The 57,355-nt window shown below is 68.0% G+C and carries 52 protein-coding genes and 1 pseudogene (2 of these 53 cut by a window edge); 25 read left to right on the top strand and 28 right to left on the bottom strand.

Annotated elements, in window-relative coordinates; genetic code table 11:
* Both SBI80_RS12020 and rpmF read right to left on the bottom strand, forming a co-directional pair.
* Positions 1-230: the beginning of a response regulator transcription factor gene (locus tag SBI80_RS12020; protein ID WP_318974844.1), read on the bottom strand. 457 nt of this gene lie to the left of the window's left edge; 230 of the gene's 687 nt are visible here — the first part of the coding sequence; the start codon lies at positions 228-230; its stop codon lies beyond the left edge, outside the window.
* Positions 231-300: 70 nt separating this feature from the next.
* A complete protein-coding gene (rpmF, locus tag SBI80_RS12015) occupies positions 301-474 on the bottom strand; it encodes a 50S ribosomal protein L32 (RefSeq protein ID WP_318974843.1) in 174 nt (57 codons plus the stop codon).
* A gap of 223 nt (positions 475-697) precedes the next feature.
* Between rpmF and SBI80_RS12010 the strand changes: the two genes are divergently transcribed.
* The 7 genes from SBI80_RS12010 (at position 698) to SBI80_RS11980 (ending at position 9,885) form a co-directional block, all read left to right on the top strand.
* Complete coding sequence (locus tag SBI80_RS12010) at positions 698-2,476, top strand: acyclic terpene utilization AtuA family protein (RefSeq protein ID WP_318974841.1); 1,779 nt, start codon at positions 698-700, stop codon at positions 2,474-2,476.
* Positions 2,473-3,621: an acyl-CoA dehydrogenase family protein gene (locus tag SBI80_RS12005; RefSeq protein ID WP_318974839.1), complete on the top strand. Its 1,149-nt coding sequence runs from the start codon at positions 2,473-2,475 to the stop codon at positions 3,619-3,621. Before SBI80_RS12010 ends, SBI80_RS12005 begins: the two co-directional genes overlap by 4 nt.
* Positions 3,618-5,213 carry an acyl-CoA carboxylase subunit beta gene (locus SBI80_RS12000; protein ID WP_318974838.1) on the top strand — a complete coding sequence of 532 codons (1,596 nt, stop codon included), beginning with the start codon at positions 3,618-3,620 and terminating at the stop codon, positions 5,211-5,213. Before SBI80_RS12005 ends, SBI80_RS12000 begins: the two co-directional genes overlap by 4 nt.
* 76 nt (positions 5,214-5,289) lie before the next feature.
* The gene (locus SBI80_RS11995) at positions 5,290-7,257 is read left to right on the top strand and encodes an acetyl/propionyl/methylcrotonyl-CoA carboxylase subunit alpha (protein ID WP_318974836.1); all 1,968 of its coding nucleotides are present in this window, start codon (positions 5,290-5,292) and stop codon (positions 7,255-7,257) included.
* Positions 7,254-8,411 carry an acyl-CoA dehydrogenase family protein gene (locus SBI80_RS11990; protein WP_318974835.1) on the top strand — a complete coding sequence of 386 codons (1,158 nt, stop codon included), beginning with the start codon at positions 7,254-7,256 and terminating at the stop codon, positions 8,409-8,411. Before SBI80_RS11995 ends, SBI80_RS11990 begins: the two co-directional genes overlap by 4 nt.
* Positions 8,412-8,448: 37 nt before the next feature.
* A complete protein-coding gene (locus tag SBI80_RS11985; RefSeq protein WP_318974833.1) occupies positions 8,449-9,234 on the top strand; it encodes an enoyl-CoA hydratase family protein in 786 nt (261 codons plus the stop codon).
* 69 nt (positions 9,235-9,303) lie between these two features.
* Positions 9,304-9,885: a DUF1707 SHOCT-like domain-containing protein gene (locus tag SBI80_RS11980; protein ID WP_318974831.1), complete on the top strand. Its 582-nt coding sequence runs from the start codon at positions 9,304-9,306 to the stop codon at positions 9,883-9,885.
* A 10-nt stretch (positions 9,886-9,895) separates the two neighbouring features.
* Here the strand turns inward: SBI80_RS11980 and SBI80_RS11975 are convergent, their stop codons facing one another.
* Entirely contained in the window at positions 9,896-11,872 is a 1,977-nt protein-coding gene (locus tag SBI80_RS11975) for a VWA domain-containing protein (RefSeq protein ID WP_318974830.1), read from the bottom strand.
* A gap of 51 nt (positions 11,873-11,923) precedes the next feature.
* Positions 11,924-13,306, bottom strand: a complete 1,383-nt coding sequence (locus SBI80_RS11970; protein WP_318974829.1) for a sigma 54-interacting transcriptional regulator — start codon at positions 13,304-13,306, stop codon at positions 11,924-11,926.
* A gap of 259 nt (positions 13,307-13,565) precedes the next feature.
* On the opposite strand from SBI80_RS11970, the gene SBI80_RS11965 reads away from it, so the two are divergent.
* Positions 13,566-14,093 (top strand): hypothetical protein, encoded by a 528-nt coding sequence (locus SBI80_RS11965; RefSeq protein ID WP_318974827.1) that lies wholly within the window; start codon positions 13,566-13,568, stop codon positions 14,091-14,093.
* On the opposite strand, the gene purH is transcribed toward SBI80_RS11965, so the two are convergent.
* From purH to sfnG, 5 genes are all read right to left on the bottom strand, one after another.
* A complete protein-coding gene (gene purH, locus SBI80_RS11960; RefSeq protein WP_318974825.1) occupies positions 14,090-15,676 on the bottom strand; it encodes a bifunctional phosphoribosylaminoimidazolecarboxamide formyltransferase/IMP cyclohydrolase in 1,587 nt (528 codons plus the stop codon). The genes SBI80_RS11965 and purH overlap by 4 nt on opposite strands.
* Positions 15,673-16,302: a phosphoribosylglycinamide formyltransferase gene (gene purN / locus SBI80_RS11955; protein WP_318974823.1), complete on the bottom strand. Its 630-nt coding sequence runs from the start codon at positions 16,300-16,302 to the stop codon at positions 15,673-15,675. The genes purH and purN overlap by 4 nt, the downstream gene beginning before the upstream one ends.
* Before the next feature lie 10 nt (positions 16,303-16,312).
* The gene (locus tag SBI80_RS11950; protein WP_318974822.1) at positions 16,313-17,938 is read right to left on the bottom strand and encodes a cell division protein PerM; all 1,626 of its coding nucleotides are present in this window, start codon (positions 17,936-17,938) and stop codon (positions 16,313-16,315) included.
* A 61-nt stretch (positions 17,939-17,999) separates the two neighbouring features.
* Positions 18,000-18,884 (bottom strand): DUF5336 domain-containing protein, encoded by an 885-nt coding sequence (locus SBI80_RS11945; RefSeq protein WP_318974821.1) that lies wholly within the window; start codon positions 18,882-18,884, stop codon positions 18,000-18,002.
* A 115-nt stretch (positions 18,885-18,999) separates the two neighbouring features.
* Positions 19,000-20,130 (bottom strand): dimethylsulfone monooxygenase SfnG, encoded by a 1,131-nt coding sequence (gene sfnG / locus SBI80_RS11940; protein WP_318974819.1) that lies wholly within the window; start codon positions 20,128-20,130, stop codon positions 19,000-19,002.
* Between the two features lie 130 nt (positions 20,131-20,260).
* Between sfnG and SBI80_RS11935 the strand changes: the two genes are divergently transcribed.
* The 5 genes from SBI80_RS11935 (at position 20,261) to SBI80_RS11915 (ending at position 23,233) form a co-directional block, all read left to right on the top strand.
* The gene (locus SBI80_RS11935) at positions 20,261-21,109 is read left to right on the top strand and encodes an LLM class F420-dependent oxidoreductase (protein WP_318974817.1); all 849 of its coding nucleotides are present in this window, start codon (positions 20,261-20,263) and stop codon (positions 21,107-21,109) included.
* A 101-nt stretch (positions 21,110-21,210) separates the two neighbouring features.
* Entirely contained in the window at positions 21,211-22,083 is an 873-nt protein-coding gene (locus tag SBI80_RS11930) for a hypothetical protein (RefSeq protein ID WP_318974815.1), read from the top strand.
* Positions 22,065-22,418 carry a DUF5005 domain-containing protein gene (locus tag SBI80_RS11925; RefSeq protein WP_318975242.1) on the top strand — a complete coding sequence of 118 codons (354 nt, stop codon included), beginning with the start codon at positions 22,065-22,067 and terminating at the stop codon, positions 22,416-22,418. Before SBI80_RS11930 ends, SBI80_RS11925 begins: the two co-directional genes overlap by 19 nt.
* A gap of 18 nt (positions 22,419-22,436) precedes the next feature.
* Complete coding sequence (locus SBI80_RS11920) at positions 22,437-22,706, top strand: hypothetical protein (RefSeq protein ID WP_318974813.1); 270 nt, start codon at positions 22,437-22,439, stop codon at positions 22,704-22,706.
* A gap of 134 nt (positions 22,707-22,840) precedes the next feature.
* Positions 22,841-23,233 carry a hypothetical protein gene (locus SBI80_RS11915; RefSeq protein WP_318974811.1) on the top strand — a complete coding sequence of 131 codons (393 nt, stop codon included), beginning with the start codon at positions 22,841-22,843 and terminating at the stop codon, positions 23,231-23,233.
* On the opposite strand, the gene SBI80_RS11910 is transcribed toward SBI80_RS11915, so the two are convergent.
* The 3 genes from SBI80_RS11910 to sucC all read right to left on the bottom strand — a co-directional run bounded on the left by SBI80_RS11910 (position 23,230) and on the right by sucC (position 27,040).
* Entirely contained in the window at positions 23,230-24,765 is a 1,536-nt protein-coding gene (locus tag SBI80_RS11910; protein ID WP_318974810.1) for an acetyl-CoA acetyltransferase, read from the bottom strand. The genes SBI80_RS11915 and SBI80_RS11910 overlap by 4 nt on opposite strands.
* A gap of 191 nt (positions 24,766-24,956) precedes the next feature.
* A complete protein-coding gene (sucD, locus tag SBI80_RS11905) occupies positions 24,957-25,859 on the bottom strand; it encodes a succinate--CoA ligase subunit alpha (RefSeq protein WP_318974808.1) in 903 nt (300 codons plus the stop codon).
* Between the two features lie 17 nt (positions 25,860-25,876).
* Positions 25,877-27,040 carry an ADP-forming succinate--CoA ligase subunit beta gene (sucC, locus tag SBI80_RS11900; RefSeq protein WP_318974806.1) on the bottom strand — a complete coding sequence of 388 codons (1,164 nt, stop codon included), beginning with the start codon at positions 27,038-27,040 and terminating at the stop codon, positions 25,877-25,879.
* Between the two features lie 260 nt (positions 27,041-27,300).
* Here sucC and SBI80_RS11895 point away from each other — a divergent pair, with 260 nt between their 5' ends.
* On the top strand, positions 27,301-28,350 hold the full coding sequence (locus tag SBI80_RS11895; RefSeq protein WP_318974805.1) for a M23 family metallopeptidase: 1,050 nt from the start codon (positions 27,301-27,303) through the stop codon (positions 28,348-28,350).
* A 3-nt stretch (positions 28,351-28,353) separates the two neighbouring features.
* Complete coding sequence (locus SBI80_RS11890; RefSeq protein WP_413232699.1) at positions 28,354-28,944, top strand: hypothetical protein; 591 nt, start codon at positions 28,354-28,356, stop codon at positions 28,942-28,944.
* A gap of 7 nt (positions 28,945-28,951) precedes the next feature.
* Here SBI80_RS11890 and pcrA read toward each other — a convergent pair whose 3' ends face one another.
* A complete protein-coding gene (pcrA, locus tag SBI80_RS11885) occupies positions 28,952-31,297 on the bottom strand; it encodes a DNA helicase PcrA (protein ID WP_318975238.1) in 2,346 nt (781 codons plus the stop codon).
* Positions 31,298-31,527: 230 nt separating this feature from the next.
* On the opposite strand from pcrA, the gene SBI80_RS11880 reads away from it, so the two are divergent.
* Positions 31,528-31,833, top strand: coding sequence for a chorismate mutase (locus SBI80_RS11880; RefSeq protein ID WP_318974803.1), 306 nt, complete (start codon positions 31,528-31,530; stop codon positions 31,831-31,833).
* 72 nt (positions 31,834-31,905) lie between these two features.
* On the opposite strand, the gene SBI80_RS11875 is transcribed toward SBI80_RS11880, so the two are convergent.
* A complete protein-coding gene (locus tag SBI80_RS11875; protein WP_318974801.1) occupies positions 31,906-33,354 on the bottom strand; it encodes an NAD-dependent succinate-semialdehyde dehydrogenase in 1,449 nt (482 codons plus the stop codon).
* A 49-nt stretch (positions 33,355-33,403) separates the two neighbouring features.
* Here SBI80_RS11875 and pgi point away from each other — a divergent pair, with 49 nt between their 5' ends.
* Positions 33,404-35,065: a glucose-6-phosphate isomerase gene (pgi, locus tag SBI80_RS11870; RefSeq protein ID WP_318974799.1), complete on the top strand. Its 1,662-nt coding sequence runs from the start codon at positions 33,404-33,406 to the stop codon at positions 35,063-35,065.
* Between the two features lie 13 nt (positions 35,066-35,078).
* Here the strand turns inward: pgi and SBI80_RS11865 are convergent, their stop codons facing one another.
* The 7 genes from SBI80_RS11865 to SBI80_RS11835 form a co-directional block, all read right to left on the bottom strand.
* On the bottom strand, positions 35,079-36,368 hold the full coding sequence (locus SBI80_RS11865) for an NtaA/DmoA family FMN-dependent monooxygenase (protein ID WP_318974797.1): 1,290 nt from the start codon (positions 36,366-36,368) through the stop codon (positions 35,079-35,081).
* Between the two features lie 69 nt (positions 36,369-36,437).
* Positions 36,438-37,187: an SDR family oxidoreductase gene (locus tag SBI80_RS11860; protein WP_318974795.1), complete on the bottom strand. Its 750-nt coding sequence runs from the start codon at positions 37,185-37,187 to the stop codon at positions 36,438-36,440.
* 195 nt (positions 37,188-37,382) lie between these two features.
* Complete coding sequence (locus SBI80_RS11855) at positions 37,383-38,279, bottom strand: Fpg/Nei family DNA glycosylase (RefSeq protein WP_318974793.1); 897 nt, start codon at positions 38,277-38,279, stop codon at positions 37,383-37,385.
* A gap of 10 nt (positions 38,280-38,289) precedes the next feature.
* A complete protein-coding gene (locus tag SBI80_RS11850; RefSeq protein WP_318974791.1) occupies positions 38,290-40,458 on the bottom strand; it encodes a xanthine dehydrogenase family protein molybdopterin-binding subunit in 2,169 nt (722 codons plus the stop codon).
* Positions 40,455-41,432, bottom strand: a complete 978-nt coding sequence (locus tag SBI80_RS11845) for an FAD binding domain-containing protein (RefSeq protein WP_318974789.1) — start codon at positions 41,430-41,432, stop codon at positions 40,455-40,457. The genes SBI80_RS11850 and SBI80_RS11845 overlap by 4 nt, the downstream gene beginning before the upstream one ends.
* A 6-nt stretch (positions 41,433-41,438) precedes the next feature.
* Complete coding sequence (locus SBI80_RS11840) at positions 41,439-41,909, bottom strand: (2Fe-2S)-binding protein (RefSeq protein WP_413232713.1); 471 nt, start codon at positions 41,907-41,909, stop codon at positions 41,439-41,441.
* 169 nt (positions 41,910-42,078) lie between these two features.
* On the bottom strand, positions 42,079-42,462 hold the full coding sequence (locus tag SBI80_RS11835) for a phage holin family protein (protein ID WP_318974785.1): 384 nt from the start codon (positions 42,460-42,462) through the stop codon (positions 42,079-42,081).
* 124 nt (positions 42,463-42,586) lie between these two features.
* Here SBI80_RS11835 and SBI80_RS11830 point away from each other — a divergent pair, with 124 nt between their 5' ends.
* Positions 42,587-43,810, top strand: coding sequence for a diiron oxygenase (locus SBI80_RS11830; RefSeq protein ID WP_318974783.1), 1,224 nt, complete (start codon positions 42,587-42,589; stop codon positions 43,808-43,810).
* On the opposite strand, the gene SBI80_RS11825 is transcribed toward SBI80_RS11830, so the two are convergent.
* On the bottom strand, positions 43,771-44,979 hold the full coding sequence (locus SBI80_RS11825) for an MFS transporter (RefSeq protein ID WP_318974781.1): 1,209 nt from the start codon (positions 44,977-44,979) through the stop codon (positions 43,771-43,773). The genes SBI80_RS11830 and SBI80_RS11825 overlap by 40 nt on opposite strands.
* Positions 44,980-45,041: 62 nt before the next feature.
* Between SBI80_RS11825 and SBI80_RS11820 the strand changes: the two genes are divergently transcribed.
* Positions 45,042-45,917, top strand: a complete 876-nt coding sequence (locus SBI80_RS11820) for an LLM class flavin-dependent oxidoreductase (protein ID WP_318974779.1) — start codon at positions 45,042-45,044, stop codon at positions 45,915-45,917.
* Here the strand turns inward: SBI80_RS11820 and SBI80_RS11815 are convergent.
* A complete protein-coding gene (locus tag SBI80_RS11815; protein ID WP_318974778.1) occupies positions 45,901-47,055 on the bottom strand; it encodes an ROK family transcriptional regulator in 1,155 nt (384 codons plus the stop codon). The two genes, SBI80_RS11820 and SBI80_RS11815, sit on opposite strands and share 17 nt — an antisense overlap.
* Positions 47,056-47,203: 148 nt before the next feature.
* Here SBI80_RS11815 and SBI80_RS11810 point away from each other — a divergent pair, with 148 nt between their 5' ends.
* Positions 47,204-48,397 carry an MFS transporter gene (locus SBI80_RS11810; protein ID WP_318975236.1) on the top strand — a complete coding sequence of 398 codons (1,194 nt, stop codon included), beginning with the start codon at positions 47,204-47,206 and terminating at the stop codon, positions 48,395-48,397.
* The gene (locus SBI80_RS11805) at positions 48,387-48,509 is read left to right on the top strand and encodes a hypothetical protein (RefSeq protein ID WP_318974776.1); all 123 of its coding nucleotides are present in this window, start codon (positions 48,387-48,389) and stop codon (positions 48,507-48,509) included. Before SBI80_RS11810 ends, SBI80_RS11805 begins: the two co-directional genes overlap by 11 nt.
* Positions 48,510-48,512: 3 nt before the next feature.
* Here SBI80_RS11805 and SBI80_RS11800 read toward each other — a convergent pair whose 3' ends face one another.
* Entirely contained in the window at positions 48,513-49,250 is a 738-nt protein-coding gene (locus SBI80_RS11800; protein WP_318974774.1) for an acyl-[acyl-carrier-protein] thioesterase, read from the bottom strand.
* 113 nt (positions 49,251-49,363) lie between these two features.
* Between SBI80_RS11800 and rnhA the strand changes: the two genes are divergently transcribed.
* On the top strand, positions 49,364-49,819 hold the full coding sequence (rnhA, locus tag SBI80_RS11795) for a ribonuclease HI (RefSeq protein ID WP_318975235.1): 456 nt from the start codon (positions 49,364-49,366) through the stop codon (positions 49,817-49,819).
* Between the two features lie 124 nt (positions 49,820-49,943).
* Complete coding sequence (locus tag SBI80_RS11790; RefSeq protein WP_318974771.1) at positions 49,944-50,882, top strand: AraC family transcriptional regulator; 939 nt, start codon at positions 49,944-49,946, stop codon at positions 50,880-50,882.
* Between the two features lie 7 nt (positions 50,883-50,889).
* Here SBI80_RS11790 and SBI80_RS11785 read toward each other — a convergent pair whose 3' ends face one another.
* Together SBI80_RS11785 and SBI80_RS11780 are read right to left on the bottom strand one after the other, a co-directional pair.
* On the bottom strand, positions 50,890-51,198 hold the full coding sequence (locus tag SBI80_RS11785) for a putative quinol monooxygenase (RefSeq protein WP_318974769.1): 309 nt from the start codon (positions 51,196-51,198) through the stop codon (positions 50,890-50,892).
* Positions 51,198-51,872: a type 1 glutamine amidotransferase domain-containing protein gene (locus SBI80_RS11780; RefSeq protein WP_318974768.1), complete on the bottom strand. Its 675-nt coding sequence runs from the start codon at positions 51,870-51,872 to the stop codon at positions 51,198-51,200. The genes SBI80_RS11785 and SBI80_RS11780 overlap by 1 nt, the downstream gene beginning before the upstream one ends.
* A 385-nt stretch (positions 51,873-52,257) precedes the next feature.
* Between SBI80_RS11780 and SBI80_RS11775 the strand changes: the two genes are divergently transcribed.
* Positions 52,258-53,223 (top strand): alpha/beta hydrolase, encoded by a 966-nt coding sequence (locus SBI80_RS11775; RefSeq protein WP_318974766.1) that lies wholly within the window; start codon positions 52,258-52,260, stop codon positions 53,221-53,223.
* Complete coding sequence (locus tag SBI80_RS11770; RefSeq protein ID WP_318974764.1) at positions 53,156-53,647, top strand: TetR/AcrR family transcriptional regulator; 492 nt, start codon at positions 53,156-53,158, stop codon at positions 53,645-53,647. The genes SBI80_RS11775 and SBI80_RS11770 overlap by 68 nt, the downstream gene beginning before the upstream one ends.
* Positions 53,648-53,656: 9 nt before the next feature.
* On the opposite strand, the gene SBI80_RS11765 is transcribed toward SBI80_RS11770, so the two are convergent.
* A complete protein-coding gene (locus SBI80_RS11765) occupies positions 53,657-55,933 on the bottom strand; it encodes an ATP-dependent DNA ligase (protein WP_318974762.1) in 2,277 nt (758 codons plus the stop codon).
* Positions 55,934-55,984: 51 nt separating this feature from the next.
* Positions 55,985-57,355, bottom strand: a pseudogene (locus SBI80_RS11760) (HNH endonuclease signature motif containing protein) (it continues 37 nt past the right edge of the window).

The raw sequence follows: 57,355 nt of genomic DNA, 5'->3' as shown, positions 1-57,355 counted from the left end.
ACCAAGATCGGCAGGTCGTCGCCCGTGCTGCGCAGCTGACGGCACACTTCCAGCCCGTCGAGCCGCGGCATCATCACGTCGAGGACGAGGGCATCGGGCCGATCGCTGCCGATCTTCTCCAGCGCCTCGAGACCATCCTGGGCCAACTCGACGGTGTATCCGTTGAACGCGAGCGACCGGCGCAGGGATTCGCGCACAGCGCGATCGTCGTCAACGACAAGTATTCGCACAGGCACAGTTTCAACCCCGTGTCTGAGACAGGCCTGAGAGGCGCGCCGCCCAGACGGCGACTTCGTCGAACTAGCGGCGGTCGAGGTCGATCAGGCCCAGCCGAGCGGCCTTGAGCAGTCGACGCGGCACCTTGTGCTGCTGACCTGCAACGCTGACGTTGACCAGACCCGTGGCCTCGGCCTTCCACTGCGACCGCCGGCTACGGGTGTTCGAACGCGACATTCTCCGCTTCGGCACAGCCATGGTGGAACTTCTCCTCTTGAGATTTCTTGCTTTGGGGATGCCGCGCACGCATGGGCGTCGGCAATTGCCCCTCAGGATAGCCGGTGAGCAGCTCAGCCTCCAAAATGCGCGAGACCGTCCAGCGGACGCCGCGAACCAACACCCGCGAAAGCGCTTGACGCGGAACCGTCGGTACCGAGTAACCTACCGGTTGGTTGGGCCGTCGACGATGATCGGAGCGTGGGTGTTGGCACCTGTTCGGATCGGCAACTGCTCGGGGTTCTACGGCGATCGGCACGCCGCCATGCAGGAGATGGTGACCGGCGGCGAGCTCGACTACGTCACCGGTGACTACCTGGCCGAACTGACGATGCTGATCCTCGCGCGCGACCGTGCGAAGTCGCCGGACCGGGGCTACGCCAAGACGTTCCTGACCCAGCTCGAGGAGTCCCTCGGTACCGCACTGGACCGCGGCGTGAAGATCGTCGCCAACGCCGGCGGGCTGAATCCCGCCGGGCTGGCCGCGGCCGTGCGCGCGCTGGCCGAGCGGCTCGGACTGAACGTCGACGTCGCCCACGTGGAGGGTGACGACCTGCTCGCACGCGCCACCGAACTCGGATTCGGCTCCCCGCTGGCGGCCAACGCCTACCTCGGCGCCTGGGGAATCGTCGACTGTCTGAACTCCGGCGCGCACGTCGTCGTCACCGGCCGGGTCACCGACGCGTCGGTGATCGTCGGCCCGGCCGCCGCCCACTTCGGCTGGGCCAGGACTGACTACGACGCCCTCGCCGGCGCCGTGGCCGCCGGCCACGTCATCGAGTGCGGCACCCAGGCCACCGGTGGCAACTTCGCCTTCTTCACCGAGGTGCCCGACCTCTCCCATCCCGGCTTCCCCATCGCCGAGATCGAGGCCGACGGCACGTCGGTCATCACCAAGCACGCCGGCACCGGCGGGTTGGTCAGCGTCGACACCGTCACCGCGCAACTGCTCTACGAGATCAGCGGCCCGCGCTACGCCAACCCCGACGTCACGCTGCGGATCGACAGCCTCGCGCTGAGCCAGGACGGCCCCGACCGCGTGCGCATCGACGGCGCCCGCGGCGAACCGCCACCACCGACGCTGAAGGTCTCGCTCAACACGATCGGCGGCTTCCGCAACGCAATGACGTTCGTGCTGACCGGCCTGGACATCGAGGCCAAGGCGGATCTGGTGCGGCGGCAGTTGACGGCCGGGCTCGCGGTACAGCCGGCGGAGCTGGAGTGGACCTTGGCGCGGACCGACCATCCCGACGCAGACACCGAAGAGACCGCCAGTGCCCTGCTTCGGTGCGTGGTCCGCGATCCCGATCCCAAGAAGGTCGGCCGTCAGTTCTCCTCGGCCGCCGTCGAATTGGCACTGGCTAGCTATCCGGGCTTCACCACGACCGCCCCGCCCGGCGATGGTCAGGTGTACGGCGTGTTCACCGCCGGTTACGTCGACGCCGACGAGGTGTCGCACGTCGCCGTGCACGCCGATGGCACCCGCACCGACATCCCGGTCGCCACCGAGACCCGGGTGCTCGAGCCCGTCCCGGAACCCCCAACCCCGGAACCCTTGCCCGCCAACGGCACCCGGCGAGCACCGCTGGGCCGCATCGCCGGTGCGCGCAGCGGCGACAAGGGCGGCAATGCGAACGTCGGAGTGTGGGTGAGGCATGACGCGACGGGACGAGACGCCGGGGCGAGCGAAGCGACGGGGGATTGCACCGGGGCGAGCGAAGCGACGGGGGATTGCACCGGGGCGCAGTGGCGCTGGCTAGCCAACACCCTCACCGTCGAGAAGCTCCGCGAATTGCTCCCGGAGGCGCGGGCCCTGCCGGTGACCCGCCACCTGCTTCCAAACCTGCGCGCCGTCAACTTCGTCATCGAGGACATCCTCGGCAAGGGGGTGGCCCACCAGGCCCGCTTCGACCCCCAGGCCAAGGGCCTCGGTGAATGGCTACGCTCCCGCCACGTCGACATCCCAGAGGAATTCCCGTCATGAGCACATGGACCAGCCCCGAACGCGACGCACTGCGAAAGTCCGTGCGCGACTTCGCCGATCGCGAGATCCTGCCCCATGTCGCGGAGTGGGAGCGCGACGGCGAGATCCCACGCGAACTGCACCTGAAGGCGGGCCGCGCGGGGCTGCTCGGCGCGAACTTCCCCGAGGCCGTCGGCGGTGGCGGCGGGGATGCTGCCGATGCCGTGATCATCTGCGAGGAGCTACACCAGGCCGGCGTACCGGGCGGCGTCTTCGCCTCGCTGTTCACCTGCGGCATCGCGGTGCCGCACATGATCGCCTCGGGTGACGAGCGGCTGATCGACGCCTACGTACGCCCCACGCTGCGCGGCGAGAAGATCGGCTCGCTGGCCATCACCGAGCCCGGCGGCGGCTCCGACGTCGGGCACCTCACCACCAGGGCGGTCCGGGACGGCGACGACTACGTCATCAACGGCGCCAAGACCTACATCACCTCCGGCGTGCGGGCCGACTTCGTCGTGACCGCCGCCCGTACGGGTGGCCCTGGCGCGGCGGGGGTTTCGCTGATCGTCGTGGACAAGGGCACGCCGGGGTTCGAGGTCAGCCGCAAGCTGGAGAAGATGGGCTGGCGATCGTCGGACACCGCCGAGCTGTCCTATACCGACGTGCGGGTTCCGGTAAAGAACCTGATCGGCGCCGAGAACTCGGGGTTCCTGCAGATCGCGGCGGCGTTCGTCTCCGAGCGGGTCGGGCTCGCCGCCCAGGCGTATGCCAGTGCGCAGCGCTGCCTGGACCTGACCGTCGCGTGGTGCCGCGACCGGCAGACCTTCGGACGGCCACTGATCTCGCGGCAATCAGTGCAGAACACCCTTGCCGAGATGGCCCGCAAGGTCGACGTCGCACGGGTGTACACGCGCCATCTGGTGGAACGTCAGCTCGCCGGTGACACCAACCTGATCACCGAGGTCTGCTTCGCCAAGAACACCGCGGTAGAGGCCGGTGAATGGGTCGCCAATGCCGGCGTGCAACTGTTCGGTGGCATGGGCTACATGGCCGAGTCCGAGATCGAGCGGCAGTATCGCGACATGCGCATCATCGGGATCGGCGGCGGCACCACCGAGATCCTGACCGGCCTGGCCGCCAAGACGCTGGGTTACCAGTCGTGAGCGCGCTGAAGTCACTGGTCGACGTCACCGGTCCGGCGTTCACCGCAGCAGCAGAGGCCATGGTGGCCAAGCTCGCCGAACTCGACGCCGAGCACGCCAAGGCCATGGCCGGCGGCAGTGCCAAGTCCGTCGAGCGTCACCACGCCCGCGGCAAGCTCACCCCGCGCGAGCGCATCGAGCTGCTGGTCGACCCCGATTCGCCGTTCCTCGAGCTGAGCCCGCTGGCCGCCTGGGGCAGCGACTTCCACGTCGGCGCCAGCGTCGTGACGGGGATCGGCGTGGTCGAGGGGGTCGAGTGCCTCATCGTGGCCAACGATCCCACGGTGAAGGGTGGCACCAGCAATCCGTGGACGCTGCGAAAGATCCTGCGCGCCAACCAGATCGCTAGGGAGAATCGGCTGCCGGTGATCTCCCTGGTCGAATCCGGGGGTGCCGACCTGCCGACGCAGAAGGAAGTCTTCATCCCCGGCGGGCAGATGTTCCGCGACCTAACCCGACTCTCGGCGGCGGGCATCCCCACCGTCGCGCTGGTATTCGGCAACTCGACCGCCGGTGGCGCGTACGTGCCGGGCATGTCCGATCACGTCGTGATGATCAAGGAGCGCTCGAAGGTATTCCTCGCCGGTCCCCCGCTGGTGAAGATGGCCACCGGCGAGGAGTCTGACGACGAATCCCTCGGCGGTGCCGAAATGCACGCCCGCGTATCGGGTTTGGCGGACTACTTCGCCGTCGATGAACTCGACGCCATCCGCATCGGGCGGCGCATCGTGGCCCGGCTGAACTGGCAGAAGGCCGGCCCGACGCCGGGGCCGGTCACCGACCCGCTCTTCGACGCCGAGGAACTCATCGGCATCGTGCCCGCCGACCTCCGCGTGCCGTTCGACCCGCGGGACGTGATCGCCCGCATCGTCGACGGTTCGGAGTTCGACGAGTTCAAGCCGCTCTACGGTGGTTCGCTGGTGACGGGCTGGGCGACGCTGCACGGCCATCCCATCGGAATCCTGGCCAACGCGCGGGGGGTGTTGTTCAGCGAGGAGTCGCAGAAGGCCACCCAGTTCATCCAGTTGGCCAACCGCTCCGACACGCCACTGTTGTTCCTGCACAACACCACCGGATACATGGTCGGCAAGCAGTACGAGGAGGGGGGAATGATCAAGCACGGTTCGATGATGATCAACGCCGTCTCCAATTCGACGGTGCCGCACATCTCGCTACTGCTCGGCGCGTCCTACGGCGCCGGCCACTACGGCATGTGCGGCCGGGCGTATGACCCCCGGTTCCTGTTCGCCTGGCCGAGCGCCAAGTCCGCGGTGATGGGTGGCGCCCAGCTGGCCGGCGTCATCTCGATCGTCAGCCGCGCCGCCGCCGAAGCACGCGGCCAGCAGGTCGACGAGGACGCCGACGCCGCCCTGCGCGCCGCGATCGAGGCCCAGATCGACGCCGAGTCACTGCCGATGTTCCTTTCGGGCCGAATGTTCGACGACGGTGTGATCGACCCCCGTGACACCAGAACGGTCCTCGGCATGTGCCTGTCCGCCATCGCCAATGGCCCAATCGAGGGGACGTCGAACTTCGGCGTCTTCCGGATGTGACCCCCATGTCGGCGACTCGTGCACCCGCCGTTGCGCCGACCGCAACCCAGCGTGCACGAATCACGGAGGAAGTGCAGTGATTAGTCGAGTCCTGGTCGCCAACCGCGGGGAGATCGCCCGCCGCGTGTTCGCCACCTGCCGCCGCCTCGGCCTTGGCACGGTGGCCGTCTACACCGAACCCGACGCGGCCGCTCCTCACGTCGCCGAGGCCGACGTCCGTGTCCGGCTCGACGACCGCAACGGCTACCTCGACGCCGCCCAGCTGATCGCCGCGGCGCGCGCGGCCGGTGCCGACGCCGTCCACCCCGGGTACGGATTCCTTTCCGAGAACGCCGAATTCGCGGCCGCGGTGCAGGAGGCCGGGTTGACGTGGATCGGGCCGCCGGTGGCAGCCGTGCAGGCGATGGGCAGCAAGATCGAGGCCAAGAAGATGATGGCCGCGGCGGGGGTGCCGGTGCTCGACGAGCTCGACCCCGAAACCGTGACCGCCGCGCAGCTGCCCGTCCTGATCAAGGCCTCGGCCGGTGGCGGCGGGCGCGGCATGCGCGTGGTGCGTGAACTTGCCGAGCTCCCCACCCAGGTCGAGGCCGCGCGACGGGAGGCACAGTCCGCCTTCGGCGATCCGACGGTCTTCTGCGAGCGTTACCTGGCCACCGGTCACCACGTCGAAGTGCAGGTGATGGCCGACGCGCACGGAACGGTGTGGGCAGTCGGCGAGCGTGAATGCTCGATTCAACGCCGCCACCAGAAGATCGTCGAGGAGGCGCCGTCGCCGCTGGTCGACCGCGTTCCCGGCATGCGCGCCAAGCTGTTCCACGCCGCCCGGCTGGCCGCCAAGGCCATCGACTACACCGGTGCGGGCACCGTCGAGTTCATGGCGGGTGATGACGGCGACTTCTTCTTCCTCGAGATGAACACCCGGCTGCAGGTCGAACACCCCGTCACCGAGGAGACCACCGGCCTCGACCTCGTCGAGCTGCAGCTGCTGGTCGCCGCTGGTGGTCGTCTGGACCCGGAACCGCCGCCCAGCCGTGGACATTCGATCGAAGCCCGGCTCTACGCCGAGGATCCCGCCAAGGACTGGCAACCGCAGGCGGGAGCCATTCACCGCTTCGAGGTGCCGACCGGGGTGACCGAGTTCGGCGTGCTCCCGAGGGCTGGCGTCCGCGTCGACTCGGGCATCGTCGACTCCTCGGTGGTCTCGGTGTTCTACGACCCGATGCTGGCCAAGGTCATCGCCGCCGCTCCAACACGCGCTCAAGCCGCCGCAATACTGGCCGACGCCCTGGCCCGCACCAAGCTGCACGGCATCATCACCAACCGCGACCTGCTGGTCAACGTGCTGCGGCACCCGGCGTTCCTCGACGGAGCAACCGACACCGCGTTCTTCGACACCCACGGCCTCACCGCACTCGCGGCACCGTTGGCAGATCCGTCGACCGCCGCCCTGGCTGCGGTGGCGGCTGCCCTCGCCGATGCCGCCCAGAACCGAAGTACGGCAGGCACACTCGGCGGTCTGCCGAGCGGTTGGCGCAACCTCGCGTCCGGCTTCCAGACCAAGAGCTATGCCGACCCCATGGGTGACGTGCACGAGGTCCGCTACCGGTTCGGCCGAGGCGGCCTCGAGATCGACGGCGTCGCCGCGACCCTGGTGTCCTCGGCGCCCGATCGCGTGGTGCTGTCCGTCGACGGCGTCGAGCGGACCTTCGCCGTCGCGCGCTACGGACCGGAGGTCTTCGTCGACGGTCCGCTCGGGCCGGTTCACCTGACCGCGCTGCCGCGCTTCCCCGACCCAGACGCCGCGGTCGCCCACGGTTCGCTGCTGGCGCCCATGCCCGGATCGGTGACCAAGATCGCCGCGGCGGTCGGTGACACCGTCACCGCGGGCCAGGCGCTGATCTGGCTGGAGGCCATGAAGATGGAGCACACGATCGCGGCGCCGAGCGACGGCGTGCTCGCCGAACTGAACGTCACCGCCGGCCAGCAGGTCGACGTCGGCGCGCTACTCGCCCGCATCGATGACACCCAAGGAGATCCCGCATGAACTTCACCGAGACCGACGAACAGCAGGAACTGCGCAAGGCCGTCGCCGCGATGGCCGCCAGCTACGGGCCGGCCTACTACCTGGAGAAGGCGCGCGCCGGCGAGCACACCACCGAATTGTGGAGCGAGGCCGGCAAACTGGGCTTCATCGGGGTCAACCTGCCCGAGGAGTTCGGCGGTGGCGGCGCAGGCATGTACGAGCTGTCGACCGTCATGGAGGAGATGTCGGCCGCCGGTTGCGCCCTGCTGATGATGGTGGTCTCCCCGGCCATCAACGGCACCATCATCAGCAAGTTCGGCACCGACGAGCAGAAGAAGCGCTGGATCCCCGGCATCGCCGATGGGACGATCACCATGGCGTTCGCCATCACCGAACCCGACGCCGGATCCAACTCCCACCGCATCACCACCACCGCCCGCCGCGACGGCAGCGACTGGATCCTGTCTGGCCAGAAGGTCTACATCTCCGGTGTCGACCAGGCGCAGGCGGTGCTCGTCGTGGGCCGCACGGAGGAGGCCAAGACCGGCAATCTCAAGCCGGCGCTGTTCGTCGTCCCGACGGACACTCCTGGCCTGAACTACACCAAGATCGACATGGAGATCGTCAGCCCGGAGAACCAGTTCCAGCTGTTCCTCGACGACGTGCGGCTGCCTGCCGACGCGCTCGTCGGCGCCGAGGACGCCGCCATCGCGCAGCTCTTCGCCGGGTTGAACCCCGAACGCATCATGGGCGCCGCGAGCGCCGTCGGGATGGGCCGCTTCGCGATCGACAAGGCCACCGACTACGTCAAGACCCGGCAGGTGTGGAAGACCCCCATCGGCGCGCACCAAGGCCTGTCGCATCCGCTGGCGCAGAACTACATCGAGATCGAGCTCGCCAAGCTGATGATGCAGAAGGCGGCCAGCCGCTACGACGCGGGCGACGACTTCGGCGCCGCCGAGGCCGCGAACATGGCCAAGTACGCCGCGGGCGAGGCGTCGGTGCGCGCCGTCGATCAGGCGGTGCAGTCCCTCGGCGGCAACGGGCTGACCAAGGAGTACGGCATCGCGTCGGTGCTGACGGCGTCGCGCCTGGCCCGCATCGCCCCGGTCAGCCGCGAGATGATCCTCAACTTCATCGCACAGACCTCGTTGGGCCTGCCCCGGTCCTACTGACCGGAGGGCAGGAGCGAAGCGACCCGGGAGGGATGTCATGACCAGGTTGGTCGACCACGCCGTCGACGGCGCCGTCGCGCGGCTGACGCTCGATTCGCCGCACAATCGCAACGCGCTGTCCGCGGCGCTGGTGGGCGAACTCCTCGACGGGTTCGCCGCCGCCGCGGCGGACCCGAACGTCCGGTGCGTGGTCCTCGGACATACCGGCGGCACGTTCTGCGCCGGGGCCGACCTCGGCGAGGCGGCCGGCCGCGAGCCCGGGGAACTCGCGCTGAACGGCGCCCGCGACATGACCCGGTTGCTCCGGGCGATCGTCGAACTGCCGGTCCCGGTCATCGGCGCGGTGGACGGTCACGTCAGGGCCGGCGGGCTTGGCCTCGTCGGCGCCTGCGACATCGTCGTCGCCGGGCCGGCGAGCACCTTCGCGCTCACCGAGGCGCGCATCGGCGTCGCGCCGTCGATCATCTCGCTGACCCTGCTTCCGAAGATGTCGCCGCGGGCGGCGGGCCGCTACTTCGTGACGGGTGAGAAGTTCGGGGCGGCCGAGGCCGCCGCCGTCGGCCTGATCTCGGTGGCCGTCGAATCGTCCGACGCGGTGGCTGCCACCGTGGCGGCGCTGACGGTCGACATCGCCAAGGCGTCACCGCAGGGGCTCGCGGCGTCCAAGGCGCTGACGACGCAGGCGATCCTGGCGGCATTCGACGAGCACGCCGATTCGCTAGCGGCCCAATCGGCAAAGCTGTTCGTCTCCGAGGAGGCCCGCGAGGGCATGCTCGCGTTCCTGCAAAAGCGCCCGCCGCAGTGGGTGGCCGGCAGCGGATAGGACACCGTGTGACGGTCTCGTGGCCAAGGTGTCTTGCATGTCCGAGGGATAGTCGTAGGCTCGTCCTCAATGAGCAATGGAGCATCGCGGTACGGGTCGATGCGGGCCGGTGATCCCGACCGCATTCAGGTGGCACAGTTGCTCACCGACGCGGCCGCTCAGGGCCGCCTCGAGATGAGCGAATACGAAGAGCGTCTGAAGAAGGCGTACGCCGCCCAGACCTTCGACGAACTCGACCGCCTCAGCTCCGACCTGCCGGGCATCGCGACGACTGCGCCCGCCAGCGGGCCCGGGCGGCCCGCCCCGTCCACGCTGCTGCTGGCCATCATGAGCGGCTTCGAGCGCCGCGGCCGGTGGAACGTGCCCAAGCGACTGACGTCGGTGGCGGTGTTCGGCGGCGGTGTCATCGACCTGCGCTACGCCGACTTCACCGCGGCCGACGTCGAGATCCACTCGTATTCGATCTTCGGCGGCCAGACCATCCTGCTGCCGCCGGAACTGAATGTCGCGGTGCACGGTGTCGGCGTGATGGGCTCCTTCGACCACGTCGGCGACCAGGGCTCCCCCGGCGCCCCGCAGGTCACCATTCGCGGTTTTTCGCTGGGCGGCAGCGTCAGCATCAAGCGCAAGAAGCGCAAGGCCCGCAACTAACGGGTCGGCGTCAGCGCCTGCGCCGCGAGCGCAGGTAGTCGCCGACGACGGCGGCTCCGAGCCCGTCGAGATCCGGCACCACGACGCGACCCTCCACCCGTCGCGCCACCTGGTCGATGAAGCGCGCCAGACCGGGATCGCTGCCGAGCCGGAAGATCGTCACCTGGGCGCCGAGGCGGGCGATCTCGTCGAAGCCCTTGACGGTGTGCGCGATGGTTCGAGGGTGCGGCGGATAGTCGAAGTACACCGACGTGCCCTGACCGTCGCCGTAGTCCTCTAGATGTGCCGTCGGCTCACCATCGGTGACGACGAGCACGACGGGCTGGGCGTTGGGGTGGCGACGCAGGTGCCGAGACGCCAGCGCCAGCGCATGGTGCAGGTTGGTGCCCTGCTCGTAGACCCCCTCGAGCCCGGTCAACTCGGCGGCGCTGACGGTTCGCGCGTACCGCCCGAACGCGATGATCTGCAGATCGTCGGACCGGAATCGGGTGCTGATGAGGTGGTTGAGCGCGAGCGCAGTGCGCTTCATCGGCAGCCAGCGGTTCTCCATCACCATCGAGAACGAGGTGTCGACCAGCAGCGCCACCGCGGACTGGGTGCGCTGCTCGGTCTCGGAGATCTCGACGTCCTCGACGGTGATCCGCATCGGCAGCTCTGCGACGCCGGTACCCGCTTGGCGCAGAACGGCATTGGTCAGCGTGCGAGTGACGTTCCACGGCTCCGTGTCGCCGAACTGCCACGGCCTGGTGGCGCCGGTCAGCTCACCGGCGGCGCCGGCGCGGCGGGTGTCGCGTTCACCGTGGCGGCCCGAGAGCTGCTGGGCCACGTCGCGCAGGATCATCTGGCCGAGCTGACGCATCGCCTTGGGCGACAGCCGCCACTGACCGTCGGCATCACGGTCCAGGAAGCCCTGGTTCATCAGTGCCCGTTCGAGTTCGGCGAGCGTCCGCGCGTCGACGGCTGCCTCCTCGCCGAGTTGCCGGGCCAGCATGTCCAGGTCGACGTCGTCCATCTGCGCACCGGCGTAGCTCTGCGACAGCTGCTCGGCGAGCTGCTCCAGCTCGCCGATGTCGGCCAGCGCCTGCGCGCCCTCTCCCATGCCCATCGGGTTGTCGCCCTTGAAGCGCTCGGAGCCCTGCCAGTCCTCGCCGGGGCGGGCGTTCTGCAGATGCCGATCGAGCTCGTCCAGCGCGCTCATCAGCGACGGGGAACCAAAGGCCTGCTGCGCCAACGCATCCAGCTCGGCCCGCTGATCCGGGGATAGGCTGTTGCGGAACCGCTGCGCGGCCGCAGCTCGTTTGGCCAGCGAGTCCAGCAGCTCGTCGATGTCCTTCGGATTCTCGGGAAAGAACTGGCCGTGCTTGGCCATGAACTCGTCGAAGTCCTCGGGCGAGTCCTGTCCCTGAGCGTGCTTGTCGAGCAATCCGTTCAGGTCGTCGAGCATGTCGTTGACCCGCTGGCGATCCTCGTCGGTGGCGTTCTCCAGCGCCTCCTTCATGCCTGCGAAACGCTGGTCGAGCATCTCGCGACCCATCAGGTCCTTGATCTGCTCGTACTTCTGCCGGGCCTCATCGCTGCGCCAGTCGTACTCGGAGAGCTCCTGCACGGCCTTGGCTGGCGACGGCGGCAACGCCTGCAACTGAAGCTCGTTGAACCGGGCGTCGTCGTCGAGCGCGCGCGCCAACTCCTTGCGCTCGGCTAGCACCGCCTCGTCGAGCAGCTTCTTGATCTCCTGCAGGGTGCCGTCGAGGTTGTTGCGCTGCAACAGTTCTCGGCGCTTGCGATTGGCCTCGGCAGCGAGCCGGTCGGCACCGCGCATGTTCTGGGTGCCACGGCGCATCAGCTCGGCCAAAGCACGGCGTGGTGAGCTGCCCTCCATGACGTCTTGACCGATCTGCTCGAGCGCCTCGCGCAGATCGACCGGCGGCGCCAGCGGATCGGGTCCGCCGGTGTATCGCGAATACCGCGAGACGTGTCTAGGGCTCAATTACCCCACTCCTCGACGCGGCTCGTCCCTCGGTGCGTGATCGTCGCGTGGTTAGCCATAGATGGTTTCGCCCTCACCGGAGACCTTGTCGATGCGCTTCGCCAGATAGAGGGCTTCAAGCGCCAGCTCCAGTGCGGCGGCGCGCTCACCATCGGTCTGCGCACCGAGGCGCTCGGCGACGGCGTCGACGACAGGCAGGCCGGGCAGCGCGGCGAGGACGTCCTTGGCCGAGACCCGTTCTCCGGTTGTCACCGGGGCGCCCGCCTCGACCGCGGCCACCAGCGTGCCGACGTCGAGCCCGCCCAGCAGCCGTTGTGCGGTGTCGGCGGTTGCCCGCCGCAGCAGGTGTTCCAGCACCGCCTGCTCGCGTCCCTCCTCGCCGGACTCGAACTCCAACTTGCCCCGAAGGACGTCGATGATGGTGCCCAGGTCGACGACCCGCGCGACGGGATCCTGCTCGCCGAGAATCGCCGAGCGGTGCGTCGCGGCGGCCGCGACGGTCTCGGCCGCGGCGATCGCGAACCGCGCCGAGACACCGGAGCGCTGGTCGACCGACTGCGACTCCCGCAGGGCGCGAGCGAACCGCGCCAGGATCTGCAACAGGTACTCCGGCACGGCCGCGGGCAGGTGGGATTCCTGCTTGATGACGCCCACCTCGGCGTCCAGCGCCAACGGATAGTGCGTGCGGATCTCGGCGCCGAACCGGTCCTTGAGCGGGGTGATGATGCGACCGCGGTTGGTGTAGTCCTCGGGGTTGGCGCTGGCGACCACCAGCACGTCCAACGGCAGCCGCAGCGTGTAGCCGCGCACCTGGATGTCGCGCTCCTCCATCACGTTGAGCATCGACACCTGGATGCGCTCGGCGAGGTCGGGCAGTTCGTTGATGGCGACGATGCCGCGGTGCGCCCGCGGGATCAGGCCGAAGGCGATGGTCTCCGGGTCGCCCAGGCTGCGCCCCTCGGCCACCTTGATGGGATCGATGTCGCCGACGAGGTCGGCGACGCTGGTGTCCGGGGTGGCCAGCTTCTCGGTGTAGCGCTCGCTGCGGTGCAACCACGTGATGGGCAGGTCGTCACCGGAGGTCGCCGCGCGGCGGATCGACTCGGGCGTGATCGGCGTATAAGGGTGCTCGTGCAGCTCAGAACCCTCGATCACCGGCGTCCACTCGTCGAGCAGATTGGTCAGCGAGCGCAGCAGCCGGGTCTTGCCCTGACCGCGTTCGCCGAGCAGGACGACGTCGTGTTCGGCAATCAGGGCCCGCTCCAGCTGCGGGATGACGGTGTCCTCGAAGCCCAGGATGCCGGTCCACACGTCGCGGCCCTCGCCGAGCGCAGCCAGCAGGTTCTCCCGGATTTCGGCCTTGACACCCCGCTCGCGGTGCCCAGCGGCGCGCAGCTCGCCGAGGGTTCGGGGCAGATCGTTAGGTGAGGTCACTACTCCACGCTACGACTGTTGGCGGCCAGAGGCAGCAGGTGCGTGCTTATAGCGAAATTACGAATTCAGGTCCGAAATGGGAATGCGCGCGCCGACCTCAGCCCGAGGTCTTCTTCGGCGCTTCCCCGCATCCGTCGTCCGCCATACCGAGTCCGGCAGCGGCACCCGGCCATGCGCTAGCTGTGAGACGTGCACAGATCGCCTGGCAATGAGCTTGCATGGCGACCACCGCGGCGTCGCAGGCTCCACACTGTGAGGCGTGCTTGAACACGGGTACGCCGCAGGTCGGGCGAAGACCACTGCGCAGAACGGCGCAGCGGTCGGCCTCGGTCCGGTGGCCGCCGGTGGTTCAGCCCGGGCTCTGTTTCGGATCGCGCAGCTGGCCCTGCTCGGGCAGGGATTGGCACTGGGGATACTCGGCGGCTTCGCCCTCGCGTGGTCGATGGCCAACCTGCGCTTCGGCAACGAAGGCATTCCCATCCTCTGCCTGCTGGTGACCCCGTTGCACGGCGGCCTGTTGCTGGCCGGCGGCGCGCTGGCCGTGCTGGCCTGCCTCGGCGACTGGACGACCGCGGGTTACAGCATCATCGCCGGGGTGGGCTGGTCGGCGCTGGCCGTGCTGTCTGCCCTCGGGGCCGCCCACCACGCGCCGGGCGCGCTCGGTTTCGACACCCGCGACACCGTGCTCTACGGCGTGCTCGCCATCTACAACCTCGCGCTGTGCGCAGTGGTGGTGCCGGTCCTGCGCCGGAAATGGCGCGCAGCTCCCAGGCCGCCGTCCGCCTAGTGCGCGAAGTGCCGGGCGCCGGTGAGGTACAGCGCGATACCAGCCTTCGTCGCGGCTTCGGTGACGACGTCGTCGCGCATCGATCCACCCGGATGCACGATGGCCTTGACACCCGCGGCGGTCAGCACCTCGAGACCGTCCGGGAACGGGAAGAACGCATCCGAGGACGCCACCGCGCCGCGCACCCGGTCACCCGCGCGCTCGACGGCTAGGCGTGCCGCGTCGACCCGGTTGACCTGACCCATGCCGACGCCCACGGTCGCACCGTCCTTGGCGACGACGATCGCGTTCGACTTGACCGCCCGGCAGGCCCGCCACGCGAAGACCAGGTCGGCGAGGGTGTCGGAGTCCGCCGGCGACCCGGTGGCCAGGGTCCAGGTGTCGGGATCGTCACCGGGCGCGTCGAGCGCGTCGCGCTGCTGCACCAGCAGGCCGCCACTGATCTGCCGGAATTCGGTGCCCCCGACCTGGGGTTCCGAGGCCACCAGGACGCGAATGTTCTTCTTGCGCGCGAGGATCTCGACCGCACCGGGTTCGTAGGCCGGCGCGATGATGACCTCGGTGAAGATCTCGGACACCGTCTCGGCCATCTCGACGCTGACCGTCGTGTTGGCGGCGATGACGCCACCGAACGCACTCAACGGATCGCACTCGTGCGCCTTGCGGTGGGCATCGGCGACCGACACCGACGATACGGCGATGCCACATGGGTTGGCGTGCTTGATGATCGCCACGCAGGTCTGCTCGTAGTCGAACGCCGCCCGCCAGGCCGCGTCGGCGTCGGTGTAGTTGTTGTACGACATCTCCTTGCCGTGCAACTGCTCCGCCTGCGCCAGCCCGGGCCACGACGTGTCGTCGCGGTACAGCGCCGCCTGCTGGTGGGGGTTCTCGCCGTAGCGCAGCACCGCGGCGCGCTTCCACGTCCCGCCGAACCACTCGGGCAGCTCGGCAGCACCGGGTTCCGGCGCCAGGGTCGAACCCATCCAGTCCGCGACAGCGACGTCGTACTCCGCCGTGTGCCGAAACGCCAACGACGCCAGCCGTTTTCGCTGCGCCAACGTAAATCCGCCGGCCCGCACCGCGGCGAGCACGCCGTCGTAGCCGATGGGCTCGACGACCACCGCGACGCTGGGGTGGTTCTTGGCCGCGGCGCGCACCATCGAGGGTCCGCCGATGTCGATCTGCTCGACGCACTCGTCCTCTCCGGCGCCGGAGTCCACGGTCTCGGTGAACGGATACAGGTTGACGACCACCAATTCGAAGGCCGCGACGCCCAATTCCTCGAGCGCCGCCAGGTGCTCGGCCTTGCGGGTGTCGGCAAGCAGCCCAGCATGCACGCGCGGATGCAGCGTCTTCACGCGTCCGTCGAGCACCTCGGGGAAGCCCGTGACGTCCTCAACCGGCGTCACCGGAACACCGGCTGCGGCAATGGTCTTGGCCGTCGACCCGGTGGACACGATCGCCACGCCGGCGTCGTGCAGGCCGCGCGCCAATTCGGCGAGCCCGGTCTTGTCGTACACGCTGATCAGGGCGCGGCGGATCGCCCGCTTGCCGTCGTCGTCGATCTCGAGTCCGCTCGTCATCCGAGGGCCGCCTTTCGTCCCGTCCACGTCACACCACGCGTCGCCATCGCGGCGAGCACGTCCACCAGCAGTCGCCGCTCGACGACCTTGATCCGTTCGTGCAGCGAGCCCTCGTCATCGTCGTCGAGGACCGTCACCGCCTCCTGGGCCAGGATCGGCCCGGTGTCCATCCCCGCGTCGACGAGGTGCACCGTACAGCCGGTCACCCGCACACCGTAGGCCAGGGAGTCGGGCACCGCGTGCGCACCGGGAAAGGCGGGCAGCAACGCGGGATGGGTATTCACCACCCGGCCGAGGAAGCGTGAAAGGAATTGCGGGCCAAGAATCTTCATGAACCCCGCCGAGACCACGAGATCGGGCTGGTGCGCGTCGGTCGCCTCGGTGATCGCGGCGTCCCAGGACTTCCGGTCGGGGTGGTCGCCCAGGCGCACCGTATAGGCCGGCAACCCGGCGTCGGCGGCGATCTCCAGGGCCCGGCAGTCCCGATCGGTGCCGACAGCCACCACGCGTGCCGGATAGTCGCCCGTTGCCGCCTGCAGCACCGATTCCAGTAGGGATCCCGTGCCAGACGCCAGGACGACCACCCGGGCCGGGGCGCTGGCGGGGACACGAAGCGGGGGCTGCACGCGATGCAGCCTAATCGGAGGAACGCCGCGGCTCGTCGCTGGTGGGGTGCGGGTCGGACCGACCGGTGTCGGTCCCCGCATCGTCGTCGGCGAAGTAGTGGGCCTCGGGGTCGTCGTCGAAGTCGAAGACGTCGCGCGGAGCTGCGCGGACGGCGGCGGGCGCCGGACGCTCCTCGGGTTCGGCGAAGGGTTCGTCGAAGGGCTGATCGACGGGTGCTTCGAAGGGTTGCTCGAAGCGATCGCCCCTCGGCGAGTCCACGGGTTCGGCGAAGACCTTCCTGGCTCGCTGCCGGGGCTCGTCGTCGTCGACGATCTCGGCAAGGATCTCCTCGACGACCTCCTCGCGGACCTCGGGTTCGTCGGGTACGTCGGCCTCCAGGAACTCCTCGTACCCGGGCTCGACCTCCGGTTCGACCTCGGCGTCCGAGGGCACCGTCTGGGGCTCTGCCTCGGGCTCGACGTCGGCGGCGGGTGGCGCGGTTGCCGCGACGGGCTTGGTCTTGTTCCGCCTGGCGATGCCACCGCTCATCGCCACCGTCAAGGCGCCGATCGCGGCGAACCACACGAAGACCGCGGGGCCGAACGTGGTCTGGTCGACTCCGACGTTGCCGAAGTTGCCGAGACGACCCCCGCCCGCATAGCCGAGCAACGCCATCACCACGGCACCCAGCGCCGCGGCGGTGGCCAGTTTGGCCGTCGCCTCCGGCAACGGCAACGGACGACGGGCGCACTGCTGTCCGACGACCACCGCTGCCGCGGCGGCGGCGATCAGCAAGGCCACCCAGACCGGTCCGAGCGGCGGGGCGGGGACCGCGGCCAGCACCGGCAGGGCGGGAATGTCGCCACCAAGCACGGTGAACGAACTGAACGTCGCCAGACCGACGTGCGCGCTGGAGCCGACGGCCACGGCGGCCGTCCCGACGATGACGTTGGGTGCGTAGAGCATCGACAGCAGCGTCAGGCTCAGCTGGCCGAACACCGAGTCGGTGATGCCGAACAGGGCGTCCATCGTGCCCCAGTGCACGATCATCGACCCGGCCGCGATCACCCCGGACAAACCGAACAGGGCCAGCACGCCGGCGGACGCTGCGCGGACCGCGTCGGGCAGCCACGACGGCACCCGTGAGGAGGTGCGCACCCGCCGTCGCAGCACCTTCGAGCCCACGCCGATGACCGCCCCCACCAAGTGCACGGCGAGGACGCATCCGAACGCCAGCGATGCGCTGGGTGTCTGCAGCGCCGTCAGCACCGAGGACGCGTCGTGGATGACGGCCAACGCGATCGCCGCGATCAACAGGGGGCCACCCAGCGCCGACGCCACGACCCATCGGATGACGAACCACGACGTGCCCGCCTTGGTGGCCGCGGCGGTGCTGCGCGCGGTACCCCACACCATCGCGAGGATGGGCAGCAGAGGCATCACGCCCAGCTCCGCACCACCGATGGACACCGGCACCCCGTGGACCCCGAGCCACATGCTCGCGATCGCACCGAACGCGCCCGTCATGTCGCTGTTGGCGATCACCAACTGGACCAGGACGACGGCCGCGATGATCACCAGCGCGATGACCGACGGCCCGAACGCGACTCTGACGAGGTCGCGTGCCTGACGTGTGCCGACTGGCCGGTTGTCCACTAGCTGGGTCGCTCCTCGCACCATCCCGGACGCGCGGAGGTTGCGTGCGCGCCGCTAGAGATTATGACGGCGGCGGCGTGGTTTGCGGCGCAGCCTGCTGCTGGGGTTGCTGCGATTCGAACGACTGCGTGGTCTGCGAGCTATTGGAACCCTGTGGCTGACCGAAGGCGGGGAAACCCGTCGGAGGCGTCGGCGGACCGCTCTGCTGCGGCGAGGTCGGCGGCGTCTGGGCGGGGAATCCGCCGGTGGACGGACCGCTCGGGTAGCCGCCGTACTGCTGCGGGTAGCCACCGCGCTGCGACGGCCCCTGCTGGTGCGGCGGACCGCCGTGCTGGGGCTGCCCCTGCGGCTGTCCGTAGTAGGCGCCGGGCGCGCCGTACTGCCCGTAGGGGCTCTGCTCGTACTTCGGCTTCGGCACGGGTGCGGTGATGACCCCGGACTCCAGCAATAGAGCGACCGCCGCGGCCACGGCCTGCAGCAGGGTCAGGGCGATCAGCAGGTACAGCGCCCAGCCGAACGAGACACCGGACGGCACACCGACGATCTGGGAGACCACCAGCAGCAATGCCAGCACCGCGAGGACGGCCGCCCAGGCGGCGTTCTTGGCCTGCCGAGGCAGCAGGCTCACTCCGGCCAGCAAACCGGCCAGCAGCGAGATGGCGGTGGCAAGGGTGATGCCGATCGGGGTGGCGCTGACGGAGCCGCCGATGGGGCCGAAACCGGGAATGCTCGGGGCATTGATGGTGAACACCGGGCCGAAGCTGACGAGATACACGGCCAGGCCGAGTACCGCGACGGCGACGGCCAGGTAGAGCGGGAGCTTGCTGGGTCCCGCCGGGGCGGCCTCTGGTACGTGGCCGAACTGCTGGGTGGGCGCGTTGTACTGCGCCGCAGGCGGTCCGGACGGGTATCCGGAACTACCGGACGGACCGGATGGATACGACATGTCCCCTCCTGTGATGGGCGTTTCGTTCACCCACGCTAGCGCACCAACCCTGGGAGTCGACTCGCGTCGGCTCGGCGGCCCCGATGGCTGCGGTGACGAGCAAACCCGGAGACGCTCAGGCGGTCACCAGCACGGGGCGGTCGCGTGAATCCACTTCGGCCTGTTCGATTTCGCGCACCAGTGGCAGCACCTTGGCCCCGAAGTACTCGATCTCCTCTTGGAAGTGCAGGAACCCACCGAGAATCAGATCGACCCCCCGCTTGCGGTAGGCCGCGATGCGTTCGGCGATCTGCTCGGGAGTCCCGATGAGCTGGGTGCGGAATCCGTCGTTGTACTGGACCAGGTCCTCGAAACTCGAGTCCGCCCACATGCCCTTCTTGTCGCCGGTGGAGTTACCGGCCTGCTGCACGGCGCCCCGGAAGCCTTCGACCGCGGGCTTGTTGGCCTTCTCGATGATCTCGCGCAGGGTGTCGCGAGCTTCCTTCTCGGTGTCGCGGGCGATGATGAACCCGTTCAGACCCACCTTGACCTCGCGGTTGACCTCCCGCGCATGGTCGCGCACCTCGACCACCTGCTCGGTGATGCCGTCGAAGTCCTTGCCGTTGGAGAAGTACCAGTCGGCGTAGCGACCGCCGTTGCGCCGGGCCGCCGTGGAGTTGCCACCCTGGAACAGTTCCGGGTTGGGCCGCTCGGGGGTGTTGAGGGGCTTGGGCTTGAGCGTGAAGTCGTGGATGCGGTAGAAGTCGCCGCGGAAGTCCACGTCGCCCTCGGTCCAGATCTTGCGCAGCACCTGCAGGAACTCGGCGCTGCGGCGGTACCGCTCGTCGTGCTCGAGCCACGGCTCGCCCAGGTGGGTGAACTCGTCCTTGAACCAGCCGGAGACGACGTTGACCGCGAACCGGCCATTGCTCAGGTGATCAGCGGTGGCGCCCAGCTTGGCCAGCACGGCGGGCTGCCAGAGCCCGGGGTGCACCGCGGCGATGACCTTGAGCCGCTCGGTGGCCAGCAGCAGCGCCAGGCTGAAGCTGGTGGACTCGTGCTGGTACTCGGCGCCGTAGCTGGCCTCGTAGCGGACCTGGCTCAGGGCGTACTCGAAGCCGTTGTTCTCCGCGGTCTGGGCGAGCTTCTTGTTGTACTCGTAGTTCCAGTCGGTGCGCTGCTCGATGTCGCTGGTCACCAGGCCGCCGCTGACGTTGGGCACCCAGTAGGCGAACTTGACGTGGTCGGCAATCCGTTCGGTGGTCATGTGTGCCATCTGAGCAACCGCCACCGAGCCCGTCACCGGTATCGATCTACACGAGTTCAAGTGCACCCCGTGGCGGCGGGCCGGCCGGCGACCTTGCGCGCGGGCACTAGAACACGTTCTAATTCTGGCCATGGACTACGGGCTCGTACTCTTCACCAGCGATCGCGGAATCACTCCGGCCGCCGCGGCGAAGCTCGCCGACGACCACGGCTTCGAAACGTTCTACGTGCCCGAGCACACCCACATCCCGATCAAGCGGGAGGCCGCGCACCCCACGACCGGGGACGAGTCGCTGCCCGACGATCGCTACATGCGCACCCTCGACCCCTGGGTCAGCCTCGGTACGGCGGCGGCAGTGACGTCGCGGGTGCGCTTGTCGACGGCGGTCGCCCTGCCGGTCGAACACGACTGCATCACCCTGGCCAAGTCCATCGCCACGCTCGACCACCTCTCCGGCGGCCGCGTCAGCCTGGGTGTCGGATTCGGTTGGAATACCGACGAACTCACCGATCACAACGTGCCCCCGGCGCGGCGCCGCACCATGCTTCGCGAATACCTCGAGGCGATGCGCGCGCTGTGGACGCAGGAAGAGGCCTCCTTCGACGGTGAGTTCGTGAAGTTCGGCCCGAGTTGGGCGTGGCCCAAGCCAATTCAGGCCCACATCCCCGTCCTGGTCGGGGCGGCGGGCACCGAGAAGAACTTCAAGTGGATCGCCCGCTCGGCCGACGGATGGATCACCACACCGCGCGACTTCGACATCGACGCGCCGGTGAAGCTGCTACAGGACACCTGGTCGGATGCCGGTCGCGACGGCGCACCCCAGATCGTGGCGCTGGACTTCAAGCCCGATCCCGACAAGCTGGCCCGCTGGGCCGATCTCGGCGTCACCGAAGTGCTGTTCGGATTGCCGGACAAGAGCGAGGCCGAGGTGGCCGGTTACGTGGAGAGGTTGGCGGGCAAGCTCGCCGCACTGGTCTAGTTCTGGACCGGATCGGCGGTCGTCGTCGACTGCGATTTCGATGCGTCGGACCGTCCTGCCGATGTCATAGGCTAAGACGACACGAGTCATTCGAAGGTCTCATGCCCATCTCGATGATCAGAGCCCAGAGCCCGCAGACCGTCGTCGACGCGGGCGCGGACGAACAGGCCAAGGCCGATGCGTTGGATCGTCTCATAGGCGATCAGGTCCGCGAGGTCTCCAGGCTCAAGGAGAGCTGGCACGGACGTTCCGCGAACGCGGCAGTAGCGAAGGCGTACCGCAACATCCAGACGCAGTACCTCCTGCACGCAAAGCTGGCCGCGCTCGCCCGCGCCTTGCAGTCCGGTGGCGCTGCGCTGGTTGCCGATCGCGACGTCCTACTCGTCTGGGTGGACACGGCGTCGAGCATGTTCGACGTCTCCGACGCCGGAGTCGTCACCCCGCGTAGCCCGAATGACACCGCGCCGTGGGTCGCCATCGCCGCGACCTACACCAAGATCATCCAGCAGCTGATTCAGGCCTTCATGACCACCGACGACACCGTCGCCAAGAACATCATCGCCATCAACGCCGGATGGCTTCCCGGAAACAATCCACCGCCGGGTGGAATCGACCCCGACAGCCTGAACAGCGCGCAGCTCAAGTGGTTGCAGAGTCTCGCCGGATCGGGCGGTCCAGACTCCGCCCAGGCGGGGATTCCGAACACGGATCTGTCGATCATGGGAATGACGCCCGACGGGCGGCTCTTCACCATCCAGGGCGACACGGCGAAGTCAGTCGGCGACGGCGGCGGGCCGGGGCCTCGAACCGACGTGGGCGGCTTCAACAACATCGTCTACTGGAAGATGGATGAGCACGGTAAGTGGGTCGTCGACGAGGTCGTCAAGGACCCGTTCCCAACACCCCGGGTGACGCATCGACGATTCCCACGTCGACCTTCAACGTGGGCGACACGATGTATGCGTCGACGATGAACGTCAAGAACTGGAACAAGGGCACCTGGGAGACCCGCAGTACGCAGTTGTACAAGTCCACCGACGGCGGACGAACCTGGTCGCCCGTCGGACCGTCTGTCGCGAATACCGTTGTCCAACACGACCAACCGTTTCAGGTGCAGAGCTTCGCGCCGAGCGACGACGGAAAGTACGTATACGTCTACGGCACCCAGGACGGCCGCGCCAATGACGGTCTCCACGTGGCTCGGGTCCCGGTCGGTGACGTCGAAGATCCAACCAAATACCAGTATTGGAACGGTAAGACGTTCGATGCAGCCCAGGATCCCAACACGAGCCCTCCCGTCGTCCAATAGCCCCCCGGATACAGCGGTGTGGGCGAACCCAACGTGCACTTCTACGACAACAAGGCCCTGCTGACCTTCAACGACGACAATGGCAACGTGTTCACGAGCTCTTCCACTGATGGCGTCAATTGGTCACCGCCCCAGCTGGTCACAGCGCAACCCGGTGCCTACGGCATATTCCAGTCGCCCTTGTCGGGCGGCAATTCCGTGGACGCGTCGATATCGCTGTGGAACCCGTACGGCACTCAACTCGTTCAAATCCAGAATTCCGATACGCGAGGACTAGGGGCCTACTGATGCGAACACGGATCATGCTCGCTGCAATCGCGTTCGTTGCCGTCGCCGGTTGTGCGTCGACGACCGCCGATCACGCCACTGCGAGTCCGCCGACCGATACCAGCACATCCACCTTGCCTGGCGGTTTCCCCGACTTGAGTTCCTTCCCGACGGTCGACGCGAACGACTACCGGCAGAGTTACCCCTACTTCAACGGAATTCGCTTCACCACCCCAGGCGGGCTGTCTTGCGACCAGAACGCGATGAACTCGCTCAGCGATCCGAACGACGTCGTATTGACTTGCGCCGGGCCACGTCCCGACAAGGGCCCTGGGGACTGGAGCATCACGGTCGCCACCACGAAGGCCGCCTCGATCGAACCCACGTCCGACGATCCACCTGAGGGCGATCCCATCAAGACGCTGCCCCCTCAACACACGATCAGCTACAAGGGCATCCAGTGCGGCGTCGACGCCAGCGGTACCACGGCATGCCGGGTCGGCGAGCACGGCTTCGTGCTGACACCGACCGAGACGAGACTCTTCTAGAACGACACCGCCCGATTGACCCCGTCCGCATCGGTCTTCACCGAGATCGAGGCACCGAGCGGATCACCCTCGGTCATGGCCGCCAGCAGCTCGGCGTCGGTGGTCATGGCCATGAACCGGCTGTCATCGGCGTCGAGCCGCCCGACGATGATGCCGGTGGGCTGCGGCCAGTCGTGACGCACCGAGTACGTCTCGATCACTCCAGGGCCGTCGACGTTCCTGGTCACCGGCACCTTCGGCAGTGCCGCGATCTCGGCCTGCAGCTCCTTGCCCCGGTCGGGCACCCAGTCCGCCGGCGTGGTCGAGTACACCCCGACCGAATACTTGCTCATCACCCCACCATTGGCGCCGACGAGCCCGAATGCTCCTGGCGTGTCCCGCATTTGGGCCACCGTCTCGGCGATGCCGTGCAGCGAGTAGCTGTTGCCCGGGCCGCCGAAGTACGGCAATCCACCGGTCAGCGTCAGGCCGCGCGGATCGTCGTGGGCCAGGCCGAACGCGTCGCACACCGCGAACACCGGAAAGGGAAAGCAGCTGTACAGGTCGAACGTCGCTACGTCGTCGATCCCGGCGCCCGCCACCCGGAGGGCTTCTGCCACCGCGTTCTTCGCCGAGATGCTGATGCCGAGTTCGGCGCGGTCGAGCAGGTCCTGCTCGGTCTGGTCGGCATGCCCGTGCAGGTATACCCACCGCTCCTCGGGCACTCCCAGCCGTCGCGCCGCCGACACCGACATCATCAGTGCAGCGCCACCCTGGTTGACGGTGTCGCGCGCCACCAGCAGTCGCGGATAGGGGTCGCAGATCATCCGATTCTCGTCGGTGACGGTTTCGATCTCCGCCACCGACCGTTCGACCGGCGACGACGAGAACGGATTCTTGGCGGCGACCTTGGAGAACGGCGCGAACAGCTCCGCCATCTGCATACGGTAGTCGGCAACCCCCAGACCAAGCCGGGCCCGGCGGGCATTGTCCAGCAGCCCGTATTGCACTGGCGCACCGGTCAATCCGTGCGAGACCGTGTACTCGCTAATGTACTGTTCGAAGCCGTAACCGCGGTCCTCGAGCTGACCGCCGACGTGCTCGGTGAAGTTCGGCTTCTCCTTACGATTCGCGAAGAACTTCGCCGTCGAACCCGCCTCCGAGCCGAGGATGAGCGCGATCTCGATCTCACCCGCTGCGATCGCCCCACCGAACTCCGTCACGAGTTTCTGCGGCCCGTTGCCACCGATCGATTCGAGGACTGCCCGAGCGGGGTTGGCACCAACGCGCTGCGCCACCGAGCGCACGTAGTTGTCCGACGCTCCCAACGGCGGGTCGGTGAAGGGCGTGCAGATCTCGAACTGCCGAAGGCCGGCGAACACCTCGATGGCCGCCGCGACCGTGCCGACGTCGGCGCCGGTGTCGGCCAGGGCCGCGCGAACCGCTTCAGTCGCCAGGTCGACGGCGGACATCCCGCGGTAGTCGGCATCGTCGATGCGTTCGGTGAACTGCCCGACGCCGACGACGACGGGTGTGCGTGGGTCAACCCCCATTTGCGGGACCTCCTGGCAGCCGTTGGTTCGACAGGCTAATCGACGGCGAGAACGTGTTCCAATTCGACTGGACACCCCCATACGCCCGGATGGACGTATCGATCGATTCATCACCGAGCGCGCAGACGAAGATGCGGCCAGATCGTGAACCCCGAGGGATCCGCGATCTGGCCGCACGGTCGATGCAGTGGTTACAGGCTCTCGAGGAGCTCCCGTGCCAACGCGGCGGTCTCCGACGGCGTCTTGCCGACCTTCACGCCCGCGGCCTCGAGGGCTTCCTTCTTGCCCTGTGCGGTGCCGGCACCGTCGGACACGATGGCGCCCGCGTGGCCCATCGTCTTGCCCTCCGGCGCGGTGAATCCCGCGACGTAGCCGACGACCGGCTTGCTGACGTTGGCCTTCACGTAGGCGGCGGCCTTCTCCTCGGCGTCGCCACCGATCTCGCCGATCATCACGATGATCTTGGTCTCGGGGTCCTTCTCGAACGCCTCGATGGCGTCGATGTGGGTGGTCCCGATGACTGGGTCGCCGCCGATGCCGATGGCGGTCGAGAAGCCGAGATCGCGCAGCTCGTACATCATCTGGTAGGTCAGCGTGCCCGACTTCGACACCAGGCCGATCGGGCCCTTGCCGGTGATGTTGTTCGGCGTGATGCCGACCAGCGACTCACCCGGGGTGATGATGCCGGGACAGTTGGGCCCGATGATCCGGGTCTTCTCGCCCTTCTCGACGTTATAGGCCCACGCGTAGGCGCTGTCCTGCACCGGGATTCCCTCGGTGATGACGACGAGCAGCGGGATCTCGGCGTCGATGGCCTCGATGATGGCGTCCTTGGAGAACGCCGGCGGCACGAACGCGATCGAGACGTCGGCCCCGGTCTCCTTGATCGCCTCGGCGACGCTGCCGAACACGGGGAGATGGACGTCCTTGCCATCTTTGTCCACGTGCGTCACTTCAGTGCCCGCCTTGCGGGCGTTGACGCCGCCGACGACCTGGGTGCCGGCCTTGAGCATCAACGCGGTGTGCTTGGTGCCCTCGCCACCGGTGATGCCCTGGACGATGACCTTGCTGTCCGCGTTAAGGAAAATTGACATGGGTCATGGTTCCTTTTCTACTTGTTGGCCAGCTCGGCGGCCTTGTCGGCCCCGGCGTCCATGGTCTCGGCCTGGATCACCAGCGGATGATTGGCCTCGGCCAGGATGCGGCGGCCCTCTTCGACGTTGTTGCCGTCGAGGCGCACCACGAGCGGCTTGTTGGCCTCGTCGCCGAGAATCTGCAGGGCCTTGACGATGCCGTTGGCCACGGCATCACACGCGGTGATGCCACCGAAGACGTTGACGAACACGCTCTTGACCTGGCTGTCGCCGAGGATGACGTCGAGACCGTTGGCCATCACCTCGGCCGAGGCGCCACCGCCGATGTCGAGGAAGTTGGCGGGCTTGACCCCCCCATGCTTCTCACCGGCGTAGGCGACGACGTCGAGCGTCGACATGACCAGCCCGGCGCCGTTGCCGATGATGCCGACCTCGCCGTCGAGCTTGACGTAGTTGAGGTCGTTCTCCTTGGCCTTGAGCTCGAGGGGATCGGTGGCGTCCTTGTCCTCGAACTCGGCGTGGCCGGGCTGACGGAAGTCTGCGTTGGCGTCCAGGGTGACCTTGCCGTCCAGTGCCAGGATCTGGTCATCGGGCGTGCGCACCAGCGGGTTGACCTCGACCAGGGTGGCGTCCTCGCCGACGAAGACCTCCCACAGCTTCTGGATTGTCACGGCAGCGGCGTCGAGCACCTCTGCGGGCAGGTGACCCTGCTCGGCGATGGACCGCGCGAAGGCTAGGTCGACACCCTTGACCGCATTGACGGGGACCTTGGCGAGGCGCTCGGGCTTGGTGGCGGCGACCTCTTCGATCTCCATGCCGCCCTCGACCGAGCACATCACGAGGTAGGTGCGGTTGGAACGGTCGAGCAGGAAGGAGATGTAGTACTCCTCCGCGATGTCACTGGCCTCGGCGACCAGCAACTTCTTCACGACGTGACCCTTGATGTCCAGACCGAGGATGTTCTGGGCGTGGGTGAAGGCGTCGTCGGGGGTGGCTGCGTACTTGACGCCGCCGGCCTTGCCGCGTCCGCCGACCTTGACCTGCGCCTTGACCATGACCGGCTTGCCAATTTCCTCGGCGATGGCCTTGGCGTCGTCGGCGGAGTCAGTCACCCGGCCCGGGGTGGTGGGCACGTTGTGCTTGGCGAACAGCTCCTTCGCCTGATATTCGAAGAGATCCATGGGCTCACCGTCTGTCTGCTTTGACTGTTGGGATTTGGTATCTACGCTTAGCGCCTTACTGGCTCTTGGGACTTTATCCACACGCGCGAATGTCGCCGACACCGCCTACCGCTCATGTGGCACATCTCACCAGGGTCCAGTAGTGACACAAGTCACAATTTCGGACGTACTTTGGTCACGAGTTGCCACCCACATTGGAATTTGGTTAACGTGCCTGTGGTCTGAGTAACGGTAAGGTCACGGCGCGAAGGACATTTCGGTTGGCTGAGCAAGGTTCGACGCGAGCATCTCGTGCAACCTCGACGACCCCGTACGACGCCACCATCACCGACATCATCCCGTTCAACGAGTTCGGCGATCTCGACGACCTCGACTTCAGCAACACCTCGGCCTTCGACCGCGAGTCTCTGGTGATCCGCGCCCCCGAGCTCGACGACCTCCACGACACCGACGACCTCGTCCCGCTGCGGCTGGCCGTGCCGTCCCAGTTCCGCCCAGCGCCCGGCGAGGAGCGCCCCTCGGCGCACGCCTACCGCGACAGCCACACCGATCGCAGCGACGGCATGGAGAACACCGACGTCATCGATCTCACGGGGCGTCGGGGACTGCACCGCAAGGTCGGCGACGGCACCGTCAAGGCCCGCCTCGTCGCCGCCGCGATGGCCGCGGGTGCCACGGCAGCCGCCGCGTACACCATGGTCAACGCGAACGACAAGGCGCCGGCCCAGCACATGGTGGCCGCCGGACCCAACGCCTTCGTCGACGGCAGCGCGATCGCCGGTTCCTCCGACGGCATGCAGATCGTCACCGTCGAGCCCGCGGCCAGCGAGGCCGTCCACAGCCAGGAACTCGCCAACGGCGCGGCGTTCGCCGCCGAGCGGGCCGAGCGCGAGGCGCGCCTGGCGCGGCCGATGTACGTCTTCCCCGCCCGCGGCGTGTGGACGTCGGGTTTCGGCTACCGGTGGGGCGTGCTGCACGCGGGAATCGACATCGCCAACGCGATCGGCACCCCGATCCTGGCTGCAGCGGACGGCGTCGTCACCGACGCGGGCCCGGCAGCGGGTTTCGGCGCCTGGGTCAAGATCCGTCACGCCGACGGCACGGTGACGCTGTACGGCCACGTCAACACCTGGCTGGTCAGCGTCGGTCAGCGCGTGATGGCCGGTGATCAGATCGCCACCATCGGCAACCGGGGCCAGTCGACCGGGCCGCACCTGCACTTCTCGGTGCTGAAGAACGGCACCGACTACATCGATCCCGTGCCGTGGCTCGCCGCCAAGGGTCTGAGCCCCGGCAACTACGTCGGCTGACCGGTGACCTCCGGCGGACCATCCTCCGACGAAACCCGCATCATTCGGCGGCAGCCCGAGGCCGCGCCAACGCCTGCACCCGCCCCCGAGCCGGAGCAGCAGACCGGCATCATCCGCAGGCACCCCACCGGATCGCTACCGGTCGCCACATCGGTGCCGACACCCGATCCGCGCACCAGCTACATCCCCCGCGCCACCCCGCTGACGGTCACCCCGCCCGCGTCCGCGCGCCCCTCCCCCGCCGCTGCGGCCGCAGCGGCCACGGTCAGCATCCTCAGCGGCTGGGCCACCGCCGTCATCGCGACCTCGTTGATCAGCGGGTGGTGGCGCACCGACGAATTGTTCTGCATCGCAATCGGTTTCCTGACGACGGTGTCGGCGGCAGCAACCATCGGCGGTCTCATCTCATTGCTGCTGCGCCGGCGCATCGGGCGACTCCTGATCGTCGTCGGCTCCGTAGTCGCCCTGATGATCTTCGCGGGCCTCTTCGTCGCGGGCGCCAACCTGCCGCAGATCGTCTACGCGATTCCGGTGCTGCCCGTCGCGAGCATCGTGTTGGCGCTGCTGCCCGCCACCGGACGCTGGTGCCGCTGACCCGCCGTCAGAGCTTCTGGATCGGCGCGTGGTTGTGCATCAGCTTGACCCGGCCCGCACTTCCGAAATCGATGAGCGACATGGCGGACTCACCCATGCCGGACACCTCCTCGACGCGGCCCAGGCCGTACTTGTCGTGCGTGACGCGATCACCGGGTTCCAAAGTGATCACCTGACGGTTGCGGGCCCCCGCGGTACGTGCCGGCGCCGGTCTGCCCCGGTCACCGGATGCGCCGAATCCTCCACCGCCGGAAGACCGCCCACCGAGGGATCCGAATGACGACTGCGGCGCCTCCACCCGGCGCCAGTCGATGAGTTCCTGCGGAATCTCGCGCAGGAACCGGGATTCCGGGTTCAACATCGGCTGGCCCCACGACGAGCGCACCTTGGCACGACTGAGGTAGAGCCGATGGCGGGCCCGGGTGATGCCGACGTAGGCCAGCCGCCGTTCCTCGGACAGCTCCTGCGGATCACCGAGGGCGCGCATGTGCGGGAACATGCCGTCCTCCCAGCCGGTGACGAACACGACGGGGAACTCGAGCCCCTTGGCGGTGTGCAACGTCATCATCGTCACGACGCCGGAACCGTTCTCGGGAATGTCGTCCGCATCGGCTACCAGCGACACGCGCTCCAGGAACTGGGCCAGAACGCTGGTGTCGGGGACGTCCTCGTCGACCAGTTCGGGGTTCTCCTCACGAAGCGCCGCGGCATTGGCCATGTCGATGCTGAACTCGTGCGCGACGCTGACGAGTTCGTTGAGGTTGTCCAGCCTCGCCAAGTCCTGTGGGTCACTTGATGATTCGAGTTCGCGACGGTAACCGGTGCGTTCGAGGACCGCCTCGACCAGCACGCCGAGTTCGTCACCGAGCAGGCCGCGCAACTCGTCGAGCAGCGCGACGAAGGCGGCAATCGCCTTCTCCGAGCGGGTGTTCAGCATCGGCACCCGACCCTCGGCGGCAGCCTGCAGGCTGTCGTTGAACGTGCCGCCGGTGTTCTCGGCATGCACCGCGACGCAGGCCTCGGCCCGGTCGCCGATGCCGCGGCGGGGGGTGTTCAGGATGCGACGCATGCTCACCGCGTCACCCGGGTTGTCCAGCACGCGCAGGTAGGCGACGATGTCGCGAATCTCCTTGCGCTCGTAGAACCTGACGCCGCCGACCACCTTGTAGGGAATGCCAGCGCGGATGAACACGTCCTCGACGGCGCGCGACGAGTTGTTGGTGCGGTAGAAGACGGCGACGTCGTTGTAGTTGATCTCACCGCGGTCGGTCAGGGCGTCGATCTCCTCGGCGATGAACCGGGCCTCGTCGTGTTCGTTGTCGGCGACGTAGCCGACGATCAGCTCGCCCTCACCGGCATCGGTCCACAACCGCTTCTCCCGCCGGCCGGCGTTGCGCGAGATGACGGAGTTGGCCGCCGAAAGGATGTTCTGCGTGGACCGATAATTCTGTTCGAGCAGAATCGTCGTCGCGTTCGGATAGTCGCGCTCGAAGTCCTCGATGTTTCGGATGGTGGCCCCGCGGAAGGCATAGATCGACTGGTCGGCGTCACCCACGACGCACAGCTCGCCAGGTGGGACGTCACCGTCGGGCAGATCGTGGCCGACTAGCTCGCGCACCAGCATGTACTGGGCATGGTTGGTGTCCTGATACTCGTCGACCAGGATGTGCCGAAACCGCCGCCGGTAGTACTGGGCGATCTGCGGGAACGCCTGCAGCACGGCGACCGTCTCGCTGATCAGGTCGTCGAAGTCCAAGGCGTTGGCGGCCCGCAGCCTGCGCTGGTATTCGCCGTAGGCCTCGGCGACGATGCGCGGCATCTCCTCGGAGACCTCCGAGGCCTCCAGCGCTGCGGTGTCTGGTGTGACGAGCTCGTTCTTCAGGTTGGAGATCGCGTTGGCCAGCAGCCGGGGCGAGTACCGCTTGGTGTCCAGCCCCATGTCCTTGGCGATCATCATCAGCAGGCGCCGGGAGTCATCGGAGTCGTAGATCGAGAAGTTGGAGTTGAGCCCGGGTAGCAGCGAGGCCTGATTGCGCAGGATGCGCACGCACGTGGAGTGGAACGTCGAAACCCACATCGCCTTGGCCCGCGGACCGATGAGGTCGACCACGCGCTCGCGCATCTCCGCGGCGGCCTTGTTGGTGAACGTGATGGCCAGCACCTGGCCGACGCCGACGTCCCGCGCGGCCAGCAGGTAGGCGATGCGGCGCGTCAGCACCGCCGTCTTGCCCGAACCTGCGCCAGCGACGATCAGCAGCGGCGAACCCTCGTGGAGGACGGCCTTGCGCTGCTGCGGGTTGAGCCCGTCCAGCAGGTCGGAGAGGGGCTGATCCGTTTCGGTGGCTAGTGTCATGTCGGTCTTCAACTTACCGCCGGGCACGGACACCGCGGTGGTACCGCGCATCAGACCCGTTCGTTGCGTGGACGCTGCCCTTGGTGGCACACTCGATCCGTGCTCAATGCGCAGGGACGATTTCTTTACGGATACCGGCCGCCGGTGTCCGTGGTCTAGCTGCTTTCCCAGAGCCCCGCGGTCCGCTTCCGGATCCGGGGCTCTCTTTTCGTCGTGAGGCCTGAATTCGGATGAGACCACATCACCCACACGACGAGGATGCGGAGTCACCCATGAGTATCGAAACCGAACACACGCCCGACATCGACCAGCTGCGCCTGGAGATCGACCGGCTCGACGCCGAGATCCTGGCTGCCGTCCAGCGCCGGGCCGAGGTGTCCCAGACGATCGGCAAGGCCCGGATGGCCTCCGGCGGAACGCGTCTGGTGCACAGCCGCGAGATGAAGGTCATCGAGCGCTACAGCGTGCTCGGACCCGAGGGCAAGGATCTGGCGATGATCCTGCTGCGCCTGGGCCGCGGCCGCCTCGGCCACTGAGTTCTCGGCGCCACCAGACGCAAAGGGCCCTCGAACCAGGCGTTCGAGGGCCCTTTGCGTCTGCTCGCGGGGTCAGCTCGTCAAGGCGATGTACTTCGTGTCGAGGTACTCCTCGATGCCCTCGGAGCCGCCCTCGCGGCCGAAGCCGGACTCCTTCACGCCACCGAACGGTGCGGCCGGGTCGGAGATCACGCCGCGGTTGACGCCGACCATGCCCGCCTCGATCGCCTCGGCGGCGCGCAGCGCACGGTCCAGCGACTGCGTGTAGATGTAGGCCGCGAGCCCGTACTCGGTGTCGTTGGCTGCAGCGATGCCCTCCTCCTCGGTGTCGAAGCCGATGATCGGGGCGACGGGGCCGAAGACCTCCTCCTTGAAGATCCGCGCGCTCGGCGGCACGTCGGACAGCACCGTTGCCGGGTAGAAGTGGCCGGGGCCCTCCGGCGCGACACCGCCGACGGCGACGGTGGCGCCCTTGGACACCGCGTCGGACACCAGATCCTCGACGGTGGCGACCTGCTTGGCGTTGACCAGCGGGCCGAGCGTCGACGAGGAGTCGAGGCCGTTGCCGAGCTTGTACTCGCTCATCCTCTTGACGAGCTTCTCGGTGAACTCCGCGCGCACCGCGTTCGCCACGTGGAAGCGGTTCGACGCGGTGCAGGCCTCACCGCCGTTGCGCATCTTGGCCAGCAGCGCGCCCTCGACGGCCGCGTCGACGTCGGCGTCGTCGAAGACGATGAACGGCGCGTTGCCGCCCAGCTCCATCGACAGCCGCAGCAGCTTGTCGGCGCTCTGCTTGACCAATGCCTTGCCCACGCCGGTCGAGCCGGTGAAGGTCAGCTTGCGCAGCCGGCCGTCGTCGATCAGGGCCGCGGTCAGGTCCCCCGGCTTGGACGTCGGCAGGATGGACAGCACGCCCTTGGGCAGGCCTGCCTCGTCCATCAGCTTGGCCAGCAACAGCATCGTCAGCGGGGTCTCCGCGGCGGGCTTGATGATCATCGTGCAACCGGCCGCCATCGCGGGGCCGATCTTGCGGGTGCCCATCGCCAGCGGGAAGTTCCACGGCGTGATGGCCAGACACGGTCCGACCGGCTGCTTGGTGACGATGATGCGGCCGGTGCCCGCCGGGCTGCGGGTGTAGCGGCCGTCGATGCGCACCGCCTCCTCGGCGAACCAGCGGAAGAACTCCGCACCGTACTTGACCTCGCCCAGGCTCTCGGCGACGACCTTGCCCATCTCGAGGGTCATCAAGGTCGCGAATTCCTCGGCGCGCGCGGTGATGGCCTCGAAGACGGCCCGCAGGATCTCGCCGCGCTCGCGGGGCGCGGTGGCGGCCCACTCCTTCTGCACGCCGGCCGCGGCGTCGAGGGCGGCGATGCCGTCCTCCGGGGTGGCGTCGGCGATGGCGATCAATACCTCGTCCGTCGCCGGATTCAGCACGTCGAAGGTCGACGATGCCTCCCGCTCTTCACCCCCGATCCAGAGACCGGTGGGAACGGATGACAGGAGCTTGGCGGTGTCCATACATCAATCATTTACTCCTTCGAAAGGCCGCCCGCACTAGGGTCGCCTTATGACCAGTGTCCAAATTCCCGACATCACCGAAACTCCCGCGTGGAACGCATTGGCCCGCCACCACGACGCGATCGGCGACAAGCATCTCCGGGAGTTCTTCGACGAGGACCCCGCCCGTGGCCGGGAGCTCACGCTGACCGTCGGTGACCTGTACGTCGACTACAGCAAGCATCGGGTCACGCGCGAGACGCTCACCTTGCTCATCGACCTGGCCAAGGCGGCCGACCTGGAGGCCAAGCGCGACGCGATGTTCGCCGGCGAGCACATCAACACCTCCGAGGACCGCGCGGTGCTGCACACGGCGCTGCGGTTGCCCAGGGACGCCACCCTGATCGTCGACGGTCAGGACGTCGTCGCCGACGTGCACGAGGTGCTCGACGCCATGGGCACGTTCACCGACCAGCTGCGCAACGGCGAGTGGACCGGTGCGACGGGAAAGCGGATCGAGACCGTCGTCAACATCGGCATCGGCGGCTCCGACCTCGGGCCCGTGATGGTCTACCAGGCGCTGCGGCACTACGCCGACGCGGGCATCTCGGCCCGCTTCGTCTCCAACGTCGATCCCGCCGACCTGGTCGCCAAGCTCGACGGGCTCGACCCGGCCACGACGCTGTTCATCGTCGCGTCCAAGACGTTCTCCACCCTCGAGACGCTGACCAACGCGACCGCGACGCGCCGCTGGCTCACCGACTCCCTCGGTGCTGACGCGGTGGCCAAGCACTTCGTCGCGGTGTCCACCAACGCGAAGCTGGTGTCCGACTTCGGCATCGACACCGCCAACATGTTCGGCTTCTGGGACTGGGTCGGCGGCCGCTACTCGGTGGACTCTGCTATCGGGCTGTCGGTGATGGCGGTGATCGGCAAGGAGCGTTTCGCCGAGTTCCTCGCCGGTTTCCACCTCGTCGACGAGCACTTCCGCAACACGCCCCTGGAGGCGAATGCGCCTGCGCTGCTTGGCCTCATCGGCCTCTGGTACAACGAATTCTTCGACGCGCAGTCCCGGGTGGTGCTGCCCTACTCCAACGACCTGTCCCGGTTCGCGGCCTACCTGCAGCAGTTGACGATGGAGTCCAACGGCAAGTCGGTGCGCGCCGACGGCAGTCCCGTCACCACCGCGACCGGTGAGATCTATTGGGGCGAGCCGGGAACCAACGGCCAGCACGCGTTCTATCAGCTGCTGCACCAGGGCACTCGGCTCATTCCGGCGGACTTCATCGGGTTCTCCCAGCCGACCGACGACCTGCCCACGCGCGACGGCACCGGCAGCATGCACGACCTGCTGATGAGCAACTTCTTCGCCCAGACCAAGGTGCTGGCGTTCGGCAAGACTGCCGAGGAGATCGCCGCGGAGGGCACCAAGCCCGAGGTCGTGCCGCACAAGGTGATGCCGGGCAACCGGCCGAGCACCTCGATCCTGGCGACCAAGTTGACGCCGTCGGTGGTGGGCCAGCTGATCGCGCTCTACGAGCACCAGGTGTTCACCGAGGGCATCATCTGGGGCATCGACTCGTTCGACCAGTGGGGCGTGGAACTCGGTAAGACGCAGGCCAATTCGCTGCTGCCGGTGCTCACCGACGATGCCGCTCCCGGCGAGCAGTCGGACAGCTCGACCGATGCGCTGGTGCGGCACTACCGCCGGGAGCGCGGCCGGGCGAGCTAGCTGGCCGACACCGTCAGAACTCGCGAAGGTGCTCGCGCAGCATCGTGGTCGTGTACTCCGTCCGCACCAGGCCCCGCCGCTGCAGCTCCGGCACCAGGCCGTCGGTGATCTCGGTGACGTAGCGGCGGTTGAGTCGCATCACCGGGCTGGTGATCAGGAAGCCGTCCCCGCCGACCTGAGCCATCACCTCACCCATCTCCTCGGCGACCTCGGCGGGGGTGCCGACGAACGGGATGTTGCTGGACATCCCACTGCCGGTGACCAATTCGCGCAGCGTCTTGTCCTTGCCGCCAGCCACGAAGCTGGCCAGCGCGCCGCGCTCACCGTTGGTGGTGAGTTCGGGCAGCGGTTCGTCGAGGTCGAACTGGGCGAAGTCGATCTCGGTGATCGACGAGATCTCCGCCAGCATGTACTCGACGTAGAGCGGGTCGCTGAACCACCGCTCGCGCTTGGCCAGCGCCTCCTCGTGGGTGTCGGCCACGATCGGTGAGACCAGGTAGAGCACCTTGCAGTGCGCCGGGTCACGGCCGATGGCCACCATCCTGGCGTGGATGTCGTCGCGGTATTCCTTCATGGCGTCGACGTCGTTGGCCGGCGTGACGATGGTGTCGGCATACTGCGCTGCCAGCGCGCGTCCCGGCGGTGACGCGCCGGCCTGGGCGATCGTCGGGCGGTACTGCGGGGACGGCGCGGTGTTCAGCGGACCTCGCGACTTGAAGTACTTGCCCTCGAAGTCGACGGTGTGGACCTTCTTGAAGTTCGCGTAGGTCCCGGTCATGCGATCGCGCTCGACCGCGTCGGGCTCCCACGACTCCCACAGCTGCGTGACGAGGTCCAGGTATTCGGCAGCGCGGACGTAGCGCTCGTCGTGCTCCCACAGCTTGTCCAGGCCGAAGTTCTGGGCCGACCGGTCCTCCGCGGAGGTGACGACGTTCCAGCCGAAGCGCCCGCGCGCGATGTGGTCGATGGTGCTGGCGAGCCGGGCCAGCAGGAATGGCGGATAGAAGCTCGTCGACATCGTCGGGACGACGCCGAGCCTGGTGGTGGCGTTGGCCATCAGCACGGCGAGCGGAACCGGATCGTGCTTGGGGTTCACTCCGTGCTTGAGGTCGTACTCCATGGTGCCGCCGTAGGCCGTCGAGACCATGAGCTTGTCCTCGAGCAGGACGTAGTCGAACTTGGCCCGCTCCAGCGACCGCGCGACGTCGACGTAGAAGTCGCCGGTGAAGTCACGGCCACCGTCACCCCACGTGCCGTTCCACTCGTCGGCCACGAAGTTGAGGAACCATCCCAGGTGAAACACGGCTCAAGACAACCGGACCCGTGTTTCCCAGTCGTGTCGGCAGGATTTCGGGACGGAAACCCCGCGCGCTCAGGCGAAGTACTTGGTGAGCCGGGGCGGCAGCACCTTCATCACCTCGACCAGCGGCCACCACGGCCAGCCGGGGACGACGGCGCGGCCCCTCTCCTTCTCGATCGCGTCGACCATCGCCTTGACGCCGGTCTCGTTGTCGACCATCAGCAGCGTGGAGTTCGACTTCGCGGTCATCTCGGATTCGATGTAGCCGGGCTCGAGCACCGTGACCTTGATGGGCCCCGACGGGTACTCGGCCCGCAGCGACTCGCCGAGCGAGGTGACGCCGGCCTTGCTTGCGGCGTATGCCGCCTTGTGCCCGGGCACGCCGACGTTGCCGAGCACCGAGGACACCAGCACCAGGTGGCCCGCACCAGCGGCCTTGAACAGCTCCAGTGCGGTCTCGATCTGCACGAGCGCCGCAACGAGATTCGTCTCGATTGTCGCCTTGTTGGCCCAGAGCTTGCCGCCTCCGAGGGGGTACCCCTTGCCGATGCCGGCGTTGACGATGACGCAGTCGAGGCCGCCGAGTTCGTCGCGCAACTCGGCGAACACCTTCGGCACGGCCTCGTGGTCGTTGACGTCGAGCGCGGCGACGGCGACCGTGATGCCGGGATACCGGCCGGTCAGCTCGGCCTTGAGCTCCTCGAGGTTGTCGGCGCGACGCGCGCACAGGGCGAGGTCACGCCCCTTGGCAGCGAACTGGCGGGCCATGCCGGCGCCGAGACCCGAGCTGGCGCCGGTGATGAGGATCCGTTGGCGAGTCATCGCTGCAGCGTAGCCACTCTCGACAGGTGTCAACGAACCGGTCGGGCTCTCGGGCCGGGTGGCCGTTGCGCGGACTACGACGGTTTCGACGCCACGGTTGCGGTTCGGCTCACCGGCGGCCAATTCGCGACCGTGGTGCAGAAAACCTGCCTAGGACGTCATTCGGCATGGTCTCCGGAGGCAGCGTGCGCCAACCTACTTGAGCAACTTGGACATTCGTCGATCGGCCAGGATCTTGCCGCCGGTCTGACAGGTCGGGCAGTACTGAAAGGACTTGTCGACGAAGGACACCTCCCGCACGGTGTCACCACACACGGGGCACGGCATCCCGGTGCGCGCGTGTACCCGCAACCCCGACCGCTTCTCCCCCTTGAGCGTCGCGGCGCCCTGCCCCACCGAGCGGGCCACGGCGTCGGTGAGCACCGTGATCATCGCGTCGTGCAGCGCGCCGAGCTGGGCGTCGGTGAGCTTGCCCGCGGTCGCGAACGGCGAGAGCTTCGCGACGTGCAGGATCTCGTCGCTGTAGGCGTTGCCGATGCCGGCGATGACCTTCTGGTCGGTGATGACGGTCTTGATCCGCCCGCCGTTGCCCTTGAGCACGGCGGCCAGCTCGTCGGGTCCCAGCGCCAGCGCGTCCGGGCCGAGGCTCGCGATCTGCGGCACCGCGGCGGGGTCCTCGACCAGCCAGACGGCGAGACGCTTCTGGGTGCCGGCCTCGGTCAGGTCGAAGCCCGGAGCCGCCCCGGCGGCGACGGCCGGACCGGACGCGTCACCGGGCGGCCCAAGGTGTACCCGCAGCGCGATGGGACTCTTGCCACCTGGGCGCAGCGGGGTGGCCGACAGCTTGTCCGACCATCGCAGCCAGCCGGCCCGGGACAGATGGGTGATCAGGTGCAGCCCGCCCGCCTCCAGCCCGAGGTACTTGCCCCAGCGGTTGGCCCCCGTGACGGTCTGGCCGTACAGGGCGGTGATCGGCGGGGCGAAGGTCTTGAGTACGGATAGCGCGGCGACGTCGACGCGACTCACCGTCAGCCCGACGGCGTTGCGGCGGAGGTGGTCGGCAAGGGCTTCGACCTCGGGAAGTTCCGGCACGTCTTCCAGGCTAGAGCAGATTCTCCAGCCGGATCGGCAGCTCGGTCACCCGCTTGCCGGTCGCATTGAACACGGCGTTCGCGATGGCGGCGGGTACGCCGACGATGACGACCTCGCCGAGACCCTTCACGCCGATCGGGTTGGCGGCGTCGTCGCGGGAGGCGAGGAAGGTGGCGTCCAGTGCCGGCACGTCCGCGTTGACGGGCACCAGGTAGTCGGACATGTTCGCGTTGACGATGCGGCCGTCGCGGTGGTCGAGGTCGGTGCCCTCCAGCAGCGCCATCCCGATGCCGCCGACCATGCCGCCGATGGCCTGGCTGTGCGCCAGCCTGGGGTTGACCACCCGGCCCGCGTCGTAGCAGGCGTGGATCCGCCGCACCCGGACGAAGCCCAGGGCGTCGTCGACGGCCACCTCGGCGAACACCGCGCCGTAGGCGTACATCGAGAACCGCTTGTCGGCGTCGTCGGGAGTCCAGTTGCCGCGGCTATCGAGGCTCGGCCAGCCCCGCCGCCGCAACAGCTCGCGGTAGCCCTCTCCTCGCGCCGGGTCGGCGGTGACGAACATCCGCCCGTCCGCGACCGCGACGGCCGTCGGCGCCACCCCGTTCAATGGCGAACCGGGATCGGTGACGGCGGTGCGGATCAGCCGGTCGCGCAGGGTGGCGCAGACGCGATCCACCGCGGAGCCCACACTGGCCATCGTCCGGGATCCGGAGTGCGACGGCGCCTTGGGATAGGTGCTGTCCCCCAGCGCGAAGCGCACGCGCTGCGCCGGCAGCCCCAACGCGTCGGCGGCGACCTGGGTCATCGACGTGTAGGTCCCCGGGCCCATGTCGCTGGTCGCGACCTGGATGTCGGCGGTGCCGTCGGCGTTGACGATCGCCAGCGCATCGGACTCGCTGCGGCTGGTGTGGTAGCCAGCGGCGGCCATGCCGAGGCCGATCAACGCAGTGCCGTCCCGCATCGCCCCCGGCGTGGGATTGCGCCTGGCCCAACCAAATTCGTCGGCCGCGCGCCGCAAGCACTCGGCCAGCCGCCGGGTGGAGAACGGCAGCCCGTCGATCTGGTCGTGGTCGGGTTCGTTGCGCAGCCGCAGCTCGACGGGATCGACGCCGACCTGATGTGCGAGATCGTCCATCGCCGACTCGAGCGCGAACGTGCCCGTCGTCGCCCCCGGTCCGCGCATGTACGTGGGCAGATTGACGTCGAGTGGCACCACGCGGTAGGTCGAGCGCATGTTCGGGCTGGTGTACATGAACTTCGGGGAGGCGGTCAGGCCGTCCTCGTAGGTGGCATAGCGCGCGGTCTCGGTGCGGCCCTCGTGCACGATGGCGCCGATCCGGCCGCTGGTGTCTGCGCCAACCGCTAGGCGCTGCCTGCTGGTGGGCCGGTAGCCGATGCCTGCGTAGGTCTGCTGACGGGTGAGCGCCAGCTTGACCGGCCTACCCATCTTCCGCGCCGCGAACGAGGCGAGCAGCTGGTGCGGCCAGACCTGGCCGGCGCTACCGAACGCTCCCCCGACGAACGGCGAGATGATGCGCACGTTGGCCACCGGCACGCCATGCGCCTCGGCCTGCGCCTCCTGCGCGCCGACGACGGACTGCACCTTGTCCCACACCGTCAACCGGTCCCCGTCCCACCTCGCCACGGTCGCCGGCAGCTCCATGGGGTTGTGGTTGTTGCGCGCGATCGCGTAGGTGCGGTCGGTGACCACCGCGGCGGTGCGCAAGGCGGCCTCGGGTGTGCCGCGCACGTAGTCGACCTGATTCTTGCCGGGTTTCGGAACCACCTGCGGCGCATCGATGTTCGTGTTTCCGGGTTGGACGGTGTAGTCCACGTCGACCAGTGCGGCGCCGTGGCTGGCGGCCTCGAGCGTCTCGCCGACGACCACCGCGACGGGCTGGCCGAAGAACGCGACGCGACGGATGTCGTAGGGCAGCGTCACCCCGCCGAAGTCGGTCAGCACGCGCAACACCCCCGGTGACTTCACCGCGGCGGCCGGGTCGATGCGGTCGACCGTCCCGGTCACGATGGTGCTGCAGACCAGGACTGCGTGCACGAAGTCCGGCACGGGGTTGTCGGCGGCGTAGCGGGCGCCGCCGGTGACCTTCAGCGGGCCGTCGACGCGGGCCATCGGGTTGCCGACGGCCGGGTCGGGCAGGCGCGAGGGGTAGGTCATGGCAGGGCTGCCACCGTACTCAACTGGCGCTCGACGACGCGCCGGACCAATTCGACCTTAAACCCGTTGTCCGACAGCGGCTTCGCACCTTCGGCGGCATGGGCTGCGGCGTCGTGCCACAGACCCGGTGTGACGGCGCGGCCCACCAGGGCACCTTCGACGGCGGGCAACCGCCACGGCACCGTCGCGACGCCCCCGACGGCGACCCTCGCAGTGCGCACCGTAACCCCGGCGATCTCGAGTGCCACCGCCGCGGACGTCAGCGCGAACTCATACGACTGCCGGTCGCGGACCTTGAGATAACCCGAGCGCGCCGTCGCGGGCCCGGTCGGAACCTCGATGCCGACGATGAGTTCACCCGGCCGTAGGTCGTGTTCCTGGTCGGGCGTCGTCCCGGGCTGGCGGAAGAACCCGGCAACGGGAATCCGCCTGTCGCCGTTGCCATCCCGCGTGATAACGACGGCATCGAGGGCCACCAACGCGACGGCGAGGTCGGACGGGTGGGTGGCCACGCACTGGTCGCTGGCGCCCAGGATGGCATGGTTCCGGTTCAGTCCGTCGACGGCCGCGCACCCCGCACCGGGCGTGCGGCGGTTGCACTTGGCCGACACGTCGCGGAAGTACTGACAGCGCGGGCGCTGCATCAGGTTGCCGCCGATGGAGGCCATGTTCCGCAGCTGAGCCGATGCGCTGAGCTCCAATGCCTGGGCGATGACCGGGAATCGACGCCGCACCCGATCGTCGGCGGCCAGGTCGGTCATGCGCACCAGCGAGCCGATCCGCAGCGCGCGCTCGTCGAGGTCGATCGAGCGATAGGGCAGCGCGTTGATGTCCACGACGGCGCCCGGTCGCTCGACCGTCACCCTCATGAGGTCGACGAGTGTGGTGCCACCGGCGACGTAGCGCGCGCCCGACCGTCCCGCGGCTAGCGCCGCCTGCTCGTCGGCGGCCTTGGTGTACGCGAACGGGAACACCGAACGTCAGGCCTTCTTGGCCGCCGTGGCGATTGCCTCGACGATGTTGGTGTAGGCGCCGCAGCGACAGATGTTGCCGCTCATCCACTCCCGGATCTCCGCAGCCGAACCCGTGTGTCCCTCGGCGATGCAGCCGAGACCCGACATGATCTGGCCCGACGTGCAGTAGCCGCACTGGAAGGCGTCGGTGTCGATGAAGGCCTGCTGCAGCGGATCGAGCCGACCGTGTTGCGCGACGCCCTCGATGGTGCGGACGTCGGCGCCGTCGTGCATGACCGCGAGCGTCAGACAGGAGTTCACCCGACGGCCGTCGAGCATGATCGTGCAGGCGCCGCAGGCGCCTTGGTCGCAGCCCTTCTTGGTGCCCGTCAGGCCCACCCGCTCACGCAGCATGTCGAGCAGCGACGTGCGGTTGTCGACCGCGACGTCCTTCTCCTCGCCGTTGACGCGCAGTCGAATGGTCGTCGTCGTGGGCAGGTCGGCAGCCGGTGGTGCGTCGGCCTCGCAGCCCGCCGCCAACGACGCGGCCGCGACTGCACCACTGACGGTGATCGAGGCGCCGACGAAGGTCCGGCGATTGATCTCGGGAGCCACCGAATCGAGCGTACGCCGCGAAACCCGAGGTGCTGGTTGGGCGGCCGACGCGCTATCCGCCGGGCAACACCAGCGACAGCAACCAGCTGACGATCGACAGGACGATGGCGGCCCAGATGGCCGTCCACCAGAAGTCGTCGATGTAGAGCCCCCAGTGCGTGGTGCTCTCGGTGATCCTCGAGGTGATCCACAGCATCAACGCATTGATGACGATGTGGATCAGGCCAAGGGTCAGCACGTACAGCGGTATCGAGATCAACTGGACGATCGGTTTGATGAATGCGTTGACGACGCCGAAGATCACCGCGACGACGAAGATGATGCCGACCCGTTGCAGCGCGGTCTCCCCACCGACGAACGCGATGCCCGAGACGACCTTGGTGACGACCCATAGTGCGACGCCCGTCAGGGCGGCGCGGAGCAGGAACTGACTCACGCAGAGATCCTGCCATGCCGGAACCGCTCCTCGGTGACACCCGAAGTATCCGGTACCGCGGGTATTGACTAACGGGACGGGCGCAATTAGGTTTTGGGCACAACGCCAGCGAAGGGAGTCGACGATGACTCTTTCCCCAGAAGCCGTGCGGCGCCCCGGCGCCCCGACCCGTGAGGAATTCTCCGAACGTCTGTTACGGGGGTCGGTCAAGAAGTCCTACGCGCCCGTCGTCGACATCGACTGGGACGCGCCGCTGGATCCCGACAAGTTCTTCCTGCCGCCCAAATCGGTGTCGCTGTACGGAACGCCGTTGTGGGAGTCCATGACCCGCGAACAGCAGATCGAACTGTCGCGCCAGGAGTTCGTCAACACGCTGTCGGCGGGCATCTGGTTCGAGAACATCCTCAACCAGGCTCTGTTGCGCGAACTGATGCACGCCGACCCGACGGCGCGCACGACGCACTATGCACTCACCGAGATGGGCGACGAGACCCGGCACATGGTGATGTTCGGCAGGGCGATCGAGAAGGTTGGCGGAAAGCCGATGCGGCCCAGACGGTATCAGCGCATCATGATCAACACCCTGCCGCTGACCTTCAAGGGTTCACTGCTGTGGGTAGCCGCGCTGATCGGCGAGGAGATCTTCGATTCGCTACAACGCAAGATGATGGACGACCCCGAGTTGCAACCGCTGGTGCAGCGCATCATGCGGATCCACGTCACGGAGGAGGCACGCCACATCCAGTTCGCCCGCGACGGCGCACGCAAACGCGTTGCCGAGATGCCGTGGCTGAACCGGATCTGGGTGGCCAATCTCAACGGCGCCGGGGGGTTGTTCTTCCGGCACCTGTTCACCAATGCCGCGGTGTATCGCCGCGTCGGGCTCGACGGCAAGCAGGCGCGCGACGCTGCCCGCCGCAGCCCGCATCACCACGAGGTGCAGGCCATGGGCTTCGCCCCGCTGGCGGCGTTCCTCGACGAGATCGGCCTGCTGGGCCCGATCGCGCGTCGGCTCTGGACCCGCACGCACTTCCTTTCCGGCTCGGCCGTCGCCGTGGCGGATGCGCCAGGCACCACCAACACCGACGAGACGTACGACGGCCCCGCGGTGCTGACCATCGGCGACGCCGAGCACGGCACCCGCGTCCGGCTGGCCGGCCACCTGGATCCAATCGACGGCCAATATCACTGGCGTGGATCGATCTTCGCGGACCTGCCAGCTGACGCACTGAGAACTCCGGCCGTTTCGATCACCATCGGCGAGCGCACCGTGGCGGCCCGCCTCACCGAGCGCACCTCGCAGGGCGGTTACGCGGTTGCCGGCGTCGGACCCGCGCCGTTCGCTTGACGGGTACGCCGCGCGACGACCAGTAGCGCGACCGCGAACACCGCACCCGCCGAGCCCGAGATCAGCAGCGGCAGTGTCCCATCCGCTCCCCAGAGCAATCCCGCCCACACTCCGGCCGCGAGCACGCTGAACCCCGTCGCGCCCTGGAACACCCCCTGAGCACTGGCCTGGACGTCCGGCCCGACCAGGGAGGAGATCCACGCCTTGCCGACGCCGTCGGTACATCCGGTGAACAAGCCGTAGGCCGCGATCAGCAGCCACGCGATCAGTGGATCACTGGTCAGGCCGAGCCCGACGTACCCGATCGCGAAGAACACCAGGCCAATCCCCAGCACGCCTGGACGGGAGAAGCGATCCGACAGCAACCCGGCCGGATAGCTGCTGAGGGCGTACACCACGTTGTAACAGACGTAGGCCAGGATCACCTCGGCGACCGAGAAACCAATCTCGTTGAGCCGCAGCAGGAGCAACGCATCCGGGAAGTTCACCACCCCGAACCCGACCAATAGCGCGGTCACCCGCCAGTACCGTCGCGGCAGTTCGCGAACGCGGGAGAACAGCGCCGGCCGCTCGGGCCGCACCGCACGACCACCCTCACGGACCAGGAACACCAGGGCGACGCTGCCCACCGCGGGCACGACCGCGACCCACAGCAGTGGCGCGATGCGATGGTCGAGCAGCTCGTAACCCGCCAATCCCAGCAGCGGCCCCACCACCGCCCCGAGGGTGTCCATGGCGCGGTGGAAGCCGAACACCCGACCCCGCGACTCTGGGGGTACGTCGACGACGAGAAGCGCATCCCGGGGTGCGCCCCGCACCCCCTTGCCGAGCCGGTCGACGACGCGACCGGCAAGCACACCCGGCCAGGCGCCGAACGCCGCAACCATCACCTTGCCGAGCGCGGCCATGCCGTACCCGGTGGCGATCAGCGGGCGACGGGCGAAGCGGTCACCGAGCGGGCCGGAGGTGAGCTTGGTCAGGGCCGCCGCCCCCTCCGCAGCACCCTCGATTGCACCGACCACCGCGGCAGGTGCGCCAAGTACCGCGGTCAGGTAGATCGGCAGCAGCGGGTACAGCAGCTCGCTCGCCGCGTCTTGGAGGAACGACACCATGGAGAGCACGCGAACGTTGCGGGTCAACCACGACCGCGGGCCACTCTCATCGGACATCGGCCAATCATGCGCCGATGATTCGCCCGCGCCGAATTAGAACACGTTCTAGTATCGACCTCATGCGGTTCACCTACGCCGAAGCCATGACCGATCCCAAGTACTACATCCCGTTGGCCAAGGCGGCCGACGAGGCGGGTTACCACGCCATGACGATCCCGGACAGCATCGCCTATCCGGAAGTGTCCGATTCGACGTATCCCTACACCGCGGACGGCAATCGCGAGTTCCTCGACGGCAAGGCATTCATCGAATCGTTCGCCCTGATCGGCGCACTCTCGGCGGTAACCACCAAGCTGCACTTCAACATCTTCGTGCTGAAGCTGCCGATCCGCCCGCCCGCGCTGGTCGCCAAGCAGGCCGGTTCACTGGCCGCGATGTTCGACAACCGGCTGGGGCTCGGCGTCGGCACCAGTCCCTGGCCGGAGGACTACGACATCATGGGCGTGCCCTTCGCCAAGCGCGGCAAGCGCATGGACGAGTGCATCGACGTCATCCGGGGCCTCACGTCCGGCGACTACTTCGAATACCACGGCGAGTTCTACGACATCCCCCGGTTCAAGATGACGCCATCGCCAACGAAACCCGTGCCGATCCTGATCGGTGGCCACGCCGATGCCGCCCTGCGCCGAGCCGCTCGCAACGACGGCTGGATGCATGGCGGCGGCGATCCCGAGGAGCTGGACCCGCTACTGGTGAAGCTGCAGAAGTTCCGCGACGAGGAGGAACGGATCGGCTTGGCCGACGAATTCGAGATCCACGTCATCTCGATCGACGGGTTCACCCTCGACGGCGTCAAGCGCCTCGAGGACAAGGGCGTCACCGACGTCATCGTCGGCTTCCGCATCCCCTACATCATGGGCCAGGACACCGAACCGCTCGACGACAAGATCCGCAATCTGGAGTGGTTCGCGGAGAACGTCATCGCAAAGGCTTGACCGCGAGCGCGTCGACCGCCGCCGCGCTGAGCACCTCGTCGAGCACCATGGCGGCGCCGCCGACCGCGCCGGATCTGCTGCCGTGCGCCGCCGGCATCACCTCGAGGGTGCGGGTGGCCTGGGCAGTGGCGTTGCCGTACAACGTCTCCCGAAGCCCGGCGACGAAGATCTCGTAGGCGCCGGCCATGTCGCCCGCCACCACGACGAGTGCCGGGTTGAGCAGGTTGACCGCCGAGGCGAGCACCTCGCCCACGTATCGGCCGCTGTCGCGGATCATCCGGCGCGCCTCGGCGTCGCCACCGTGGGCGATCTCGACGACGTCGCGCAGGTTCCTGACGTCGCGGCCCTGCTGCTGCAGGGCGTGCACCACCGCCCAGCCACCGGCGATCGCCTCGACACAACCGGTGTCACCGCATCGGCACGGAAGTCCTTGCGCCGCAGCGATCTTGTTGTGCCCGAACTCGCCGGCGGCCTGCGACGCCCCGCGCTGCAGTACCCCACCGGCCACGATTCCGGCGCCGAGACCACTGGAGGCCTTGATCACCAGGACGTCGTCGTATCCCCGGCCCTCGACGACTGCGATCGCGTTGGAGTCGTTGTCCACCACCACCGGCGCGTCCGAAAGCCGCTCCAGCTCGGTGAAGTACGGGCGCAACTCGACGCCGTCCCAACCGCGCAGGATCGGCGAGTCGCGGCTGCATCCCCGTTGGCGGTCCACGGTGCCGGGCAGGCTGAGCCCCACGCCGAAGATGGGGGTGTCGGGGTACTCCTGCAACATGACGTCGAGTCGCTTCACGACGTCGGGCATCAGGTCGTCGGGCCCGAGCGCGACCTCCTGGTCGATGTCGGTGATCGACAACACCTCGCCCGCCAGATCACACACGGCCAGCCGGGTCCGGCTGATGCCGACCGCGACCGACAGCACCACGCCGGCGGCGGCGTCGAACGACAGCAGCGTCGGCGGACGGCCCCCCGTCGAGGGCGCCTGTTCGCGCTCGCGCACCAGGCCGAGGGCGGTCAGGGCCGCGATTCGCGATGCGACCGCCGTACGGGACAAACCGGTGAGCTGACCAATCTCCGTCCGGGTGACGTCGCGACGATCCCGGATCAGCGCGAAGACGTCACCAACGGTTGCCATCTCTCGATTACACCCCAAGAACGTAAGCCACGCCACTTTTGTGTCATGGAAGACATAAGTCGGTTTGAGGAACGGCTTAAGTGCGGTTACCGTTGAGCCCGTGACCAGATCCCTGGACCGACCCGACGTCCCGACGTCCGCCATACCGATGTCCGTCGTGTCGCCGCCACCGGCGGTGCGATGGCTGGCCGTGTTCGCGCTCGCCATCGGCAGCTTCGCCATCGGCACCACCGAGTTCGTGGCCATGGGCCTACTGCCCGACATCGCCTCCAGCCTCGACATCACCGAGCCCATCGCGGGCCACGTCATCTCGGCATACGCACTGGGTGTCGTGGTCGGCGCTCCCGTCATCGCCTCCCTGACCGCCCGCATGCCACGCAAGACCCTGCTGCTCGCACTGATCACCGTGTTCACCCTCGGCAACCTGGCCAGCGTGCTGGCGCCCAGCTACGAGACCCTGATGGCCGCGCGCTTCGTCTCCGGCATCCCGCACGGCGCCTTCTTCGGCGTCGCCGCCCTGGTCGCTGCCCACCTGATGGGCCCGAAGAACCGCGCCAAGGCGGTCGCACACGTCATGAGCGGCCTCACCGTGGCGACCGTCCTCGGCGTCCCGATGGCCTCGTTCCTCGGCCAGCACTTCGGCTGGCGTAGCGCCTTCGGACTTGTCGTCGCCATTGGCGTCGTCACCCTGGTGGCCATCTGGAACTGGCTGCCCGACCTGCGCTCGATGCACGTGACCAGCCCGCTGACCGAGCTTGGCGCGCTGCGCCGGCCGCAGGTGTGGCTGGCGCTGCTGATCGGCATGGTCGGCTTCGGCGGCATGTTCGCGGTCTACACCTACGTGGCCACCACGCTCACCGACGTCTCCGGCCTATCCCGCGGGCTGGTCCCGCTCGGGCTGATGATGTTCGGTCTCGGCATGGTGGTCGGCAACCTGGTCGGCGGCAAGATGGCCGACATCTCGGTGGTCAAGGGCCTCTACGCCTCGATCTCCGCGCTGGCCGTCGTGCTCGCACTGTTCGTCTGGGCCGCCCACAACCCATGGACGGCGATGCTCGGGCTGTTCTTCATCGGCGCCTCGGGCTCCGCGATCGCCCCCGCCTTGCAGACCCGTCTGATGGACGTCGCGCACGGCGCCCAGACCCTCGCGGCGGCGCTGAACCACTCCGCCCTCAACATCGCCAACGCGGCGGGCGCCTGGATCGGCGGGCTCGTCATCGCCGCCGGCTACGGCTACACCGCGCCGGCTGCCTCCGGCGCTGCGCTCGCGGTTGCCGGGCTCGTCGTGCTGACCATCTCGGTGCTCCTGCAGCGCTGGACGGGAGACTCCAATGCCAAGTAACGACGCGTGGCACGTCCACGTGCACATCCTCGGTCTGCGCCTGAACTTCGCGTGGCGCCGGCCCTGGGGCCGCTCCCAGTTCGCCCGGCCGGAGCTGACCCGCGCCGCCTGACCGTCAGAGGCCGGCCACCAGGCCGGCCGCGCGGACGACACCGTCCACGACGAACCACAGCCGGATGTCGTCGTCGACGACAGCCGAGTGGATCTCGACCGACTCGCCCGGCTGAATGGGCTTGCGGTACTCCACGACCGCCCGATATGGCCCGGACTCCACCTCGGGATGCCGCGCCAGCACCTCGTGCACGCCCTGCCAGTACACGGTGTTGTTGACGTGCTTGAACAGATCGATGTCGGTGTGGCGCAGGGCAAATGGCGTGATGCTTGCGGAGCTGGCCGGCCAAGGCAGCCACGGACGCCACTTGAGCCTGGTGTCCTCGGTGGTGGTGGCGAACCGGTCGAAGAGTGCTTCGGAGATGAGCGACGGTGTGTGCGTGTGCTCGTTCATGTTGATCCAGAAGCCCTCGGTCTCGATCCGTCCGCCGTCGGAACCGTCGAGGCGGACGCGCATCGAGCACCAGCGGTTCGAGATCCCCGAACACCATCGCCGAAACGTGATGTCAGCGGGCAGCGTGATCGGTTCCAGTACGTCGATGACCGTGCGCTGGACGATCCAATGCGGATGCACGTCGGCATAGCCGGAATCGCGGAGATGCTCGGCACCCACCTCCTGGACGTTGCGCGCCACCCCGTCCAGCCGAGTGCGCAGATTCGCGTCGACGTCGCTGGTCAGCAGGCGCCAACTGGTCTGGTAGACGTAGCCCGCGGCGGGCAAGGGGCTCAGCGGCTCGCGCACGGTACCGACGGTAACGCACGACCCGTGCGAGTCTGTTCGGCGTGACCATCACCGTCGACGAGATCGCCGTGGCCGATCCCGTCGGCGATGATCTCAGCGCCTATCCTCGGCTCGTGACTGACGACGTCGTGATCATCCACACCGATGGTGGATGCCGACCCAACCCGGGCCCAGGAGGCTGGGGCGCGGTGCTGCGCCATCGCGAGCACGTCCGCGAGATGTGCGGTGGCGAGCCCGGTGAGACCAGCAACAACCGGATGGAGCTGACCGCACCGATCATGGCCCTGGAGGCGCTGACCAGATCGGTGACGGTGCACCTCCATACCGACAGCACCTACGTCCGCAACGGCATCACCAAGTGGATACTCGGCTGGGAGCGCAACGGCTGGCTGACCGCCGCGAAGCAACCCGTGAAGAACGTCGACCTCTGGCAGCGCCTGCAGCTGGCCTGCGCACGGCACCAGGTCGAGTGGTTCTGGGTGAAGGGTCACGCCGGCAATGCCGACAACGAGTTGGCCGACGTCTTGGCCACCCGCGGCATGCAAGAGGCGATCGGCGCCTCGCGCTGACTCGCGCTGACTCGCGCTTTGACGAAATCCCCTGTTGGACAATCTATTTCACCCAGGCTTCGACGATGCCCGCCGGTACCGCTAGATCCCTGACGACCCAGGTCGGCTGCAGTATGATCCCGGAATGGGGGTGACGACGGGCGATCTCATCGCGGAGATGGCGGCGCACGCCACCCGAGAGGGCGCCAACGTCGGCCTGTGGCCGGGACTGACCATCTACCGCTACAGCGCGCCCACCAAGCCGCAGTGGGAAGAGATCCAATCGCTGTCGCTCGGCATCATCGCGCAGGGCCGCAAGGCGGTGACGGCGGAGGGCAAACGATACGTCTACGACCAGTTGAACTATCTGGTCCTCAACAGCCGTTTGCACTTTCAAGCCCAGGTGCTCGAGGCCTCGCCCGATCTGCCGTTCCTATCGTTCGTGCTGCAAATCGAGCCGGCCCTGGTCCGCGAGATCTCCGCCGAGATGCTGGAGCGCCGCGCCGCGTCGTCCGTCGACAGGGCGGCACCGGATGCATCCGAGGACGCCGGCATCGTATCGGCCCTCGACGAGGAATTGGCCAGCAGCGTGCTGCGGTTCATCCGGTCCCTGGCAGCGAGCACCGATCGCCGCGTGCTCACGCCGTTGTACCTGCGCGAGATGGTGTATCGGGTCCTGCAACGCGAACAGTTCGCCCGGATGTTGCGCATCGCGGCGCAGCAGACGGCGAGCAACCCCGTCGCCGCAGCGCTGACCTACGCCGCTGCGCACCTGTCCGATCCGTTGACGGTCTCCATCCTGGCCGAGCAGGTCAACCTCAGCCCGTCGGCGTTCTCCCGGGCGTTCCGTGACGTGACCGGCCAATCGCCGTACCAATTCGTCAAGGCGATGCGCCTGGATCGGGCGCGCGAGCTGCTGATCGAGGGGCGCCTCAGCGTTGATGATCTGTCGCGCGCCGTCGGCTACACGAGCTCGTCGCACTTCATCAAGACCTTTCGCCATCGCTTCGGAACGACGCCCCGCGACTACGCGGACGGGCATTCACTGAGTCGCGAGCTGACGGCCGCCCGTCTTGGCGAGTGACCCGCCGCTAGGTCGCGTCCCTGGTGCGCAGGAACTCCACGCGCCGGTCGGTCAGCAAGGGTCGGATACGCTCGACCACCACGTCACGGTAGTGAGCCGAGTTCAGGTGCGCGTCGAGCGCGGCGTCGTCGCGATAGTGCTCGACGAGCAGCAGGGTGGTTGGTTCCGAAAGGCTCCGAAATGCCTCGTAGCCAACGCATCCGGGCTCGGTCAGAGACGTCGACCGAAGGACGTCGAGATGTTCGAGTACCTCTGGCATGGCGTCCTCCGTGGTCGTCCAGTGGGCAACGACGACGACGGGCTCGGCGGACGCCATCAGATCCGCTTGAGCGCGTCGACGAGGGCCTCGCCGACCACGGTGCCCGATTGCGGGTTCTGGCCCGTGATCAGCCGGCCGTCCACCACGAGCTTGGAATGCCACGGCTCGGTCGCCTCGTATAGTGCGCCTTCCTCCCGCAGCGCCGCCTCGAGATCGAAGGGCACGTCGTCCTGGGCGTAACCATCCTCCTCGGCAGTCGAGAAGGAGGTCAGCTTGCGGCCGCGTACCAGCGGCGAACCGTCGTCCAGGGTGACCCCCAGGAAGGCCGACGGTCCGTGGCACACGGCGGAGACGATCATGCCCGCGTTCCATGCGTCGATGACGACGGACTGCACCTCCGGATTGCCGGTGATGTCGACCATCGGTCCGAGCCCGCCGGGGAAGAAGACCGCGTCGTAGTCGCGCACGTCGACCTCGGAGAGCTTGCGGCTACGCGACAGCCGACGGTAGGCCTTGCTCTGCAGGAACGCCGTCTGCGTCGGATCGTCCCCGTCGAACCCGTCCTCGGGAGGCTTGCCGCCCAGCGGCGTGGTGAATTCGACGGCGATGCCGGCACGGTCGAGCACCTGCACCGGATGGGCGATCTCGGGGAAGAAGAACCCGGTGGCGCGATGGTGCGGACCGATCACCGCGGCGTTGGTGGCGACGATGAGGACGTACGGGACGGTCATGGATTCTCCTGTTCGATGGTGTCCGCGGGTCGAGTCGGTCAGTCGAATACGACGACGGCACGGCCGAGGGCGTCGACGATGCTGACGTCCGGCGCGGGTACCTCGTCGATCTCGACGGGCGCGCCGAAGTGATGGATGCGGGCCGCACGCATCTTCATGGCTGGTCCTCCTCGTCACCGATGACGATCAGCCAACCAAGTCCGCTGGGGTCGCGGTGACGCGTTCCTGCTCGATGGCTGCTCATTCCGACTCGGGGCCTGGCTGCCGGTGGGACCCGGTGGCGCCCGGAAATATCTTCGGCCCTCATACCGTTCTGAAACTCGTACGCTTATGTAACGTCGTTTCATAAGCGCCAGCCCACTCGTCTGAGAGACAGGAATGCACCATGACCAACGTCGTATTCATCCACGGCCTGTGGGTCGCCAGCACCGCGTGGCAGCCATGGATCGACCGCTTCGGCGAGCACGGCCACCACGCAATCGCCCCGGCCTGGCTTGGCGAGCACGCCACCCCGGAGGAGACCCGTCGGCACGCCGCGGACCAGGCAGGCAATGGCATCGACGAACTGACCGAGTACTTCGCCGGCATACTGGAGCAGTTCGACACTCCACCTGTGGTCATTGGACACTCATTCGGTGGGTTGATCGCCCAGAAGTTGCTTGGGCAGAACAAGGCCGCCGCCGCGGTGGCCATCGACCCCGCGCCCATCAAGGGCGTCAGGCCGCTGCCCGTGGCGCAGCTCCGCTCGGCGTTCCCGGTTCTTGGCAATCCCCTCAATCGCGGCCGCGCCCGGGGTCTGACGGCGTCGCAGTGGCGCTACGGTTTCGGCAACGCCTTGACCGTCGAGGAATCCGATGCCCTTTGGGAACGATGGTCGATCCCCTCACCCGGCAAGCCGCTCTTCGAAGCCGCCGTCGCGAACTTCTCCGGAACGTCACCCGCCAAGGTCGACGTCGCCAACGGCACGCGCGGACCGCTGCTGATCACCGGCGGTACGGCGGATCACACCGTGCCCTTCGTCTCGGCCAAGGCCACCCACGGGCTGTACCGAAAGTCCGCGGCGGTCACAGACTTTCACGAGTTCGCAGGACGCGGGCACTCGTTGACGATCGACCACGGATGGCGTGACGTCGCCGACATCGCCCTCTCCTGGATGGCCGAACGGGGGTCGGTTCGGGGGCATGAGCAAACCGCCGGCCCGCCGCCGCACTGCCAGCCATCGCGTCTCGGCCGCGTTGCTCGACGCGGCCGAGACCGTGCTGGATCGCGACGGTGTGATCGGCGTGACCGTCCGTGCCGTCGCGCAGCAGGCCGCCGTCTCACCCACGAGCGTCTACAACAGGTTTGGTGACAAGGAGGGACTGATCACCGCGCTGGCCACCCGCACGTTGGACGGGCTCGCCGAGGTCATCGACGTCGGCGGTGACCTCGAACCGGTCGAGCAGTTCCGCACGTCGTGCCGTAACTACCGGGAGTTCGCGCTGCGCCATCCCGCACGGTACTCGCTGATCTTCGGACCGGGCAGCCCACTGGAGGACCGGTCATCGGACGTGGCGGCCGCCGGCCGGGCAGTGTTCGCCATCCTGGTGGAGCTCATCCGCGCGGTGAAAGGCAGTGCTCCAGAGCAGGATTCGTTCGAGTTCGCACAGGTCGTCTGGAGCGCCCTGCACGGCGCCGTCACCATCGAACACGCCAAGATCGCCCAGGTGCTCGATGAGGACGCCACCTTCGAACGCATGCTCGACGTGCTCGCCGGCAGTCTCGTCGATCGGTGACACGTCGCGTCATTCCCAGACGACCTCGGCCGGAGCCTTGTCGGGACGCAGCCCCCGCCAACTCGGCTGCCGCAACCGGCCGTCCGAGGTGCGCTCGCTGTAGCGGACCTCGCCCACCAACGTGGGCTCGACGAACGTCACGCCCTTGGCGTCCGGTCCGGTCAACCGGGTCGTGAACGGTGACCGGTCGGTGTGCAACGGTTCCAGAATCTCCTTGAGGCGGGCCAGATCCCGTTCGGTGAACCCCGTTCCGACCCGACCCGCGAAGACCAGCCCGTCCCCCTCGGGCACGCCCACCAGCAGTGCACCGATGCCGCTGGTGCGCCCGCCCTCACCCGCCCGCCAGCCGCCGATGACCACCTCCTGGGTGAGCCACAGCTTGTCCTTGATCCACGACGAGGAACGCCGCCCGGGTTGATAGGTGGAGTCCCGCCTCTTGGCGACCACCCCCTCCCAGTGACGTTCGCGGGCGTACTCCATGGCCTGCTTGCCGTCACCGGGCAGCTGTTCGGGCACGATCAGGCCGCCACCGTCGGCCAGCGCCTCGAGCACCCGGCGGCGGTCGGAGTACTTGGCACGCAACAGCGATCGACCGTCGAGCATCAGCACGTCGAACGCCCAGAACTCGATGTTGGCACCCGCACCACGGTTCTGCATTGCCCCGAAGCTGGGCACACCCGCGTCGTCCAGGGCGACCACCTCACCGTCGAGCACTACGTGGTGATCGGCCAAATCAGCCGCTAGCGAGGCCAATCGAGGATACTCGGCGGTCACGTCGCGACCGCTGCGCGAGCGCAGCCGTAGCACCCCGTGATCGGCGTCGACCAGCATCCGGTAACCGTCCCACTTGCCTTCGAACGCCCACGGCCCCGAGGTGAGCTTCTCGACGGACCCGTGCGTCGCCAGCATTGGCGACACGTCGTCCAGGTCGAAGGTCTTCTGTTCCTTCATCCGGTGCGCCAGCCAGTTCTTGCCGTCCGTCTGAATCAGCGCATAGCGACCGGAGATTCGCGACCCGTGCAGGGTGACGATCACTTCCCCCTTCTCGCCCTTCACACCCTTCTCTCCGTCCACGCCCGGGTCGCGGAACTTCTCGGTCTCGTAAGTGCCGGAGTCCCAGATGATCACCTTGCCGCCGCCGTATTCACCCGCCGGGATCGAACCCTCGAAGGTCGCGTACTCCAGTGGATGGTCCTCGGTATGCACGGCGAGATGGTTGACCGATGTCGTCTGCGGCAGATTCTTCGGCACCGCCCACGACACCAGCACGCCACCGCGCTCGAGGCGAAAGTCGTAGTGCAACCGCCGCGCGTGGTGCTCCTGGATCACGAAGGTGTCGTCGTTGCCGACCGCGGGCGCGGTGGGTGGCACCGGCTCCGGCGTCTTGCGCGGATCCCGCATCCGCCGGTAGGTGGTGAGCTCGTCGGCCACCGGAGCATCCGCATCGAGGTTCGCAAGCAGATCGCCGTCCCGCTCGACGCGCTCGATCACCTCGTCGAAGCGCAGGTGCCGCAGTTCCGGATCGGCGATCTCCTCCCACGTGCGCGGTGCCGCGACGGTCGGACTCTCCTTGCCCCGCATGGAATACGGCGCGATGGTGGTCTTGGCGGCGCTGTTCTGGCTCCAGTCCAGGAACACCTTGCCCTCGCGCAGGCTCTTGGTCATGGTCGCGGTGACCAGCTTCGGCATGGTCTTCTCGAGCTGCTGGGCGATCCGCTTGGCCAACACCGACGCCCCGTTCGAGCTGATCGGCTGCTCCAGCGGGACGTAGAGATGCAGCCCCTTGCTGCCGCTGGTGAGCGGGTAGGTCGTCAAGCCCATCCCGGTGATCAGCTCGCGCACCGCCTCGGCGACCTCGCAGAGCTGCGGCATCGTCACGCCGTCACCGGGGTCGAGGTCGAACACCACCCGCGTCGCCGGGCCCACCTCGACACCCGAGAAGCGCCACTGCGGCACGTGCACCTCCAGCGACGCCTGCTGGGCGATCCAGGCCAGGCCCTCGCGGGAATCGATGATCGGGTAGGTCGTGGTGCCCGACGAATGCGCGATCGCGCCACGGTGCAACCACTCCGGCGCCGAGGACGCCAGCTGCTTCTCGAAGAAGGCCTCGGCCTCCACGCCGTTGGGCCAGCGCTTGCGAGTGACGGGTCGACCGGCAATGTGCGGCAGCATGTACTCCGCGATGGACACGTAGTACTCGAAGACCTCTGCCTTGGTGGTACCCGTGGCGGGGTAGAGCACCTTGTCGGGATTGGTGAGCTTCACCCGACCGCAACGATCCACCATCCCACGCTATTACCCACCGGAGCGTGGTGTCATCACCCGCGCCAGTGCGGGTCAGGCTGCGTGTGGCTCGGGTGGCCCGGGTTCGCGCGCGTTCGGTGCCCGCGGCTCGTCGTCCAGCGGTCGGTATAGCCGTTCCGGCCGGTGGTAGCCGTTGACGCGGGCCTGCCCGGTGTCGAGGTGCTCGGGTGGGATCCATTCGACGTCGTGCTCGGCGTTGATCCGGGTGGTCCAGCCGCCCGGACCCACCATGCGATTGTCCGGACCGCACGCCAGCCCCAGCTCGTAGGTTGGTCTGGCCGTCGTCGGCCCAGTCACGGGCGGCGTGGTGGACCTGGCTGCCGTAGGCGGGCACCGTACAGCCCGGCTTGGTGCATCCGCCGTCGCGGGCGATCAGCATGATGCGCTGCGCCGCAGAGGCGATGCGCCGACCGCGAAACAGATCGAGCGCGGCCCCGGTGGCCCCGTCGAAGACGGCGAGATAGTGCGTCGCCCTCGCTGCCATGCGCACGACGTCGCCGATCGGTATCACCGTGCCCCCACCGGAGACGCCGACGCCGGCGCGACTCTCCAGATCCTGCAGCGTGGTGCGGATGATGATGCAGGTCGGCAGCCCGTTGTGTTGGCCCAGCTCACCGCTTTCCAGCACACTGCGCCCGACCGCGACGAGTGCATCGTGCCGTCGCTGCGCCACACTGCGGTGGTCACCGTCGATCTGGGCCTGGGACGGCGTTCCCGAGATGCAGGGGCGCTCATCGTTGGGATTGCACATCCCGGGCGCCCCGAACTTCGCGAAGATCGACTCGTAGATGGCCCACGCCTCGGGGGTCAGGGTGGCCTTGAGCTGGGTCATGCCGTCGGGCCCCTGCGGCGCCTTGGTCACGCCGCGGCGCCGCGCGCGTTCGGCGTCGTCGGGTGCGGGGCCGTCCTGATCCAGGAGGAACAACCGTCGGTCGGCGTCGTCCTTGAGCTCCTTGGGGCCGACGCCCATCGCAGTCCGGACCAGATCGGCCTCGAGCTGACCGCGGGTGGTGACGTCGACCGCCGGCGGGATGCGTTCGATCGCCTCGCGCAGCACTCGCACGTGCTCGCGGTTGATCACTCCGTGGGACTGGGCGATGGCCGTACATTCCAGGAGTGGTTGCAGCGGTTCGCCGTTCAGCGCCTGGCGGGGCCCCAACTGGGCGGCGTCCTCGAGCCGGCGGCCGGCCTCGGCGGGCGAGATCCGCCACCGGATCGCCAGCACGTCACGCCAGGACTTGGCGCCCATCGCCCTTGGCGTGGTCTCGGTCTGCAGGCGGGCCAGCAGCCGGTGGCTCTGCACCGGGAGTTGGCAGGTGAGGGTCTCGAGGTCGTCGAGCACCCCGACGAGTTCGGCCCGGGTGAGCGCGTCGACGGACAGCGCTGCCAACCGGTCGTAGGCCG

This window comes from Mycolicibacterium sichuanense (assembly GCF_033741125.1).
Classification (GTDB): Bacteria; Actinomycetota; Actinomycetes; order Mycobacteriales; family Mycobacteriaceae; genus Mycobacterium.
The sequence above is the reverse complement of the archived record's forward strand: the minus strand, read 5'-3'. Positions and strand labels throughout refer to the sequence as shown.

Bases quoted from the DNA above. Each gene is read 5' to 3' on its own strand.
- rpmF (WP_318974843.1), bottom strand. From the start codon at position 474: ATGGCTGTGCCGAAGCGGAGAATGTCGCGTTCGAACACCCGTAGCCGG.
- SBI80_RS12005 (WP_318974839.1), top strand. From the start codon at position 2,473: ATGAGCACATGGACCAGCCCCGAACGCGACGCACTGCGAAAGTCCGTG.
- SBI80_RS11990 (WP_318974835.1), top strand. From the start codon at position 7,254: ATGAACTTCACCGAGACCGACGAACAGCAGGAACTGCGCAAGGCCGTC.
- SBI80_RS11985 (WP_318974833.1), top strand. From the start codon at position 8,449: ATGACCAGGTTGGTCGACCACGCCGTCGACGGCGCCGTCGCGCGGCTG.
- SBI80_RS11980 (WP_318974831.1), top strand. From the start codon at position 9,304: ATGAGCAATGGAGCATCGCGGTACGGGTCGATGCGGGCCGGTGATCCC.
- purH (WP_318974825.1), bottom strand. From the start codon at position 15,676: ATGACGAGCGGACTCGAGATCGACGACGACGGCAAGCGGGCGATCCGC.
- SBI80_RS11945 (WP_318974821.1), bottom strand. From the start codon at position 18,884: ATGTCGTATCCATCCGGTCCGTCCGGTAGTTCCGGATACCCGTCCGGA.
- sfnG (WP_318974819.1), bottom strand. From the start codon at position 20,130: ATGACCACCGAACGGATTGCCGACCACGTCAAGTTCGCCTACTGGGTG.
- SBI80_RS11935 (WP_318974817.1), top strand. From the start codon at position 20,261: ATGGACTACGGGCTCGTACTCTTCACCAGCGATCGCGGAATCACTCCG.
- SBI80_RS11930 (WP_318974815.1), top strand. From the start codon at position 21,211: ATGCCCATCTCGATGATCAGAGCCCAGAGCCCGCAGACCGTCGTCGAC.
- SBI80_RS11925 (WP_318975242.1), top strand. From the start codon at position 22,065: ATGTATGCGTCGACGATGAACGTCAAGAACTGGAACAAGGGCACCTGG.
- SBI80_RS11910 (WP_318974810.1), bottom strand. From the start codon at position 24,765: ATGGGGGTTGACCCACGCACACCCGTCGTCGTCGGCGTCGGGCAGTTC.
- sucD (WP_318974808.1), bottom strand. From the start codon at position 25,859: ATGTCAATTTTCCTTAACGCGGACAGCAAGGTCATCGTCCAGGGCATC.
- sucC (WP_318974806.1), bottom strand. From the start codon at position 27,040: ATGGATCTCTTCGAATATCAGGCGAAGGAGCTGTTCGCCAAGCACAAC.
- pcrA (WP_318975238.1), bottom strand. From the start codon at position 31,297: ATGACACTAGCCACCGAAACGGATCAGCCCCTCTCCGACCTGCTGGAC.
- SBI80_RS11880 (WP_318974803.1), top strand. From the start codon at position 31,528: ATGAGACCACATCACCCACACGACGAGGATGCGGAGTCACCCATGAGT.
- SBI80_RS11875 (WP_318974801.1), bottom strand. From the start codon at position 33,354: ATGGACACCGCCAAGCTCCTGTCATCCGTTCCCACCGGTCTCTGGATC.
- pgi (WP_318974799.1), top strand. From the start codon at position 33,404: ATGACCAGTGTCCAAATTCCCGACATCACCGAAACTCCCGCGTGGAAC.
- SBI80_RS11860 (WP_318974795.1), bottom strand. From the start codon at position 37,187: ATGACTCGCCAACGGATCCTCATCACCGGCGCCAGCTCGGGTCTCGGC.
- SBI80_RS11850 (WP_318974791.1), bottom strand. From the start codon at position 40,458: ATGACCTACCCCTCGCGCCTGCCCGACCCGGCCGTCGGCAACCCGATG.
- SBI80_RS11830 (WP_318974783.1), top strand. From the start codon at position 42,587: ATGACTCTTTCCCCAGAAGCCGTGCGGCGCCCCGGCGCCCCGACCCGT.
- SBI80_RS11825 (WP_318974781.1), bottom strand. From the start codon at position 44,979: ATGTCCGATGAGAGTGGCCCGCGGTCGTGGTTGACCCGCAACGTTCGC.
- SBI80_RS11820 (WP_318974779.1), top strand. From the start codon at position 45,042: ATGCGGTTCACCTACGCCGAAGCCATGACCGATCCCAAGTACTACATC.
- SBI80_RS11815 (WP_318974778.1), bottom strand. From the start codon at position 47,055: ATGGCAACCGTTGGTGACGTCTTCGCGCTGATCCGGGATCGTCGCGAC.
- SBI80_RS11810 (WP_318975236.1), top strand. From the start codon at position 47,204: ATGTCCGTCGTGTCGCCGCCACCGGCGGTGCGATGGCTGGCCGTGTTC.
- SBI80_RS11805 (WP_318974776.1), top strand. From the start codon at position 48,387: ATGCCAAGTAACGACGCGTGGCACGTCCACGTGCACATCCTCGGTCTG.
- SBI80_RS11790 (WP_318974771.1), top strand. From the start codon at position 49,944: ATGGGGGTGACGACGGGCGATCTCATCGCGGAGATGGCGGCGCACGCC.
- SBI80_RS11785 (WP_318974769.1), bottom strand. From the start codon at position 51,198: ATGGCGTCCGCCGAGCCCGTCGTCGTCGTTGCCCACTGGACGACCACG.
- SBI80_RS11780 (WP_318974768.1), bottom strand. From the start codon at position 51,872: ATGACCGTCCCGTACGTCCTCATCGTCGCCACCAACGCCGCGGTGATC.
- SBI80_RS11775 (WP_318974766.1), top strand. From the start codon at position 52,258: ATGACCAACGTCGTATTCATCCACGGCCTGTGGGTCGCCAGCACCGCG.
- SBI80_RS11765 (WP_318974762.1), bottom strand. From the start codon at position 55,933: ATGGTGGATCGTTGCGGTCGGGTGAAGCTCACCAATCCCGACAAGGTG.